Source organism: Mycobacterium sp. NPDC050041 (assembly GCF_049541695.1).
Taxonomy (GTDB): domain Bacteria; phylum Actinomycetota; class Actinomycetes; order Mycobacteriales; family Mycobacteriaceae; genus Mycobacterium.
Genome location: NZ_JBMVDG010000003.1, coordinates 737517 through 793199 on the forward strand (window position 1 = coordinate 737517; position 55683 = coordinate 793199).

General features: G+C 69.6%; 56 protein-coding genes and 3 tRNA genes (2 of these 59 running past the window's edge). 27 read left to right on the top strand and 32 right to left on the bottom strand.

Annotation, left to right across the window (positions count from 1 at the left end):
* The 4 genes from ACPCHZ_RS13970 to ACPCHZ_RS13985 all read left to right on the top strand — a co-directional run.
* Positions 1-743, top strand: partial view of a cyclopropane mycolic acid synthase family methyltransferase gene (locus ACPCHZ_RS13970; RefSeq protein WP_423485253.1) — the 3' portion only. It extends 154 nt beyond the left edge of the window; only the last 743 of its 897 coding nucleotides appear in the window; the start codon falls outside the window, past its left edge; it ends in the stop codon at positions 741-743.
* Positions 744-881: 138 nt separating this feature from the next.
* Positions 882-1583: a YciI family protein gene (locus ACPCHZ_RS13975; RefSeq protein ID WP_423485254.1), complete on the top strand. Its 702-nt coding sequence runs from the start codon at positions 882-884 to the stop codon at positions 1581-1583.
* A 9-nt stretch (positions 1584-1592) separates the two neighbouring features.
* Positions 1593-2807: an RNA polymerase sigma factor gene (locus tag ACPCHZ_RS13980; RefSeq protein ID WP_423485255.1), complete on the top strand. Its 1215-nt coding sequence runs from the start codon at positions 1593-1595 to the stop codon at positions 2805-2807.
* A 69-nt stretch (positions 2808-2876) separates the two neighbouring features.
* Positions 2877-3764 carry a UTP--glucose-1-phosphate uridylyltransferase gene (locus ACPCHZ_RS13985; RefSeq protein ID WP_364972904.1) on the top strand — a complete coding sequence of 296 codons (888 nt, stop codon included), beginning with the start codon at positions 2877-2879 and terminating at the stop codon, positions 3762-3764.
* An 81-nt stretch (positions 3765-3845) separates the two neighbouring features.
* Here ACPCHZ_RS13985 and rplA read toward each other — a convergent pair whose 3' ends face one another.
* The 11 genes from rplA to ACPCHZ_RS14040 form a co-directional block, all read right to left on the bottom strand.
* Positions 3846-4553, bottom strand: a complete 708-nt coding sequence (gene rplA, locus ACPCHZ_RS13990; RefSeq protein WP_364972906.1) for a 50S ribosomal protein L1 — start codon at positions 4551-4553, stop codon at positions 3846-3848.
* Between the two features lie 73 nt (positions 4554-4626).
* Positions 4627-5055 carry a 50S ribosomal protein L11 gene (gene rplK / locus ACPCHZ_RS13995; RefSeq protein WP_264011688.1) on the bottom strand — a complete coding sequence of 143 codons (429 nt, stop codon included), beginning with the start codon at positions 5053-5055 and terminating at the stop codon, positions 4627-4629.
* A gap of 37 nt (positions 5056-5092) precedes the next feature.
* Positions 5093-5836: a transcription termination/antitermination protein NusG gene (nusG, locus tag ACPCHZ_RS14000; RefSeq protein ID WP_423485388.1), complete on the bottom strand. Its 744-nt coding sequence runs from the start codon at positions 5834-5836 to the stop codon at positions 5093-5095.
* A 127-nt stretch (positions 5837-5963) separates the two neighbouring features.
* Positions 5964-6419, bottom strand: coding sequence for a preprotein translocase subunit SecE (gene secE, locus ACPCHZ_RS14005; protein ID WP_423485256.1), 456 nt, complete (start codon positions 6417-6419; stop codon positions 5964-5966).
* Between the two features lie 76 nt (positions 6420-6495).
* A tRNA-Trp gene (locus ACPCHZ_RS14010) sits at positions 6496-6568 on the bottom strand.
* Between the two features lie 157 nt (positions 6569-6725).
* The gene (hadC, locus tag ACPCHZ_RS14015; RefSeq protein WP_423485257.1) at positions 6726-7256 is read right to left on the bottom strand and encodes a (3R)-hydroxyacyl-ACP dehydratase subunit HadC; all 531 of its coding nucleotides are present in this window, start codon (positions 7254-7256) and stop codon (positions 6726-6728) included.
* A gap of 12 nt (positions 7257-7268) precedes the next feature.
* The gene (gene hadB, locus ACPCHZ_RS14020; RefSeq protein ID WP_264011691.1) at positions 7269-7697 is read right to left on the bottom strand and encodes a (3R)-hydroxyacyl-ACP dehydratase subunit HadB; all 429 of its coding nucleotides are present in this window, start codon (positions 7695-7697) and stop codon (positions 7269-7271) included.
* Positions 7684-8163, bottom strand: a complete 480-nt coding sequence (hadA, locus tag ACPCHZ_RS14025) for a (3R)-hydroxyacyl-ACP dehydratase subunit HadA (RefSeq protein WP_423485258.1) — start codon at positions 8161-8163, stop codon at positions 7684-7686. Before hadA ends, hadB begins: the two co-directional genes overlap by 14 nt.
* Before the next feature lie 51 nt (positions 8164-8214).
* Positions 8215-8382, bottom strand: a complete 168-nt coding sequence (rpmG, locus tag ACPCHZ_RS14030; protein ID WP_163733413.1) for a 50S ribosomal protein L33 — start codon at positions 8380-8382, stop codon at positions 8215-8217.
* 33 nt (positions 8383-8415) lie between these two features.
* Positions 8416-8489, bottom strand: a tRNA-Met gene (locus ACPCHZ_RS14035).
* Positions 8490-8533: 44 nt separating this feature from the next.
* Positions 8534-8606 (bottom strand) — tRNA-Thr (locus ACPCHZ_RS14040).
* Positions 8607-8734: 128 nt separating this feature from the next.
* Between ACPCHZ_RS14040 and ACPCHZ_RS14045 the strand changes: the two genes are divergently transcribed.
* The 3 genes from ACPCHZ_RS14045 to ACPCHZ_RS14055 all read left to right on the top strand — a co-directional run bounded on the left by ACPCHZ_RS14045 (position 8735) and on the right by ACPCHZ_RS14055 (position 11869).
* Positions 8735-9448: an MBL fold metallo-hydrolase gene (locus tag ACPCHZ_RS14045; protein WP_423485259.1), complete on the top strand. Its 714-nt coding sequence runs from the start codon at positions 8735-8737 to the stop codon at positions 9446-9448.
* Positions 9449-9728: 280 nt separating this feature from the next.
* Positions 9729-10769 carry a phospholipase effector Tle1 domain-containing protein gene (locus ACPCHZ_RS14050; protein WP_423485260.1) on the top strand — a complete coding sequence of 347 codons (1041 nt, stop codon included), beginning with the start codon at positions 9729-9731 and terminating at the stop codon, positions 10767-10769.
* A 170-nt stretch (positions 10770-10939) separates the two neighbouring features.
* On the top strand, positions 10940-11869 hold the full coding sequence (locus tag ACPCHZ_RS14055) for a hypothetical protein (protein ID WP_423485261.1): 930 nt from the start codon (positions 10940-10942) through the stop codon (positions 11867-11869).
* Between the two features lie 5 nt (positions 11870-11874).
* Here ACPCHZ_RS14055 and ACPCHZ_RS14060 read toward each other — a convergent pair whose 3' ends face one another.
* Complete coding sequence (locus ACPCHZ_RS14060; protein WP_364972924.1) at positions 11875-12009, bottom strand: hypothetical protein; 135 nt, start codon at positions 12007-12009, stop codon at positions 11875-11877.
* A gap of 110 nt (positions 12010-12119) precedes the next feature.
* Between ACPCHZ_RS14060 and ACPCHZ_RS14065 the strand changes: the two genes are divergently transcribed.
* Together ACPCHZ_RS14065 and ACPCHZ_RS14070 are read left to right on the top strand one after the other, a co-directional pair.
* Positions 12120-12815, top strand: a complete 696-nt coding sequence (locus ACPCHZ_RS14065; protein WP_423485262.1) for a crotonase/enoyl-CoA hydratase family protein — start codon at positions 12120-12122, stop codon at positions 12813-12815.
* A gap of 3 nt (positions 12816-12818) precedes the next feature.
* Positions 12819-13406, top strand: coding sequence for a TetR/AcrR family transcriptional regulator (locus tag ACPCHZ_RS14070; protein WP_423485263.1), 588 nt, complete (start codon positions 12819-12821; stop codon positions 13404-13406).
* Positions 13407-13426: 20 nt separating this feature from the next.
* On the opposite strand, the gene ACPCHZ_RS14075 is transcribed toward ACPCHZ_RS14070, so the two are convergent.
* Both ACPCHZ_RS14075 and usfY read right to left on the bottom strand, forming a co-directional pair.
* Positions 13427-13822, bottom strand: coding sequence for a PPOX class F420-dependent oxidoreductase (locus tag ACPCHZ_RS14075; protein WP_423485264.1), 396 nt, complete (start codon positions 13820-13822; stop codon positions 13427-13429).
* Between the two features lie 105 nt (positions 13823-13927).
* Complete coding sequence (gene usfY / locus ACPCHZ_RS14080) at positions 13928-14236, bottom strand: protein UsfY (protein WP_364972935.1); 309 nt, start codon at positions 14234-14236, stop codon at positions 13928-13930.
* A 106-nt stretch (positions 14237-14342) separates the two neighbouring features.
* Here usfY and ACPCHZ_RS14085 point away from each other — a divergent pair, with 106 nt between their 5' ends.
* Entirely contained in the window at positions 14343-15329 is a 987-nt protein-coding gene (locus ACPCHZ_RS14085; RefSeq protein WP_423485265.1) for a magnesium transporter CorA family protein, read from the top strand.
* Between the two features lie 4 nt (positions 15330-15333).
* Here the strand turns inward: ACPCHZ_RS14085 and ACPCHZ_RS14090 are convergent, their stop codons facing one another.
* Complete coding sequence (locus ACPCHZ_RS14090; protein WP_423485266.1) at positions 15334-16482, bottom strand: NAD(P)/FAD-dependent oxidoreductase; 1149 nt, start codon at positions 16480-16482, stop codon at positions 15334-15336.
* 133 nt (positions 16483-16615) lie between these two features.
* Between ACPCHZ_RS14090 and ACPCHZ_RS14095 the strand changes: the two genes are divergently transcribed.
* From ACPCHZ_RS14095 to ACPCHZ_RS14105, 3 genes are read left to right on the top strand one after another with little or no spacing between them, the layout of a single operon-like run.
* Positions 16616-17536 carry a TIGR03619 family F420-dependent LLM class oxidoreductase gene (locus tag ACPCHZ_RS14095; RefSeq protein WP_423485267.1) on the top strand — a complete coding sequence of 307 codons (921 nt, stop codon included), beginning with the start codon at positions 16616-16618 and terminating at the stop codon, positions 17534-17536.
* A gap of 40 nt (positions 17537-17576) precedes the next feature.
* Positions 17577-18056, top strand: a complete 480-nt coding sequence (locus ACPCHZ_RS14100) for a MarR family winged helix-turn-helix transcriptional regulator (protein WP_423485268.1) — start codon at positions 17577-17579, stop codon at positions 18054-18056.
* Complete coding sequence (locus tag ACPCHZ_RS14105) at positions 18053-19306, top strand: MFS transporter (RefSeq protein WP_423485269.1); 1254 nt, start codon at positions 18053-18055, stop codon at positions 19304-19306. The genes ACPCHZ_RS14100 and ACPCHZ_RS14105 overlap by 4 nt, the downstream gene beginning before the upstream one ends.
* 2 nt (positions 19307-19308) lie before the next feature.
* On the opposite strand, the gene ACPCHZ_RS14110 is transcribed toward ACPCHZ_RS14105, so the two are convergent.
* The gene (locus ACPCHZ_RS14110) at positions 19309-19920 is read right to left on the bottom strand and encodes an HD domain-containing protein (protein WP_423485270.1); all 612 of its coding nucleotides are present in this window, start codon (positions 19918-19920) and stop codon (positions 19309-19311) included.
* Positions 19921-19973: 53 nt separating this feature from the next.
* On the opposite strand from ACPCHZ_RS14110, the gene recC reads away from it, so the two are divergent.
* The 7 genes from recC (at position 19974) to ACPCHZ_RS14145 (ending at position 32801) form a co-directional block, all read left to right on the top strand.
* Complete coding sequence (gene recC / locus ACPCHZ_RS14115) at positions 19974-23261, top strand: exodeoxyribonuclease V subunit gamma (protein WP_423485271.1); 3288 nt, start codon at positions 19974-19976, stop codon at positions 23259-23261.
* Positions 23258-26557 carry an exodeoxyribonuclease V subunit beta gene (gene recB, locus ACPCHZ_RS14120; protein WP_423485272.1) on the top strand — a complete coding sequence of 1100 codons (3300 nt, stop codon included), beginning with the start codon at positions 23258-23260 and terminating at the stop codon, positions 26555-26557. Before recC ends, recB begins: the two co-directional genes overlap by 4 nt.
* 344 nt (positions 26558-26901) lie before the next feature.
* Positions 26902-27201: an STAS domain-containing protein gene (locus tag ACPCHZ_RS14125; protein WP_423485389.1), complete on the top strand. Its 300-nt coding sequence runs from the start codon at positions 26902-26904 to the stop codon at positions 27199-27201.
* 61 nt (positions 27202-27262) lie between these two features.
* Positions 27263-28147: an NYN domain-containing protein gene (locus ACPCHZ_RS14130; protein ID WP_423485273.1), complete on the top strand. Its 885-nt coding sequence runs from the start codon at positions 27263-27265 to the stop codon at positions 28145-28147.
* Entirely contained in the window at positions 28144-29838 is a 1695-nt protein-coding gene (gene recD / locus ACPCHZ_RS14135) for an exodeoxyribonuclease V subunit alpha (protein WP_423485274.1), read from the top strand. Before ACPCHZ_RS14130 ends, recD begins: the two co-directional genes overlap by 4 nt.
* A 473-nt stretch (positions 29839-30311) precedes the next feature.
* Complete coding sequence (locus tag ACPCHZ_RS14140) at positions 30312-31946, top strand: fatty acyl-AMP ligase (protein WP_364972963.1); 1635 nt, start codon at positions 30312-30314, stop codon at positions 31944-31946.
* Positions 31947-31994: 48 nt separating this feature from the next.
* A complete protein-coding gene (locus ACPCHZ_RS14145; RefSeq protein ID WP_423485275.1) occupies positions 31995-32801 on the top strand; it encodes a GAF and ANTAR domain-containing protein in 807 nt (268 codons plus the stop codon).
* Here ACPCHZ_RS14145 and ACPCHZ_RS14150 read toward each other — a convergent pair whose 3' ends face one another.
* Positions 32802-33560: an ANTAR domain-containing protein gene (locus tag ACPCHZ_RS14150; RefSeq protein ID WP_423485276.1), complete on the bottom strand. Its 759-nt coding sequence runs from the start codon at positions 33558-33560 to the stop codon at positions 32802-32804.
* 36 nt (positions 33561-33596) lie between these two features.
* The gene (locus tag ACPCHZ_RS14155; protein ID WP_423485277.1) at positions 33597-34304 is read right to left on the bottom strand and encodes a GAF and ANTAR domain-containing protein; all 708 of its coding nucleotides are present in this window, start codon (positions 34302-34304) and stop codon (positions 33597-33599) included.
* Between the two features lie 152 nt (positions 34305-34456).
* Here ACPCHZ_RS14155 and ACPCHZ_RS14160 point away from each other — a divergent pair, with 152 nt between their 5' ends.
* Positions 34457-36820 carry a flippase-like domain-containing protein gene (locus tag ACPCHZ_RS14160; RefSeq protein ID WP_423485278.1) on the top strand — a complete coding sequence of 788 codons (2364 nt, stop codon included), beginning with the start codon at positions 34457-34459 and terminating at the stop codon, positions 36818-36820.
* Here the strand turns inward: ACPCHZ_RS14160 and ACPCHZ_RS14165 are convergent.
* From ACPCHZ_RS14165 to ACPCHZ_RS14180, 4 genes are all read right to left on the bottom strand, one after another.
* On the bottom strand, positions 36817-37236 hold the full coding sequence (locus ACPCHZ_RS14165; protein ID WP_423485279.1) for a cupin domain-containing protein: 420 nt from the start codon (positions 37234-37236) through the stop codon (positions 36817-36819). The genes ACPCHZ_RS14160 and ACPCHZ_RS14165 overlap by 4 nt on opposite strands.
* 16 nt (positions 37237-37252) lie before the next feature.
* Positions 37253-37870: a sigma-70 family RNA polymerase sigma factor gene (locus ACPCHZ_RS14170; RefSeq protein ID WP_423485280.1), complete on the bottom strand. Its 618-nt coding sequence runs from the start codon at positions 37868-37870 to the stop codon at positions 37253-37255.
* A 126-nt stretch (positions 37871-37996) separates the two neighbouring features.
* Positions 37997-40801 carry a helix-turn-helix transcriptional regulator gene (locus ACPCHZ_RS14175; RefSeq protein ID WP_423485281.1) on the bottom strand — a complete coding sequence of 935 codons (2805 nt, stop codon included), beginning with the start codon at positions 40799-40801 and terminating at the stop codon, positions 37997-37999.
* Positions 40802-40842: 41 nt separating this feature from the next.
* Positions 40843-43626 carry a helix-turn-helix transcriptional regulator gene (locus ACPCHZ_RS14180; protein ID WP_423485282.1) on the bottom strand — a complete coding sequence of 928 codons (2784 nt, stop codon included), beginning with the start codon at positions 43624-43626 and terminating at the stop codon, positions 40843-40845.
* A 61-nt stretch (positions 43627-43687) separates the two neighbouring features.
* On the opposite strand from ACPCHZ_RS14180, the gene ACPCHZ_RS14185 reads away from it, so the two are divergent.
* Positions 43688-44116, top strand: a complete 429-nt coding sequence (locus tag ACPCHZ_RS14185; protein WP_423485283.1) for a PPOX class F420-dependent oxidoreductase — start codon at positions 43688-43690, stop codon at positions 44114-44116.
* Between the two features lie 3 nt (positions 44117-44119).
* On the opposite strand, the gene ACPCHZ_RS14190 is transcribed toward ACPCHZ_RS14185, so the two are convergent.
* The 3 genes from ACPCHZ_RS14190 to ACPCHZ_RS14200 all read right to left on the bottom strand — a co-directional run bounded on the left by ACPCHZ_RS14190 (position 44120) and on the right by ACPCHZ_RS14200 (position 47372).
* The gene (locus tag ACPCHZ_RS14190; protein ID WP_423485284.1) at positions 44120-44875 is read right to left on the bottom strand and encodes an SDR family oxidoreductase; all 756 of its coding nucleotides are present in this window, start codon (positions 44873-44875) and stop codon (positions 44120-44122) included.
* Between the two features lie 74 nt (positions 44876-44949).
* Positions 44950-45894 (bottom strand): winged helix-turn-helix transcriptional regulator, encoded by a 945-nt coding sequence (locus ACPCHZ_RS14195; protein WP_423485285.1) that lies wholly within the window; start codon positions 45892-45894, stop codon positions 44950-44952.
* On the bottom strand, positions 45891-47372 hold the full coding sequence (locus ACPCHZ_RS14200) for a carotenoid oxygenase family protein (protein ID WP_423485286.1): 1482 nt from the start codon (positions 47370-47372) through the stop codon (positions 45891-45893). Before ACPCHZ_RS14200 ends, ACPCHZ_RS14195 begins: the two co-directional genes overlap by 4 nt.
* A 52-nt stretch (positions 47373-47424) precedes the next feature.
* Between ACPCHZ_RS14200 and ACPCHZ_RS14205 the strand changes: the two genes are divergently transcribed.
* Complete coding sequence (locus ACPCHZ_RS14205; RefSeq protein WP_423485287.1) at positions 47425-48645, top strand: acetyl-CoA acetyltransferase; 1221 nt, start codon at positions 47425-47427, stop codon at positions 48643-48645.
* On the opposite strand, the gene ACPCHZ_RS14210 is transcribed toward ACPCHZ_RS14205, so the two are convergent.
* The 3 genes from ACPCHZ_RS14210 to ACPCHZ_RS14220 all read right to left on the bottom strand — a co-directional run bounded on the left by ACPCHZ_RS14210 (position 48646) and on the right by ACPCHZ_RS14220 (position 49810).
* On the bottom strand, positions 48646-48966 hold the full coding sequence (locus ACPCHZ_RS14210; protein ID WP_423485288.1) for a hypothetical protein: 321 nt from the start codon (positions 48964-48966) through the stop codon (positions 48646-48648).
* A gap of 121 nt (positions 48967-49087) precedes the next feature.
* Positions 49088-49546, bottom strand: a complete 459-nt coding sequence (locus ACPCHZ_RS14215) for a carboxymuconolactone decarboxylase family protein (protein ID WP_423485289.1) — start codon at positions 49544-49546, stop codon at positions 49088-49090.
* A gap of 45 nt (positions 49547-49591) precedes the next feature.
* Complete coding sequence (locus tag ACPCHZ_RS14220) at positions 49592-49810, bottom strand: hypothetical protein (protein ID WP_423485290.1); 219 nt, start codon at positions 49808-49810, stop codon at positions 49592-49594.
* 151 nt (positions 49811-49961) lie between these two features.
* On the opposite strand from ACPCHZ_RS14220, the gene ACPCHZ_RS14225 reads away from it, so the two are divergent.
* On the top strand, positions 49962-50693 hold the full coding sequence (locus ACPCHZ_RS14225) for a DUF3060 domain-containing protein (RefSeq protein WP_423485291.1): 732 nt from the start codon (positions 49962-49964) through the stop codon (positions 50691-50693).
* 3 nt (positions 50694-50696) lie between these two features.
* On the opposite strand, the gene ACPCHZ_RS14230 is transcribed toward ACPCHZ_RS14225, so the two are convergent.
* On the bottom strand, positions 50697-51119 hold the full coding sequence (locus tag ACPCHZ_RS14230; RefSeq protein ID WP_423485292.1) for a pyridoxamine 5'-phosphate oxidase family protein: 423 nt from the start codon (positions 51117-51119) through the stop codon (positions 50697-50699).
* A 173-nt stretch (positions 51120-51292) separates the two neighbouring features.
* Here ACPCHZ_RS14230 and ACPCHZ_RS14235 point away from each other — a divergent pair, with 173 nt between their 5' ends.
* Positions 51293-51814: a YdcF family protein gene (locus ACPCHZ_RS14235; RefSeq protein ID WP_423485390.1), complete on the top strand. Its 522-nt coding sequence runs from the start codon at positions 51293-51295 to the stop codon at positions 51812-51814.
* Here the strand turns inward: ACPCHZ_RS14235 and ACPCHZ_RS14240 are convergent.
* On the bottom strand, positions 51807-52802 hold the full coding sequence (locus ACPCHZ_RS14240) for an SDR family NAD(P)-dependent oxidoreductase (RefSeq protein ID WP_423485293.1): 996 nt from the start codon (positions 52800-52802) through the stop codon (positions 51807-51809). The genes ACPCHZ_RS14235 and ACPCHZ_RS14240 overlap by 8 nt on opposite strands.
* Positions 52803-52900: 98 nt before the next feature.
* Between ACPCHZ_RS14240 and ACPCHZ_RS14245 the strand changes: the two genes are divergently transcribed.
* Entirely contained in the window at positions 52901-53509 is a 609-nt protein-coding gene (locus ACPCHZ_RS14245) for a TetR/AcrR family transcriptional regulator (RefSeq protein WP_423485294.1), read from the top strand.
* Here the strand turns inward: ACPCHZ_RS14245 and ACPCHZ_RS14250 are convergent.
* On the bottom strand, positions 53475-53909 hold the full coding sequence (locus ACPCHZ_RS14250) for a nitroreductase family deazaflavin-dependent oxidoreductase (protein WP_423485295.1): 435 nt from the start codon (positions 53907-53909) through the stop codon (positions 53475-53477). The genes ACPCHZ_RS14245 and ACPCHZ_RS14250 overlap by 35 nt on opposite strands.
* A gap of 30 nt (positions 53910-53939) precedes the next feature.
* Between ACPCHZ_RS14250 and ACPCHZ_RS14255 the strand changes: the two genes are divergently transcribed.
* Positions 53940-54905, top strand: a complete 966-nt coding sequence (locus tag ACPCHZ_RS14255; protein WP_423485296.1) for a DMT family transporter — start codon at positions 53940-53942, stop codon at positions 54903-54905.
* Between the two features lie 57 nt (positions 54906-54962).
* Here the strand turns inward: ACPCHZ_RS14255 and ACPCHZ_RS14260 are convergent, their stop codons facing one another.
* Positions 54963-55683 carry the 3' portion of a ribonuclease T2 family protein gene (locus ACPCHZ_RS14260; protein ID WP_423485297.1) on the bottom strand. The gene runs 41 nt beyond the window's last position, so 721 of the gene's 762 nt are visible here — the last part of the coding sequence; its start codon lies off the right edge, out of view; it ends in the stop codon at positions 54963-54965.

Genomic DNA, 55683 nt, shown 5'->3' on the forward strand with positions numbered 1-55683 from the left:
CCGAGGCGCAGATCGCCAACGTCGACCAGCACCTGGACCGGCTGGACCTCAAGCCGGGGATGACCCTGCTCGAGGTGGGCTGCGGCTGGGGCCTGACGCTGCAGCGGGCGATGGAGAAGTACGACGTCAACGTCATCGGCCTGACGCTGAGCAAGAACCAGCAGGTCTACTGCGACCAGCTGCTGAGCAAGCTCGACACCAGCCGCACCTACGACGTCCGCCTGCAGGGCTGGGAGCAGTTCCACAGCCCGGTCGACCGCATCGTGTCGATCGAGGCCTTCGAGCACTTCGGCTTCGAGCGCTATGACGACTTCTTCAAGACGTGTTTCGACATCCTGCCCGACGACGGCCGGATGACGATCCAGAGCAGCGTCGGGTACCACCCCGACGACCTGCAGGCGCGCGGCAAGAAGCTGACGTTCGAGCTGGCCCGGTACGTGAAGTTCATCCTCACCGAGATCTTCCCGGGCGGCCGGCTCCCCAGCACCCCGATGATGGTCGAGCACGGCGAGAAGGCCGGCTTCGTCGTGCCCGAGACGTTGTCGCTGCGCAACCACTACATCAAGACGCTCGGCATCTGGGCCGCCAAGCTGGAGCAGCACAAGGACGAGGCCATCGCCGCGACCGACGAGGAGAACTACCACCGCTACATGAAGTACCTGCGCGGCGCGCAGTACTACTTCGTCGACGAGAGCATCGACGTCAGCCTGGTCACCTACCTCAAGCCCGGCGCCGCGGCCTAGTCAGGCCGTCACCGCGAAATCCCCCGACGAAAGTCGGGGGATTTCTGCGTCTTGTGTCGGATCCCGGCGCCGGCGTTCGTCGACACAGTAGAGAGTGGAACAGAAGGGTTGCACTCGCTACCGGGAAGGTCGTCACCGATGCATTACTTCGCCCTGCTGCTGGGACCAGAGGCCACCGAGGAGCCCGACGCCGAGACCCAGGCCGCCATCATGACCGCGTACACGGAGTTCCACACGAGCGCCGGTGCGGCGATCAAGGCGGGCGACGCGCTCGCCGGGTCGGCCACCGCCGTCGGCATCACCGGCGGCCCCGACCACCCGGTGGTCACCGACGGCCCGTTCGCCGAGGGCGCCGAGGTCGCCGGCGGCTATTACGTGTTCGAGGCCGACAACCTCGACGACGCGCTGGGCATCGCCCGCCGGATACCGGCCTGCCAGGACGGCGCTGTCGAGGTGTGGCCGATGGTCGGGTGGGAGGCGCCCACCGAGCCGATCGGCGACGACTGGTTCGCCCTGCTGCTGGAACCCGCGGACCAGCCGTGTACGCCCGGCACCGAGGAATGGGAGAGCGGCGAATGCAAGCACGCGGAGTTCGGCCGGGCGGCCGGTGAGCACATCCTCGGCGGAGCGCCGCTGCACCCGCCGAGCACGGCGACCACGGTGCGCGTGCGCAACGGCGAGGCCTTGCTGACCGACGGTCCGTTCGCCGAGGGCGCCGAGGTGGCCAGCGGGTTCTACCTGCTACGGGCCACCGACCGCGACGAGGCCGTCAAGATCGCCTCGATGATCCCCGCCACCACCGTCCATCTGCACCGCCTGGTCGGCGTCTCCAGCCTCTGACCACGCTGCATGACCGAACTGGACGGCGTCTTCCGGCGGGAATGGGGTCCGGCCGTCGCGGCACTCGCGCGGTGGTCGGGCGACCTCGGCATCGCCGAAGACGCCGTCCAGGAGGCGTGCGCCGAGGCGCTGCGCGCGTGGCCGCGCGACGGCGTGCCCGACAACGCCGGGGCGTGGCTGACGACCGTGGCCCGCAACCGGGTGCTCGACCGGCTCCGCCGCGAATCGGCCCGTTCCGGGAAGGAGTACGCCGCGGTGGTCGACGAGCTGAACGCCCGGACGGACGCGCTCCCGCACCGGGTGCGCGACGACGAACTGCGGATGATGTTCACCTGCGCGCATCCGGCGCTGGACCGACTGTCGCAACTGGCGCTGACACTGCGGCTCATCTCGGGCCTCACGGTCGCCGAGATCGCGCGTGCGCTGCTGCAGTCCGAGGCCGCCGTCGGTCAGCGAATCACGCGCGCCAAGAACAAGATTCGCAGTGCGAACATCCCGCTGCGGGTGCCGCCTGCCGAACTGCTGGCCGAGCGCACACCCCACGTGCTGAGCTGCATCTACTCGGTGTTCACCGAGGGCTACTGGTCCACGGCGGGGCCTTCGGCGATCAGGGACGAGCTCTGCAGTGAGGGGGTCCGGCTGGCCACTGAACTGTGCGACCTGATGCCCGCCGAGCGGGACGCCCAGGCGCTGGCCGCGCTGACACTGCTGCACGACTCGCGCCGCCGCACCCGGGTGGACGCGGCCGGCGCGCTGGTGCCGCTGGAGGAACAGGATCGCAGCCGATGGGACCGCGGCCAGATCGCGGCGGGTCTGGAGCGGCTGCGCCGGGCGGCGGGTTCGGGTGGGCAGTATCTGCCGCAGGCGGTGATCGCGGGACTGCACGCGACGGCGCCGACGTGGGAGCAGACCGACTGGGTGACGATCTGCGCCGCATACGACCGGTTGCTCTCGACCGGCGACTCGCCGGTGGTGCGGGCCAATCGCGCGCTGGCCATCGGCTTCCGCGACGGGTTCGCCGCGGGCCTCGCCGAGCTCGACGCGGTGGCCGCCGATCCCCGGTGGGCCCGGTCGAACACCCACGCCGTGATCCGCGCCGACCTGCTGCGCCGGTGCGGGCGGACCGACGAGGCGCTGCACTGGTATCGCGCCGCACTCGCCGCGAACGGGTCCGAGCCGGCACGGGCGTTCCTGCGCCGTCGGGTCGCCGAGTGCGGCGGCTGACACGCTCGGCTTGACCAGCACGCCGGGGTGACGGACGGTATGAGGGCGTACTCGTCGAGAAGGAGACACATGGGCAGCACCATCCGCAAGGCGGTGATCCCCGCCGCCGGCCTCGGGTCCCGGCTGCTTCCGCTGACCAAGGCGATCCCCAAGGAGATGCTGCCGGTCGGCGACAAGCCGGTCATCGAGCACACGGTCCGCGAGCTCGTCAGTTCCGGCATCACCGACATCACGATCGTGGTGTCAGGCGGGAAGTCGTTGATCCAGGACCACTTCCGGCCCAACCCGGCGCTGGTGGAGCAGTTGCGCAACGACGGCAAGACCGCCTACGCCGACGCCGTCGAAGAGGTCGGCCAGTTGTCCGCCGCGGGCCACATCACCTACCTCGACCAGCACGGGCCCTACGGCAACGGCACCCCGGTCCTCAACGCCGCGCGTGCGTTCGGCGACGAGCCGATCCTGGTGCTGTGGCCCGACGACGTGTTCGTCGCCGAGGTGCCGCGCGCCCAGCAGCTGATGCGGGCCTACGCGCAGACGTCGTGTCCGGTGCTGGCGTTGCTGCCGATGGCCGCCGAGGATTCCCAGCGCTACGGCGTCCCGATCGTCAAGGAGGACCTCGACGACGGTCTGTTGCGGATCACCGGCCTGGTCGAAAAGCCGAAGCCCGAGGATGCGCCGTCGGAGTACGCGGCCATCGGCGGGTACGTCATCACCCCCGGCGTCATCGACGAACTGCGCCAGCAGACCAAACGCTGGTACGAGCACCGCACCGGCGAGGTGTACCTGACCGACGCGATCAACGCCTACGCCAAGGACCGCGCGGTGTACGGGCAGGTCATCCAGGGCAGCTGGTATGACACCGGCAACCCGGGCGACTACTTGGTGGCCCAGTTCGCCTCCGCGCTCGCACACCCGACCTACGGGCCGCTGCTGCGCGGGCTCGCCGAGCGCGACTGATCAGTTCTCTGCCGAACAGACGCAAATTGCCCCGACACGCCGTGCGTGCGGGGCAATTCACGTCTGCTCGCGAGTGAGGGGCTACGCCTCCGCGAAGTTCCGGGTGACGCCCGGGTCGACCAGGATGCCGGGTCCGGTCGTCGTCGAGACGACGATCTTCTTCAGGTAGCGGCCCTTGGACGCCGACGGCTTGGCGCGCAGGATCTCGTCGAGCGCGGCGCCGTAGTTCTCGGCCAGCGACTTCTCGTCGAAGGACGCCTTGCCGATGACGAAGTGCAGGTTGGCCTGCTTGTCGACGCGGAAGTTGATCTTGCCGCCCTTGATGTCCTGCACGGCCTTGGTGACGTCGGGGGTCACGGTGCCGGTCTTGGGGTTGGGCATCAGACCACGCGGGCCGAGCACGCGGGCGATGCGGCCGACCTTGGCCATCTGGTCGGGGGTGGCGATCGCCGCGTCGAAGTCGAGGAAGCCGCCCTGGATCTTCTCGATCAGGTCGTCACTGCCCACGACGTCGGCGCCGGCGGCGATGGCCTGCTCGGCCTTCTCGCCGACCGCGAACACTGCGACGCGGGCGGTCTTGCCGGTGCCGTGCGGCAGGTTGACGGTGCCGCGCACCATCTGGTCGGCCTTACGCGGGTCGACGCCCAAGCGGATGGCCACCTCGACGGTGGCGTCCTGCTTCTTCGACGACGTCTCCTTGGCCAGCTTCGCGGCCTCGATCGGCGAATACAGCTTGTCGCGGTCGATCTTCTCGGCGGCTTCGCGGTATGCCTTGCTGTTCTTGCTCATTGGGGTCTCCTTGTATCAGAGGTCGTGGTTCACGAGCCGATGCCAGCTCTCCCACGGTGTTGCACAACGTCGATTATTCGACGGTGATTCCCATCGACCGGGCGGTGCCGGCGATGATCTTGGCGGCCTGGTCGACGTCGTTGGCGTTGAGGTCGGCCTTCTTCGTCTCGGCGATCTCGCGCACCTGATCCCAGGTCACCTTGGCGACCTTGGTCTTGTGCGGCTCGGCCGAGCCCTTCTGTACGCCGGCGGCCTTGAGCAGCAGCTTGGCGGCGGGCGGGGTCTTCAGCGCGAACGTGAAGCTGCGGTCCTCGTAGACGGTGATCTCCACGGGGATGACGTTGCCGCGCTGGCTCTCCGTCGCGGCGTTGTACGCCTTGCAGAACTCCATGATGTTGACGCCGTGCTGGCCGAGCGCAGGACCGACGGGCGGGGCGGGGTTGGCCTGCCCGGCCTGGATCTGCAGCTTGATCAGCCCGGTGACCTTCTTCTTCGGGGGCATGACTGTGCTGTCCTTTTCTTCTTCTACTGTGTGGTTCTTAGATCTTGGCGACCTGGGTGAAGGTCAGTTCGACGGGTGTCTCGCGGCCGAAGATGGACACCAGCACCTTGAGCTTCTGCTGTTCGGCGTTGACCTCGCTGATCGACGCGGGCAGCGTCGCGAACGGGCCGTCCATCACGGTGACCGATTCGCCGACCTCGAAGTCGACCAGGATCTCGGGCCGCTCCATCGTGGCCTCCGACGAGGACGCACCCGCACCAGCGGTGGCCTTGCCGGGCTTCTTGGCCGCGGCGGGCGGCAGCAGGAACTTCACCACGTCGTTGAGCGACAGCGGCGAGGGCCGCGAGGTGGCGCCGACGAAGCCGGTGACGCCGGGGGTGTTGCGCACCGCGCCCCACGACTCGTCGTTGAGCTCCATCCGCACCAGGATGTAGCCCGGCAGCACCTTGCGGTTGACCTGCTTGCGCTGGCCGTTCTTGATCTCGGTGACCTCTTCGGTGGGCACCTCGACCTGGAAGATGTAGTCGCCGACGTCGAGGTTCTGCACGCGCGTCTCGAGGTTGGCCTTCACCTTGTTCTCGTAACCGGCGTAGGAGTGGATGACGTACCAGTCGCCCGGCTGCAGCCGAAGTTCCTTCTTCAGCGCGACGGCGGGGTCCTCGTCCTCCTCGGGCTCCGCGGCGGGAGCCTCTTCGGCGGCGGGGATCTCTTCGACGGTCGTGTCCTCTACAGCCTCGGCGGCGGTGGTCTGCTCGAGAGACTCAGCGGCCTCGTCTGCGATCACGGTCGCCGGGTCCGCAGCTTCGACGCGCGCCTCGGACACAGCCGAGGGCGTATCGCCTTCGAAGCTCGTCACGGTTGTCATTCCTCTCTCGTACTTCAGTTCTTCGTGCCGGCGCGCGGCCGGGTCAGTCGGCGCCGAACACCAGTCCGATCAGCCGGCCGAGGCCGTAGTCCGCGCCGGAGATCAACGCGACCATGAACACCAGGAAGACCAGCACCACCGAGGTGTAGCTGACCATCTGCTTGCGGTTGGGCCAGATGACCTTGCGCAGCTCGGCGACGACCTGCTTCAGGTAGTTCAGGACATACAGGAACGGGTTGCGTGAGCCGCCCGGTTCCTTCTTCTTCTTAACGATCTTCTTGCCGGGGCCGCCGCCGTCCTTGCTGTCGCCGGCGTCGGTCTCCGGAGCGGTGTCGGTGTCGTCGGCGTCGCCGACCACTCGCCGTGAACGCTTCCCGGTGGGCCGCAGCGGCCGGGTGGCCACCGCCGTCTGGCCGCGGGTGTCTGCGCTCTTCCCGTCGCCGGTACCGGCATCCGCGCCGTCGTCAGGGGAGCCGGCACTGTCGCGCTCGTCGCTCACCGCTCGCTCCTCTTGTCCGGGTTGTCATCGGGGTGCACACCTACCAGTGTCCACACTTGTCGAGTATTCAGTTGAGCAGGGGCGACAGGACTTGAACCTGCAACCTGCGGTTTTGGAGACCGCTGCTCTGCCAGTTGAGCTACGCCCCTTCAGGCGACGACAGGGTTGACGTCGTCATCACCGTCCTGACCTGCGGGGCTCACACAATTTGCGCGCTCCCCGTTCGGTCGATCTGATACCGACGGACAGCGCGCTGGACTGGGAAAACCCCGAAGTCCGAGTGTAGCGTGCCGCCGGTCGCACTGACTAATCCGCCGGGCCGCCGGAGTCGACCGCATCGGCGGTGCGAACCACCTGGCCGGTCTCCGGATCCCACTTCACCGAGATCGAGTTGTCGCCCTCGTGGCCCATCAGCGTGGTGAACGACTCCTGGACCACGGCGCCGGTGGGGTCGGTCAGCACGTTGCGGGTCGTGACGATGTCGGCGCCGAACCGCTCGTCCACCGACACGACGTAAAGCTTGCCGCGCAGCGCGTCGCCGGCCACGATCGGCCGGTGGAACAGGAACTTCTGGTCCACCTGGACGATCTGCATGGTCTCCATGCCGAGGTCGTTGTTCTGAAAGAAGTGCCGCTGGATCATCACCGCGAAGATCGACATGAAGGTCGGCGGCGCGATGAGCGCATCGTGGCCGAGTTCGGCGGCCGCGGCCTCATCGTGGGAGGCCGGGTCGTCGGCCTTCACGGCGCCTGCGTACTGCCGGATCTGTTCGCGGCCGACCACGAAGGTGTCCGGGTATTCCCAGATGACTCCGCGGATGTCCATCTTGAGTGCCATGGTCGCTCCCGCCTACGCCAGCGTCGCCGTGGCGATGGCGCGGCCGAAGATCTTCTTGCCGCCGGAGGTGGCCGAGAGTGCGATGGTCACCGACTTCGACTCGGGCTCAACGGATTTCACCCGACCGCTGAAGGTGATCTCGGCGCCCTTGCCGTCGTTGGGCACCGGCACCACGGCGGTGAAGCGGACGTTGTACTCCTTGACGGCCGCGGGGTCGCCGACCCACGAGGTGACGTAGCCGCCGCCGAGGCCCATCGTCAGCATGCCGTGCGCGATCGCGACGTCCAGGCCGACCTGCTTGGCGATCTCGTCGTCCCAGTGGATCGGGTTCAGGTCACCGGACACGCCCGCGTAGTTGACCAGGTCTCCGCGGGTCAGCGGGATCACCTTCTCCGGAAGCTGGTCGCCGACGCTGACCGAACTGAACTCACGCAGTGCCATTGCTGAAGCCACTCTCTCCGTCTTCTTCGCTACGCCCCGCCAGGGTGGTGTAGCACTCCTGAACGATGTCACCGTTGTCGTTGGTGATGATGTTCCTGGTGGTGATGATGTCGGTGCCGTGCGCCTTGCGGATCGAGTCGATGTAGACGTCACAGAACAGCGTGTCGCCGGCCATGATGGGCCTGACGAACTTGAGCACCTGGTCGACCTGGACGATCTGGGCGTCGGTGATGCCGATCCCCGCGGCGGCGAACATGGCCGACTGCGCCTGGTACCCGAACACCGAGATGAACGTCAGCGGCGCGGGCAGGGTGTCGTGCCCGAGGTCCGCGGCGGCCTTCTCGTCGAAGAAGGCGGGGTCCTCGTTCTTGACGGCGACGGCGTACTCGCGGATCTTCTCCCGACCGACGACGTAGCTGTCGGGATACCGGAAATGGGTCCCGACGTAGTCGTCCAAGAAAGACACGAGTATTGAACCTACCTACTGCGCCTCACCAATGACGAATTGGTGAGTCGGTCAGCGCGATTCCTTGTGTGCACGGTGGGTGCCACAGTTCGGGCAGAACTTCTTGATCTCCAGCCGATCGGGATCGTTGCGGCGGTTCTTCTTGGTGATGTAGTTGCGGTGCTTGCACACCTCGCAGGCCAAGGTGATCTTGGGCCGTACGTCGGTACTTGAGGCCACGTCCGTTGTCCTTCGTCTTCTCGTACTTGCTTGTAGCGGTGGGGGGGCTCGATCCCCCGACCTCACGATTATGAGTCGTGCGCTCTAACCAGCTGAGCTACACCGCCATCCGGCGAACCGGTCGACTGTTTGGCTCGCCCGGTGTCCACCGAGCCCCCTAACGGAATCGAACCGTTGACCTTTTCCTTACCATGGAAACGCTCTACCGACTGAGCTAAGGGGGCCTGTCCCCGGCAGTGAACAGTGTCGTGCCGCGGGCCTTAAAGAGAGTACAGTCTGGCCCCTGTCGCCGCCAAACCGCTGGTCACCGCCCGTCGGAAGGTCGGCTTCCCGGCCACCCTAATCTTGAGCGATGGGATCCGACCGGCTCTACTTCCGCCAGCTGCTGTCCGGGCGTGACTTCGCCGAGGGCGACATGATCGCGACACAGATGCGCAACTTCGCCTACCTGATCGGCGACCGGGAGACCGGTGACTGCGTGGTCGTCGACCCCGCGTATGCCGCCGGCGACCTGGTCGACGCGCTGGAGGCCGACGGCATGCACCTGTCCGGGGTGCTGGTCACCCATCACCACCCCGACCACGTCGGCGGCACGATGATGGGCTTCACGCTCAAGGGCCTTGCCGAACTGATGGAGCGGGTCAGCGTGCCGGTGCACGTCAACACCCACGAAGCGGACTGGGTCTCGCGCGTCACCGGCATCCCGATGTCGGACCTGACCGCACACGAGCACGGCGACAAGGTCGGCGTCGGGGCCATCGACATCGAACTGCTGCACACCCCGGGCCACACGCCGGGCAGCCAGTGCTTCCTGCTCGACGGCCGCCTGGTGGCCGGTGACACGCTGTTCCTCGACGGCTGCGGTCGCACCGACTTCCCCGGGGGCAACGTCGACGACATGTTCCGCAGCCTGCAGGCGCTGGCCGGGCTGTCCGGCGACCCGGTGGTGTTCCCCGGCCACTGGTACTCCGCGGAGGCCAGCGCGCCGCTGTCGGACGTCAAGCGGAGCAACTACGTCTACCGGGCGAGCGACCTCGACCAGTGGCACATGCTGATGGGCGGCTGACGGCCTCTGCCCGGCGTACCGCAGCGGTGCCTTCCACGATTCGGCAGCGAACTATGTGGAGCGCTCGCAAATGTTCGGTGCCGATGGCCGCTTTCTTGGCGCATCGGCGCCGATTTCGCGAATATTTCCGCGATTTGACGTCGATACCGTGGTCACGAGACTTGCCTTGTCAAGAATCCGTAGACGAAATCGAAGAAGTAGTGCAATACACGTGACACGGCGTGCTCGATCGGGGCAAACTTGTCGTCAGCAATGAAGACGCTAGGTCCGGGGGATCGACGTGAAGAACATCGTGCTGTGCTTCGACCACGCTCAGGAGCAGCTCCAACTGCGTGACGCCAGCAACGCCCGGGCGCTGTTCCGGCTGCTCGACGCGACGAGCGGGCAGCTCAACTGGTACCACCCGGGCACCGTCGCCGCGCCGGCGCGCATCGGCGAACGGATCAGCCCCCGGCAGCGGCGCCGCCACATCGTCGAGCAGGCCCGGGCAACCGTCGTGGAGGCCTACGAATTCCTGGCGGGCACCTACGAGCCGGGCGACGACATCTACCTCTTCGGCGCGGGTCGCGGCGCCTCGTGCGCCCGCGAACTGGTCCGGCTGCTGGGCGTGCTCGGTCTGCCCACCGATCACCACGATGATCTGCTCGACTACCTGCTGGCCGTATTCGCGCTGCCACGCACCCGACGCACGGGCGAGGACTGGCAGCGGGTGGGCGCGCTTGCCGCCGGGCTCGCCGGCGGGTCGGAGATCGCGGTGCCGGTGCGCTTCGTCGGACTCTTCGACATGGTCCGGGTGCCGGGGGTGGCGTCGACGACCGGCCCGCTGGCCAACGTGGCCGAGGGCAGGCACGCCGTTGCGATCGACGGCGGGCCGTTCGGCGAGCGCGTCGACTCCCCCGCGGTGGACGAGGTGTGGTTCCGCGGCGCGCACTGCGACGTCGCGGGCGTGCAGGGCGCCTGCTGGCCGCTGGCCGACATCGCGCTCGACTGGGTGCTCGACGGCGCCGTGCACGCCGGACTGGCGGTCCGGGACGGCGGGCGAAACCGGGTCCCTGCACCGTGCGTCGCCGATCCCCTTGCGGGCAGCGCCCACATGCTCTCGCTGCGCCGGGTGCCGCTCGACGCGGCCGTGCACGCAAGCGTCGAGGTCTACCTGCGGTCGCATCCGCAGTACTGGCGCCGCCTGCCCGCACGCTTCGGCTGGGCCGACCGCGAGTGGCTGGCGCGCGGCGAACGACTCGTGCCGACGGCGGCACCGGCCGCCACACCGGCGGAGGCCACGGCGTCGCAGCCGGTCGACGCCGAACTCCTCACTGCCTGAGCCGAACGAGGCGACGGCCGCCGGCTCGCCGAACCTCACATCCTGGCGTGCACCGGGGTAACGTGATCATGACGTTCGGACGTCATCCAGCAACGGTCTGGCCGGTTGCTGTGTTCGCGGCAGCGAAGCGGTAGGGTCCGGGGCGTCTATGACGAACACCTGGGGGCACGGTGGAATGGATTGAGAACCGCTGGCGGGACCTCACCGGTCTCGGGTCCGCGGGCTGGCTGACGATCGCCGCGTGGGCCGCACTGGTGCTCGGCGTCGCCGCGCTGGTCTACCTGCACCGCCAGCTCCGGCAATTCCATCAGCGCAAAGCTGACCAGGTCAGGCCCCATGTCGCGGTGTTCATGGAACAGCACCCCGCCGACTGGCACATCATCGAACTGGTGGTGCGCAACTTCGGTCAGACCGCCGCGCACGACGTCCGGTTCTCCTTCACCCACCCGCCGACCGTCGCGAAGTACGAGGAACGCTACGACGAATCGCTGCCGGAAATCGTCGAACTCCAGCTGCCCAGCGAACTGACGGTTCTCGCGCCGGGCCAGGAATGGCGAACGGTGTGGGACTCGGCGCGCGACCGGGCGGAGTTCGGCGGCTCGATTCGCTCCCGATTCGACGGTGTGGTCACCTACCACGACCGCGCACGGCCGGAGGGCTCCGACAAGGGTCGCGCCTGGCGCCGCAGGCGCGAATTCCAGAACCGGGTGGTGCTGGACTGGGCGACGCTGCAGCCGGTGCCGCGGCTGGAACTGATGACGACGCACGACCTGGCCCGCCAGGAACGGCAGAAGCTCGAACTGCTGCGCAGCGTGCTCAATTACCTGCACTACGCGTCGAAGGAGACCCGGGCCGACGTGCTGCGCGCCGAGATCGAGCGCGTCAACGGCGCCGCGCAGGAGAACCAGGACCGGTGGCGCAACAAGCAACTCGACGAGACCACGGTGCTGGACTTCCCGTGGATCGACCGGGACGGCGCGGCAGTACACGACCGAACACATGTGAACGACGCGGCACACCACGACGGGACGCCGGCGCATGACGGCGTGATGGTGCCCGCGCGTGATGCGGCCGGTCGCCACCACCGCAACGGCGGTTGAGCCGGCTACTTCCAGACGGCGCCGATGCCGACTTCCCACAGGCTCAGCGCGGGCACTCCGCGCCGGTTGCGTGGATTGCGGCGCTTGGTCGTCTCGCGCTCGGTCGGCTCGGCCTGACTGCGCTTCCGGTGTGTTCGCATGCTCACAGACGCTATGACCGCGAGCGTCGACCGCTCACGCGTAACGAGCTACCCCACCGCGGACAGGGCCGCCCTCGCGTTTCGTAACATCGTTACGTAACATGGTTCCGATGACTACCGTGAACTACGACCTCAGCGATTCGGTGTCGACGATCGTCATGGACGACGGCAAGGCGAATGTGCTGTCTCCGGCGATGCAGCAGAATCTGAACGAGGCGTTCGACCGCGCCGAGCAGGACGACTCGAAGGCCGTCGTGCTCGCAGGCAACCAGAAGCTGTTCAGCGGCGGCTTCGACCTCGCCGTGTTCGCCTCCGGCGACGCGCAGGCGGCGCTGGACATGCTGGCCGGTGGCTTCGAATTGGCACTGCGCTGCCTCACCTTCCCCAAGCCGGTGATCATGGCGGCGACCGGGCCTGCCATCGCGATGGGCTCGTTCCTGCTGCTGTCCGGCGACCACCGGATCGGATCGCCACGCACGCGGTGCCAGGCCAACGAGGTGGCGATCGGCATGGTCCTGCCGATCGCCGCGATCGAACTGATGCGTCTGCGGTTGACCCGCGCGGCCTTCCAGCGTGGCATCTCGATGGCCGCGACCTTCGCGGGCGACGCGGCGATCGCCGGCGGCTGGCTCGACGAGATCGTCGAACAGGACCAGGTGCTGCCCCGCGCGCGGGAGGTCGCGACCGAGGCGGCGGCGACGCTGCACCTCAAGGCCCACCTGGCCAGCAAGCTCAAGGCCCGCGAGGACGCGCTCGCCGCGGTCCGGGCCGGTATCGACGGGTTGGCCGCCGAGTTCGGCGGGTGAGCCGTGCCGAGGGCGAAGCAGCGCACGCCCGAACTGCGTGAGCACCTGCTGGCGGTCGCCGTCGCGACCCTGAACGAGGAGGGCTTCACGCGGTTCACCACCCGCCGCGTCGCCGAACGCGCAGGCACGTCGGTGCCCGCGGTGTACGAACTCTTCACGGACAAGGCGGGACTCGTCCGGGCGATGTTCTTCGAGGGCTTCCGCGTACTGGGCGCCGAGCTGGCGAAGGTCCCGTCGAGCGTCGAACCACTGGCCGACATCGAGCGGCTGGTGCCGGTGTTCCGGCTGTTCTGCCGGGCCTATCCGCGGCTGGCGCAGGTGATGTTCTCCCGGCCGATCGCCGACTTCGAACCCGGGCCCGACGAACTCGCCGCGGGTGCGTCGGTGCGCCACGAGTTCATCGGCCGGATCCAGCGGGCGGTCGACGCCGGTCTGCTCGCCGGCGACCCGACCGACATCGCGCACGTGCTGCTCGCGCTCGCGCAGGGTCTCGCCGTCCAGGAGGCCGGCCGGTGGCTCGGCCCGGCGCCGTCGATCGAACGGCGGTGGCGGCTCGGGGTGCGCTCCCTGCTGGCCGGCTTCGCGACGTAGCCCAACGCTCGCGCGGGGCGTCAGTCGTCGAGGTTCACCCGGATGAGCACCCGCCGGGTGTGACCGCGCCGGATCAGCCGCTCGATCGCTGTCACGACGCGGTGCCCGAGCCCGTACTTGCGACGGAACAGGTCTTCGACGCGCCGAACCTCGCCGGCGTCCTCGATCACCTCACCGCGTCCGGCGACGGCCTGCTCGCCCGGACTGACCTTGCCGCTACGGCTGCAGGCCGCCATGGTGACGCGGGCATCGCGGCCGACCCGCTTGACCTTCCACGAGTCGGCAGGGGTCCAGAACACCAGCGCCCCGCCGTCCGAAACGAGCCACAGCGGTGTCGCCACCGCGTCGCCGTTGCGCTTGAACGTCGTCAGCGAGACGAACTTCTCCGCGCCGAGGCGGTCGAGGTGTGGTGCCATGGCGGCCATCGTAGGTGCGCCGTGTGCGGCTTCCCTGCCGTCGATACTGCGCGCAGGGTCGTCAGGCGCGCGGCTTCACAGCCCTACGCGCAGTCTCGCGCCCGGTCAGGCGGCGTGCCGGTGGTCGGCGTCGGCGTGGTTCGACAGCCAGTGCCGCTCGACGCGCAGCACCCGGCGATGCTCGAGCGCGATGAGTCCACCACCGGCCGTCACCACCGCACCCGTGACGAGGGCGAGCGGCAGCACCCACTGGGTGTTGCCGTAGGCGGCCGACGCCACGATCGCCGCCAGGCCGACGACGCCGAAAGCGATGAGCACCAGTCCGGGGAACCAGAGGGTGTCGATCATGGATTCGCCGGCATGGGGCTGACAGGTACGGGAATGATCCGCGGGATCCTGATGCGCATTTTTCATCGCATCTCCCTTCCAGAGGTGTGATCCAGGTTACACCCGTATTCGGTGGAGCCGGACGATCGCGGCACACGCTGACCATTGGAAACCCGGCTGACATGATGAACCCGTGACCGACATCCGCGGCCGGTTGTGGCGGGAGGGGAAACCGCAGGACGGTTTCGAGTTCTCCAGCCTCTCGGACTACCTCGCCGACGAGGACATGTTGGTGTGGGCGGACATCTACGACCCCGACCACGACGACCTCACCAATCTGGCCACCGAGCTCGGACTGAACACCTGGGCGGTGGAGGACGCCGTCGCCGAAGCCGAGCGCACCAAGGCCAACGTCTACCCCAGCCACACTTTCTTCACGGTGTACGCGGTGTCGTGCACCGAGCCGGCCGACGAGAGCGCCTCGACACTGCAGACCCACCGCATCTCGGGTTTCGTGCTGCCCCGCGCGATGATCACCGTTCGGCTGTCCCCCGAGATCGACATCGACGCCGTCTCACAGCGGTTCGACGAGCTCGGCGGACAGCAGCACGGCGTCGGCGCGCTGGTGCACGGACTGCTCGACGTCGTCGTCGACGGGCACTTCGCCGCGGTGCAGTCGCTCGACGACGGCATCGAATCCCTCGAGGACGAGCTGTTCGACGAGGACGGGCCGCGCCGCGGACTGCAGCGGCGGTCGTTCCGGCTGCGCAAGGACCTGGTGGAGCTGCGCCGCGTCGTGCTGCCCATGCGCGAGGTCGTCAACTCGATCCAGCATCGCAGGCTCGACGCGAAGACCAGCCCCGAACTCGACCCGCTCTACGCCGACCTCTACGACCACGTGCTGCGGGTGTCGGAGTGGACGGAGTCGTTGCGCGACATGGTCACCACGGTGTTCGAGACGAACCTGAGCCTGCAGGACGCCCGCCTCAACACGGTGATGAAGAAGCTGACCGGCTGGGCGGCGATCATCGCGGTGCCGACCGCCATCACCGGCTTCTACGGGCAGAACGTGCACTATCCGGGTATCGAGACGGTGCAGGGATTCATCGTCAGTTCGGCGTCCATCGTGCTGCTGGTGGGCCTGCTGTACCTGATGTTCAAGCGGCGGGACTGGTTGTAGTCCACTACCCGTCGATGTGGGCGTGGGCACGGACCAGCCCGGCGGCCTGCCGGAAGTCGTCGTCCGCGTTGAGGCTCAGCACGCCGACCGCCTCGCCGCCGGACTCGTACCAGACGGTGAACCCGTCACGGTGGTCGACCAGCCGGCTGTGCTCGTAGCCGGTCCCCCACCCGCGGTACTTCAGCGTGGAACCACCGATGGTGCAAGAGAATTCGGGCACGTCGTGCCACGAGCGGGGGTGACCGGCAGCGGTCTCACCGGCGATCACACCCTGCCGGGCGGCGTCGCGCCAGTGTTCGGCGGCGACGTGCCTGCGGGCGTCGATGTTGTAGGCGAGCGCGACGTCGCCTGCGGCGTACACGCCCGACGCCGAGGTGTGCATGTGCTCGTCGGTGACGATCCGGCCGGATTCGGTGCGCAGGCCCGCCTCGACGGCAAGGCTGATGTCGGGGCGCACCCCGGTGGCGGCGACCACGACGTCGCCGTCGACGGCCTCACCGGTCTCCAGCGTGACGCCGCGGTCGTCGATCTCGGCCACCTCGGCGGAGCCGATGAAGCGAACGCCGTTGTCGGACAGGATCTTCGCGACGCGTTCGCCGGCGTCCAGGCCGAACCGACGCAACAGCGGCACCGGCTCACCGGCGACGAGTGTGGTGGCGATGCCGTCGCTCGCCAGGCAGGCCGCGGCCTCGCAGCCGATCAGCCCACCGCCGATCACCACCGCCGATGTCGCGCTCAGTGCCGCCATCCGCAGCGCCACGGCGTCGGCGAACGACCGCAGATGCAGGGCGAAGCGGGCACCGGGCACGTCGAGCGGCACCGGCCTCGAGCCGCAGGCCAGGACGCAGTGCCAGTAGGGATAGCGCCGGCCACCGCGGGTGATCACCTCGCGGTTGGCGACGTCGAGACGCTCTACGGCAATGCCGAGCACCAGGTTCAGATCGTGGCGGGCGAACCAGTCGGCCGACCGCAGGTCGACGTCCGAGCGGCGGCCGCAGAGGAATTCCTTGCTCAGCGGCGGCTTCTCGTAGGGCATCGCCGGGTCGGCGGCGAGGATGGTGACGGGCACGCGGGGATGGCGGGCGCGGAAGGCCGAGGCGGCGTTCAGTCCGGCCGGACCACTGCCGACGGCGATCAACCCTGATGCCCCCATCCTGCCGGAGTACCACGCGCCGCACTTTGCTACGCATCGAGTTCCGCGATCGTCATTTTTCGGTACGCGGCCGCCGGGGTTCGGGTAGCCGACTACTCGCGACACTGCGTGGACCCGGAACGACACTGGCGCGATGAAGATGATGTTCGCCATGCCGCACGCGATGGAGCTGCTGGCGCTCACACAGCCGTGGGAGTTCGCGGTCACCGGTGCCGACCAGGCGCGCATGGCACGCTGCGCCGAGGAGCTGGGCTTCGACATGATCGCCGTCCCGGAGCACTTCCTGATCCCCCGTGCGCACGTCGAGCTGTCGGGCGCGCACTACCTGCACTCGACCGTGGCGCAGGCGTTCTTCGCAGGCGCCACCACGACGATCCGGCTCAATTCGGCCGCCACCCTGCTGCCGCTGCAGCATCCGGCGGTCATGGCCAAGGCCATCGCGACGGCGGACTGGCTCAGCGGCGGCAGGATGTCGGTGACCTTCGGGGTCGGCTGGCTGAAGGAGGAGTTCGACCTCCTGGGGGTGCCGTTCCACGAACGCGGACAGATGGCAGACGAGTACCTCGCGGCGATCATCGAACTGTGGACGCAGGAGTCGCCCACCTTCGCGGGCCGCTACGTGTCCTTCGACGATGTCGCGTTCGAGCCGAAGCCGATTCAGCGCCCGCACCCGCCGGTCTCGATCGGCGGCGACGCTGATGCCGCGCTGAAGCGGGCGGCCCGCTTCGCCTCGGGCTGGCTGCCGTTCCTCACCCAGCCGGCGGACTTCCCCGCGCGGATCGACCTGATCAAGTCGCAGCCCACCTACGACGGCAGGCCGTTCGAGGTGGCCTACGGGATCGGGACGTCGCTGATCGGCGAGGGCCATGAGGTCGTCGACGATCCCGGCGGCCGGCCGGGCATGACCGCCGCGCAGCTCGTCGACCAGTTCGGCCATCTGCACGAGCAGGGCGTCACGATGGCAGGCGTGAGCGTGCCGGACGTGGGCTCGGTCGACGCGTACCTGGACTACTGCCGGTGGCTGATGGAAGAGGTCGCGCCGCAGGTGCCGTGACCCTGCCGGGCGCCGCCCCGGCCGTCTCCGATAAATATGTATGTGCTATGCATATTTAATGGCTCAGTCGCGATACGACCACCTCGACGAGCTGTTGACGCGCATCCACGTGGTTCGCCAACGGCCGGAATGGCGCCGCCTGCTGCTCAGCGACGCCGACCCGGTGTCGGTGTCGAGCCTGCGGGTGCTGCGCGCCGTCGAACAGCGCGACCTGGCGGGTCAGCCCGCCTCGATCGGCGACATCGCCGACTACCTGGCCGTCGAGCACTCTACCGCCAGTCGCACCGTCGCATCCGTCGTCGCCGCCGGCCTGCTGACGAAAGCCGTTGCAGCCGAGGATCAACGCCGCACGTCACTGGCGCTGACCGACGTCGGCCGCAAGGCCCTCGCCCAGGTCACCGACCGCAGGCGCGAGCTGGTCACCGACGTCATCGCGCACTGGCCCGAGAACGACGTCGACGCGCTGGTGCAGCTCCTGGATCGGCTCGCCGTCGACTTCGAGGGCCGGGTGCGCCGATGACGGCCGAGGCCACCGCCGCCGCTCCGCCGCAGCCGCGCCGCGCCCTGCGGCTGATGTTCGACCCGACGTTCGGGACGCTGTTCTGGGGCAAGATGTTCGCCGTCGTCGCCGTGTACATCCACGGGATGGTGTCGGCCATCGTCATCTATCAGGCGACCGGATCGGCACTGATGGTCGGCCTTGTCGGCGTCGTGCAGTTCGGACCGCAGCTCATCCTGAGCCCGACCAGCGGCAAGTGGGCCGACCTGGGTGATCCGGCGAAGCAGATCCTGTGGGGCCGGGTGATGTGTGTGCTCGGTTCCGGGTCGACGGCCCTCTGGTACGCGCTGGATCCCGAGCTGACGGGTAACGCCGCCGCGGTGCCGATCCTGGCGGGCACCCTGCTGGTGGGCATCGGATTCGTGATCGGCGGGCCCGCCATGCAGTCGATCGTGCCGAGGCTCATCCGCGAGGGCGAACTGTCCACCGCGATGGCGCTGAACAGTTTCCCGATGACGGTGGGCCGGGTGTTCGGGCCGGTCTTCGGCGCGTACCTGGCGGCGCATCTCGGCGCGGCGACGGGCTTCGCGGTCAGCGCGGGACTGCACGTCGTCTTCGCGTTGTTCCTGCTCGTGGTGCACTTCCCGGCACCGCCGAAGCGGCTGGCGGGCACCGACTACCGGGTGCGCGCGGCGGTGAAGTACGTGTGGCGGGACCGCCCGCTGTTCCTCGCCCTGGTGGCCGTGGCGGCCGTCGGATTCGCCGCTGATCCGTCCATCACGCTGACGCCGTCGCTGGCCGCCGAACTCGACGGCGGCACGCAACTCGTCGGGCTGCTGTCGGCGGCCTTCGGGGTCGGCGCGGCGGTCGGGATGGCGGTGCTGGCGATCCTGCAGAACCGCGTCGCGTCGGCGCCCGTGTCGTCGCTCGGCCTCTGGCTGATGGCGGCGGGTACCGCCATGCTCGCGGTCGAGGTCAACACGGCCGTCGCCCTGGCCGGATTCACGATCGCGGGAATCGGTTTCGGGTGCGCGATGACGGGGCTGAGCACAGTGGTGCAGGAACGCGCCCCCGAGGAACTGCGCGGCCGGATCATGGCGCTCTGGCTCGTCGGGTTCATCGGTTCACGCCCGCTGGCCGCGGCGCTGCTCGGCGGGACCGCCGACGGCGCGAACGTCTACGTGGCGTTCGCCGTCGCCGCCGTGGTGACCGCGGTCGTTGCGCTGCTGTGCCGGCCGAAGGCCCTGAGCGGGCCGCTGCCCGGGCTCTGATCTCAGACCGTCGCCGCGACGGGCGGGCCGATCTCCTCGCCGAGGTCGTGCACCACCCGAGCGAGTTCGTCGACCAGCCAGCTGTCGCTGCGCTTGCGGTAGACCTCGAGCAGCGAGCGGTAGTACCAGAGGTGGTCCTGCGGATCGGCGGTGCTGAACCGGTTCCACAGTGCCGGACCGTGCCTGCGGAGGTCGCGCAGGATGGCCCGGGCGTTCTCGAGTTTGTCGGCGACCGACACCAGGACGGTCGAGTCCTTCGCCGCGCCGAGGTGGGCGAGGTAGTCCTCTTTGCGCTGTCGCCAGGGCGGTTTCGGCTCGACCATGGCGTCGCTGCACTCCTCGACGATGTCGGCCACGTCGGCGCCGAACCGGTCGCGGATGTCGGCGAGGGTGGCCTCGCCGCCCTGATCTTCGGCGGCGTCGTGCAGCAGCGCGGCGATGGCCTCGGTCTCGGTGCCGCCCGCCTCGATGACCAGGCTCGCGACGGAGAGCAGATGGCCGACGTACGGCACGTCCCCGCCCTTGCGGACCTGCCTGCGGTGCAGGTCGCTCGCGTATCGGAGCGCCTCGTCGAACTTCGTCGTCAGCTTCGGTGTCGTCGTCTCTTCCGGCATCACGTCCTCTTTTCACTCGTACCTGTCACACCCACGACCTAGGGTGGCAGGCGATGGCCCTCCATCTCCACCGCGCTGAGCGCACCGACCTGCTGGCCGGCGGTCTCGGCGCCCTGCTCGCCACCCCGCAGGCCGACCCGTTCGCCGAAGAACTGGTCATCGTCCCCGCCAAGGGTGTCGAGAGGTGGCTGAGCCAGCGGTTGTCGCACATCCTGGGCCGCGGCACCGGTCAGGACGGCATCTGCGCGGGCGTGTCCTTCCGCAACCCGCGCTCGCTGATCGCCGAGATCGCCGGCACCCGCCACACCGATCCCTGGGCGCCCGACGCGATGGTGTGGCCGCTGCTCGACGCCATCGACAGCTCCCTCGACGAGCCGTGGTGCCGCACGCTGGCCACGCACCTCGGCCACTTCGAGGCGGGCGACGAGAAGGAACTGAGGCAGGGCCGCAGATACGCGGTGGCCCGACGCCTGGCGGGTCTGTTCGCCTCCTACGCCAGGCAACGCCCGCAGCTGCTCGTCGACTGGCTCGGCGGCGTCACCGACAACGTCGACGACGATCTGCGGTGGCAGCCCGCCCTGTGGCGCGCCCTGCTCGACCGCGTCGATGCCGATCCGCCCCACGTCCGGCATGCGAAAACCGTTGCTCGACTGCGGGAATCGGCGACCGATCTGCCGCCGAGGCTGTCGTTGTTCGGCCACACCCGGCTGCCCGGCACCGAGATCGAACTGCTCGACGCCCTGTCCACCCACCACGATCTGCACCTGTGGTTGCCGCACCCCAGCGACGAACTGTGGACGGCGCTGGCCCCGCACCACGGTGCCATCCCCCGCCGGGAGGACACCAGCCACCGCGTCGTCGACCACCCGCTGCTCGCCACCCTGGGCCGCGACCTTCGCGAACTGCAGCGCAGCCTGCCCGCCGACCCGCACACCGACGAGCATCTCGGCGAGGCTGATCACCCCGACACGCTGCTGGGTTGGCTGCAATCCGACATCGCCGCGAACACGGTCCGTCCCGGCGGCCGGTGCCTGCGCCCCGACGACCGCTCCGTCCAGGTGCACAGCAGCCACGGCCCTGCCCGCCAGATCGACGTGCTGCGCGAGGTGCTGCTGGGACTGCTCGCGGACGACCCGACGCTGGAACCGCGCGACATCCTGGTGATGTGCCCGGACATCGAGGCCTACGCCCCGCTGATCGTCGCGGGCTTCGGCCTCGGTGACGTCGTCCACGGTGCCCACCCCGCGCATCGGCTGCGGGTCCGGCTCGCCGACCGCGCCCTCATCCAGACGAACGCACTGCTCGGCGTGGCGGCTCAATTGCTGGCATTGGCCGGCAATCGGGCCACCGCCAGCGAGGTGCTCAACCTCGCCGAGGCCGCACCGGTGCGGCAGCGGTTCGGGTTCACCGACGACGACATCGACGCCATCGGGAACTGGGTGCGCGAGGCCAACATCCGCTGGGGTTTCGACTCGGCGCACCGCAGGCCCTATGGCGTCGAATTCATCCAGAACACCTGGCGTTTCGGCGTCGACCGGGTGCTGGCCGGGGTGGCGATGTCGGACGACTCCCACGCGTGGCTGGAGAACACGCTGCCGCTCGACGACGTCGGCAGCAATCGCGTCGAACTGGCGGGCCGGCTCGCCGACTTCGTCGACCGGCTCAGCGCCACCGTCGCATCGCTGAGCGGTGCACGACCCCTCGACCGATGGCTACAGGCACTCACCGACGGCATCGGTGACCTCACCGCGGTGCCCGATGACGACGCCTGGCAGCGCAGTCAGGTGGAGCGCGAATTCGCGGGGATACTCGCCGACGCGGGTGACCACAGCGGAACCGAGTTGCGCCTGTCCGACGTCCGGGCACTGCTGGACCGGCACCTCGCCGGCCGACCGACGCGGGCGAACTTCCGGACCGGCACCCTGACGGTCTGCACGATGGTGCCGATGCGTTCGGTGCCGCACCGGGTGGTGTGTCTGATCGGGCTCGACGACGGCGTGTTCCCGCGGCTCGGCGTGGTCGACGGTGACGACGCGCTGGCCCGCGATCCGATGACCGGTGAACGCGACATCCGTTCCGAGGACCGGCAATTGCTGCTCGACGCCATCGGCGCGGCCACCGAGACACTCGTCATCACCTACACCGGCTCCAACGAGTTCTCCGGCCGGCGTCGACCGCCCGCGGTGCCGTTGATGGAGTTGCTCGACACCCTCGACCTCACCACCCCGACTCCGGCCCGCAGCCAGGTGCTGACCGAGCACCCGTTGCAGCCGTTCGACGTCCGCAACGTCACGCCCGGCCGGCTCAACATGCCGCCGGGTGAGCCGTTCACGTTCGATCAGACCGCGCTGACCGCCGCCGAGGTCGCCGCGTGCGAACGCGAGGAACGGCCAACCCTGCTCGGCAGACCGCTGCCCGCCCCGCCCCCCGATGACATCGCCCTGGACGATCTGATCGGATTCTTCCGCGACCCGGTGAAGGGCTTCTTCCGCGCCCTCGACTTCACGCTGCCCTGGGAGGTCGACGCCGTCGACGACGCGATGCCCGTCGAGATCGACGCGTTGCAGGAGTGGAAGATCGGCGCGCGGATGCTCGACGACATGGCGCGGGGCATGCGGCCGGAACTCGCCCAGCAGGCCGAGTGGCGGCGCGGGTCGCTGCCACCGGGCCGCCTGGGCTGGCGCAAGGCGCAGGAGATCCGCGATCAGGCGGCGGCACTGGCGATCGCCGCGCATCAGCACCGCCGGCAGCCGACGCAGGCGTACGACGTCGACATCGACGTGGGTGGTGGCCGGCGGGTCACCGGCACCGTGCCCCACGTCTACGGTGAGCGGTTGGTCTCGGTGACCTATTCGAAGCTCGACGGCCGCCATCTGCTGGCGTCGTGGATCCAGTTGGTGGCGTTGGTCGCCCGCGACCCGGGCCGGGAGTGGTCGGCCGTGTGCATCGGCCGGCCCAAGCGCAGCGGCCCACCACGGGAGCGCATCCTGGGGGCGCCGCAGGTGCCTGCGGTCGACGTGGTCAAGGACCTGGTGGCCATCTACGACGCGGGCCGTCGGGAGCCGATCCCGTTGCCCCTGAAGACGTCCTACGCGTGGGCCGAGGCCCGGCACACCCGCGGTCAACCCGAACGCCAGGCCGGCTTCAAGTGGAACTCCAGCCAGTTCCCCGGGGAGAACGAAGAACCCGCACACCTGCGCGTGTGGGGATACTCGAAACTCGGCGTGCTGCTGCAGCCGGTGCTGCCCGGCGAGGAACACGACGGCGAGACCACCCGGCTGGGCGCCTACGCCGCCCGGCTGTGGTCGCCGATGCTGCAGGCGGAGATCCACGACTCATGAGGACATTCGACCTGCTGGGACCACTGCCGCAGAAGAACACCACCACGGTGCTCGAGGCCAGCGCGGGCACGGGGAAGACGTTCGCGCTCGCGGGGCTCGTGACGCGCTACATCGCCGAGGACGTGGCGACACTCGACCAGATGCTGCTCATCACGTTCAGCAAGTCGGCCAGCCAGGAGCTACGGGAGCGGGTCCGCGGGCAGATCCTGGCGGCCGTGCTCGCGTTCGTCGATCCGTCGACTGTCGGCGACAACCAGTTGGTCGCCCACCTGCTCGACGGCACCGACGAGGAATTGCGCGACCGCGAGCAACGGCTGCGCGACGCGCTCGCCGGTTTCGACGCCGCGACCATCGCGACCACGCATCAGTTCTGCCACCTCGTCCTCAAATCGCTTGGCGTGGCTGGTGATACCGATGCCGGCGTGACGCTGGCCGAGAGCCTCGACGACCTGGTCATTGAAATCGTCGACGATCTCTATCTCGCCCACTTCGGGCAGGACCGTGACGACCCGCCGATGTCCCGCGGCGACGCACTCAAACTCGCCCGCGCCGTCGTCGCGAATCCGAGCGCCGAACTGCGCCCCGTCGATCCGCCCGCAGGGTTCGAGCCGGCCATCCGGGTGGGCTTCGCGCGGGCGGTGTGCGCGGAACTGGAGCGACGGAAACGCAGGCGGGGCGTCCTGGGCTACGACGACTTGCTGAGCAGGCTGGCCGCCGCGCTGGAATCCGACGACTCGGCCGCCCGTGCCCGGATGCACCGACGCTGGTCCATCGTGATGGTCGACGAGTTCCAGGACACGGACCCGGTGCAGTGGCAGGTGATCGACCGGGCCTTCAGCGGACGCTCCACGGTGATTCTCATCGGCGACCCGAAGCAGGCCATCTACGCGTTCCGCGGTGGCGACATCAACACCTACCTGCACGCCGCATCGACCGCTGGAGAACGCCAGACGCTGGGTACCAACTGGCGCAGCGACGCCGTGCTCGTCGATGCGCTGCAGGCTGTGTTGCGCGACGCAGAACTCGGTGACAGCGACATCGTCGTGCGCCCGGTCGCGGCGTACCACCAGGGCCACCGGCTGGCGGGCGCCCCGTGCAACGACCCGTTCCGGTTACGGGTCGTCGCCCGCGACGCGTTCCGCACGCGGCAGGACAGGACCATCTCGATCGATCAACTGCGCGAGCACATTCCGGCAGATCTGGCCGCCGACGTCAGCCGTCTCCTCACCAGCGATGCCACCTACGACGGCCGTCCCGTCCAGCCCGGCGACGTCGCGGTCATCGTCGAGCTCCACAAGGACGGGCGGCGGTGCTTCGACGCGCTGACCGCCGCGGGTGTCCCTGCGGTCTACACCGGCGACTCCGATGTCTTCCGCTCCGACGCCGCCGACGACTGGCTGTGCCTGCTCGAGGCCTTCGACCAGCCGCACCGCAGCGGGCTGGTCCGGTCCGCGGCCACCACGATGTTCTTCGGCTACACCGCAGAGGACCTGGCGACACAGGGCGACGCCCTGACCGACCGCGTCGCAGGCAAGGTCCGCGAGTGGGCAGATCACGTCCGGGAGCGCGGCGTGGCGGCGGTGTTCGAGGCCGCCCAACTCGCCGGGATGGGCCGCCGGGTGCTGTCGTGGACCGACGGTGAACGGCGCATGACGGATCTGGCGCACGTCACGCAGATACTGCACGACACGGCCCATCGCGAACACTTCAGCCTGCCCGCGCTGCGCGACTGGCTCCGCACCCAGCGCGAAGAACGAAGCGGCGCCGGCGAACGCAACCGGCGGCTCGACAGCGATGCCGCCGCCGTGCAGATCATGACGGTGTTCGCCGCCAAGGGGCTGCAGTACCCGGTGGTGTACCTGCCCTTCGCATTCACCCGCAACATCCAGACCGACGAAGCCGTGCTGTTCCACGACGGCGCACAGCGCTGTCTGCACATCGGCGGTACCACCAGCCCGGACTGCGCCGAGGTCACGCGACGCGGTCGCGCCGAGGCGGCCTCCGACGACGTCCGGCGCACCTATGTCGCGCTCACCCGCGCGCAGTCGCAGGTGGTGGCGTGGTGGGCGCCGTCGTGGGATGAGCCCAACGGCGGGTTGTCGCGGCTGCTGCGCGGCCGCATGCCCGGCGAGAACACCGTGCCGGACCGCTGCGACCCCGCGGTCATCGACGACGCCGACGCGATGGCGGCGCTGCGGGCCTGGTCGGACATCGGTGGTCCGGTGCTCGAGGAGTCGGTGGTGACGATCGGTGCGGAGGTCGAGTTGCCCCCGCCGCCTTCGGATCTCGCGGTCAGGCACTTCCATCGCCGCATCGACGCGTCGTGGCGGCGCACGTCGTACTCGGGCTTGCTGCGGTCCGCCGAGAACGCCATCGGCGTCTCGTCGGAACCGGAGGTCGTGGAGCTCGACGACGAGGCCGCCGACATCCCGGTGCACGATCCCGTCCCGGCAGGCCCACCGCTGCCCGCGGTCGCGTCGCCGATGGCCGATCTCCCGATGGGCGCGAAGTTCGGCACGCTGGTGCACGCGGTGCTCGAGACCGCCGATCCGTTCGCGGCCGACCTCGCCGCCGAACTGGAGCAGCAGATCCGCGAGCACTGCGTGTGGTGGCCGGTCGACGCCGAACCCGGTGACCTGGCCGCCGCGCTGCTGCCCCTGCACGACACCCCGCTGGGCCCGCTCGCCCCCGGCGTCACGCTGCGTCAGATCGGTCTCCCGGACCGGTTGCGCGAGTTGGATTTCGAATTCCCGCTCGCCGGCGGCGACATTCGTGGCGCCGCGCCCACGATCACGCTCGCCGACGTCGGTGCGCTGTTCGCCGCGCACGTCCCGGCCGATGACGCGCTCGCCTCCTACGCGGCGCGGTTGTCCAGCGGCGGGCTGGCCGCGCAGCCGCTCAAGGGTTATCTGACCGGGTCGGTGGACGCGGTGCTGCGCATCCCCGACGGCCAGGGTCACCGTTACCTGGTGGTCGACTACAAGACGAACTGGCTCGGCGAACCCGATCGGCCGCTCACGTCCGCCGACTACACCAGGGCGCGGATGGTCGAGGCGATGCTGCACTCGGACTATCCGCTGCAGGCGCTGCTGTACTGCGTTGTGTTGCATCGCTTCCTGCGTTGGCGTCAGCCCGGCTACGACCCGCAGCAACATCTCGGTGGTGTGCTGTACCTGTTCCTGCGCGGAATGTGCGGCGCCGACACCCCGGTCGAGGACGGGCATCCGGCAGGAGTGTTCAGCTGGCAGCCACCGGCCTCGCTCATCCTCGCGGTGTCCGACCTGCTCGGCTCATAACACGACGTCAGTTTCGCGTTGACGAATTGGACGAATTCGCCGAAAAGAGAGACGGGCCGTCGATTCGGACGCGTGTTCGAGGTAAGCTCAACATCGGTTGAAATCCCAGCCGCAATCCGTCGCAGAATCCGGAGCCTGAAAGTTCCGTGTGCGATGTGCGTCCGACGCCAAGCCGTTACACACCATACGCAGAACTGCGCAGCGACTTTCGGAGTTGATTTCCCATCACCGCTTCCACCGCCCCCATCCGGCACCGAATATTCTCCGCGACCGTCATCACCTCGTCGATCGCCGAGCCCGTCGCCTCGTTCTCGGCCGTCGAACCACCCGTCGGGCGCCTGTCACTGACCACCGAGGAGCTCAACCCCGAGGCGGTCAGGATCGCCGTCGCCGGTGACCTGGACGCCTCGAACCACGACCAGTTCGCCGAGTACGTGTGGCGACGCACTGCCGAATGCCGCCGCCTGGTCCTCGATCTGCGCGGACTCGCGTTCTTCAGCACCGCCGGCATCAACGCGATCGCCGCGATCGACGGCTGGTGCGCGCAGGCGGGCATCGAGTGGACGCTGCTGGCCAACCCGATGGTGACGAGGGTGCTGCAGATCTGCAACGAGCACCCGGGGATGGCCGTCGAAACGGTGTGACGCGCCGCCGCAGTTGCCGCGATCGCGGCTCGGCGCGCGGCCGATGGACCACACTGATCGGATGACGGAACCGGCAAACCCGCGCGTCGCGGTCTACCTCGACTTCGACAACATCGTCATCTCGCGCTACGACCAGGTCAACGGACGCAACTCCTATCAGCGCGACAAGACCAAGGACGCCGGCGAGTTCGCGGAGAAGCTGCAGCGGGCCAAGGTCGACGTCGGCGCGGTCATCGACTTCGCCTCGTCGTTCGGCACGCTGGTGCTCACCCGCGCCTACGCGGACTGGTCCTCGGATGTCAACGCCAACTACCGCGATCAGCTCGTCGGCCGCGCCGTCGACCTGGTGCAGCTGTTTCCCGCCGCGGCATACGGCAAGAACGGCGCCGACATCCGCCTCGCCGTCGACGCGGTCGAGGACATGTTCCGGCTGCCGGACCTGACCCACGTGATCATCGTCGGCGGCGACTCGGACTACATCGCTCTCGCGCAGCGCTGCAAACGCCTCGGCCGCTACGTCGTCGGCATCGGCGTGGCCGGCTCGTCGGCCCGCTCCCTCGCCGCGGCGTGCGACGAGTTCGTCACCTACGACGCGCTGCCCGGTGTGCCGGTGTTCGAGCCCGACCCCGAACCCGCCGAAGCCGCCGCGCCGAGGCGCCGCAGGAGCACCCGCAAGGCCGATAACGACGAACCCGATCCGCAGGCCGGCGCCACCGCGCTGCTCACCCGCGCGCTGCAGATCGGTCTGGAGAAGGACGACGTCGACTGGCTGCACAACTCGGCGGTCAAGGCGCAGATGAAGCGGATGGACCCGTCGTTCAGCGAGAAGTCGCTCGGCTTCAAGTCGTTCAGTGACTTCCTGCGGTCGCGAACCGATCTCGTCGAACTCGACGAGAGCTCCACTGCCCGGATGGTGCGGTTGAAGACCCGTGGCGGTCCGGTGTGACGGTCGCCGCGGCCGGCCGGCTCGTCGAATTCACCGATGTGGGGGTGTTCGAGGCCGCCGACGTCCACGTGGCGCGGCGCCTGACGGCACTGGCCAAGGAGTCCGACGAGTCGGTGGCGCTGGCCGTCGCATTCGCGGTCCGGGCGCTGCGCGGCGGATCGGTGTGCGTGGATTTGCGGTCGGTGCCCGCCCAGGTCGGCCTGCCCGAGCTGCCGTGGCCTGCGCCCGACGCCTGGCTGGCCGCGGTGCGCGCGAGCCCGCTGGTCGCCGACCCGCCGGTGCTGCGCCTGCACTGCGACGCCGCCGCCGACCTGCTGTACCTGGACCGGTACTGGCGCGAGGAGGAGCAGGTCCGCGATGACGTGCTGGCTCTGCTGGCGCCGTCGGCGTCCACACCACTGCCCGATCTGATGCGACTGTTCCCCGATTCCGAGGAGCAGCGCCGCGCCGCGAATGTGGCGCTCACGCAGCCGCTGACCGTGCTCACCGGCGGTCCGGGCACCGGCAAGACGACGACGGTCGCGCGCCTGCTGGCGTTGCTGGCCGAACAGGCGGCCCTGGCGGGCAGGCCGCGGCTGCGGATCGCGCTGGCCGCGCCGACCGGCAAGGCGGCCGCGCGGCTGCTCGAGGCGGTGCTCCTCGAGGTCGGCAGGCTCGACCCCGCCGACCGCGACCGGCTGCCCGCACTCACGGCGTCCACGCTGCACCGGCTGCTGCGGTCGCGGCCGGACAACTCGTCGCGGTTCCGCCACCACCGGGAGAACCGGCTGCCGCACGACGTCATCGTCGTCGACGAGACGTCGATGGTGTCGCTGACACTGATGGCCCGGCTGTTGGAGGCGGTGCGACCCGACAGCCGGCTGGTGCTCGTCGGTGATCCCGACCAGCTGGCGTCGGTCGAGGCGGGCGCCGTGCTCGCGGACCTGGTCGACGGGCTGGGTGCGCGCGACGACGCACGGATCGCGACGCTGGTCACGTCGTGGCGCTTCGGCGAGACCATCGGCGGGCTGGCCACCGCCATCCGCGACGGCGACGCCGACCGGGTGGTCGAGGTGCTGCGCGCCGGCGGTGACCACATCGCCTGGCTCGACACGGACGAACCTGGCGAGCGGCTGCGCACTGTGCTTCTGCCGCAGGCACTTCGACTGCGCGAGGCGGCGATCCTGGGCAACGCGGCGGTCGCACTGCAAACCCTCGACGAGCACCGTCTGCTGTGCGCGCACCGCCGCGGCCCATACGGCGTGCAGCACTGGAACCGCCAGGTGCAGCGGTGGCTGACCGATGCGACGGGTGAGGCCATCTGGACGGATTGGTATGCGGGGCGTCCGGTGCTGGTGACGGCCAACGACTACGGCCTCGGCCTCTACAACGGCGACACCGGCGTGGCCATCGCCGACGGCGACGGGCTGAGCGTGGCCGTCGGAGCGCAGACGTTCGCGGCGAGCCGGCTCTCCGAGGTGGACACGATGCACGCGATGACCATCCACAAGAGCCAGGGCAGCCAAGCCGAGGAGGTCACGGTGCTGCTGCCGCCGGAGGAGTCTCGGCTGCTGACGCGCGAGCTGTTCTACACGGCGGTGACGCGGGCCAGGCAGCGGGTGCGGGTGGTGGGTTCGGAGCGGGCGGTGCGCGCCGCGATCGGCAGGCGGGTGGTGCGGGCGTCCGGTCTGCGCCAGCGGCTGCAGGGCTGAGCCGGCCTCCGGGGACGAGCCCGGCAAACGCCACTCTCGCGGTTCGAATTCCATTCCGGGGGGTCGCGATGTACCGTCGGACGCGGTTGACAACCCAGCCAAGCGGAACGTCACGGTGGCGAGCGAGAGAATTGCTCCCCGCCGCGGGGGTCCTCACGACGTGACCGCGGCCGTATTACGGTGCCCGAGAGGCTGGGGGGTCTCGTGCCAGGGGGTTCAATCGTTATCACGACGACACGCGAGGGTGCTCGTTCGATGGCGCTTGACTCCGTAAAGTCAGACCGTCTGACACGCATAGCACCGTGCCTCTCCCGGGGCGGCGGACCCACCGAGGTGAACGCGAAGGGTTCACCCACCGACGAGTTTCCGTCACCACCCACAACTCACCCACCTGAGCCGAACGGGCGCCTTCGCCCTGCTCATGGCGGGATGTCACCGATGCCGCCTGCGGCGCACCTACCGGAGGGACTCACGTGAGCAGATTCACCGAGACCATGTACCGCAACGCCCAGTGGAGCCTGAAGGGGCTCAACACGGGCGAGCCGCACGCGCCGATCCGGCAGACCTGGGCTGAGGTGCACCAGCGCGCCCGCCAGGTGGCCGGTGGTCTGGCCGCGGCCGGTATCGGCCACGGCGACGCCGTCGCGGTGCTGGCCGGCGCTCCGGTGGAGATCGCGCCGACCGCGCAGGGTGCCTGGATGCGCGGCGCCAGCGTGACCATGCTGCATCAGCCCACCCCGCGGACCGACCTGGTGCGCTGGGCCGAGGAGACCACCGCGGTCATCGAGATGATCGAGGCCAAGGCCGTGGTCGTGTCCGACCCGTTCATGGCTGCCGCGCCGGTGCTGGAAGGCATCGGCATCACGGTGCTGACCATCGAGAACCTGCTGAAGAGCGATCCGATCGACCCGATCGACACCGACGACGACGATGTGGCGCTCATGCAGCTGACGTCGGGCTCCACGGGATCGCCCAAGGCGGTGCTGATCACCCACGCCAACATCGTGGCCAACGCCGAGGCGATGATCGTCGGCTGCGACTTCGACATCGACACCGACGTGATCGTGAGCTGGCTGCCGTGCTTCCACGACATGGGCATGACCGGCTACCTGACCGTGCCGATGTACTTCGGCGCGGAACTGGTCAAGGTCACGCCGATCGACTTCCTGCGCGACACCTTGCTGTGGGCCAAGCTCATCGACAAGTACAAGGGCACCATGACGGCCGCCCCGAACTTCGCCTACAACCTGTTCGCCAAGCGGCTGCGCTCGCAGGCCAAGCCGGGTGACTTCGATCTGTCGTCGCTGCGCTGGGCACTGTCCGGCGCCGAGCAGGTCGACCCCGCCGACGTCGAGGATCTCTGCGATGCCGGCGCGCCCTTCGGACTGCGCCGCGAGGCGATCATCCCGGCCTACGGCATGGCTGAGACCACGGTGGCCGTGTCGTTCTCCGAGTGCGGCGGCGGCATGGTCGTCGACGAGGTCGACGCCGACCTGCTGTCCGTCCTGCACCGCGCGGTGCCGTCGAACAAGGGCCACACCCGGCGGCTGGTGTCCCTGGGTCAGCCGCTCAAGGGCCTCGAGGTGCGCGTCGTCGACGAGGACGGCGCCGAGATGCGGCCCAGGGCCGTCGGCGTCATCGAGACCCGCGGCACCCCGGTGACCAAGGGCTACATGACGGTCGGCGGGTTCATCGCCGCGCAGGACGAGCGGGGCTGGTACGACACCGGCGACCTCGGCTACCTGACCGAGGCCGGAGACGTGGTGGTCTGCGGTCGTATCAAGGACGTCATCATCATGGCCGGCCGCAACATCTATCCGACCGACATCGAACGCGCCGCGGCGCGCGTCGACGGGGTTCGGCCCGGTTGCGCCGTTGCGGTGCGGCTGGACGCCGGTCGGTCGAGGGAGACGTTCGCCGTCGCCGTGGAGTCCAAGAACTACCAGGACCCCGATGAGGTGCGCCGCATCGAGCGCCAGGTGGCGCACGAGGTGGTCGCCGAGGTCAACGCCCGTCCCCGCAACGTGGTGGTCCTCGAGCCGGGGACGATCCCGAAGACGCCGTCGGGCAAGCTGCGGCGCGCACACGCCCTGACCCTGGTCACCTGACCGTCCGGCTACGCCGGTGGACCGCGTTCGGTAGATTCATCGCCCAGGATGCGCGAGTACGAATGCCAGCCCGGCCGGGTGGTCCCACCCGAGCCTGAGTTGTCGCGCGCCGAACTCGATGAGCACGAGGCGGACCTGTCCGCCGGGCTCACCGGCGTTGCGGGCATCGTGGCCGGCGCGAAGCCGGTCAATGACCTGATGCAGGAGGTCGCCGAGTTCGCCGTCCAGGCGATTCCCGGCATGCAGGGTGCGGGGCTGACCGTGGTCGACGTTGTCGGCGACACCCCACGCGTCGAGAGCTGGGCCGTCACGGCGGACTTCGTCCGTGAAATCGACAGCGTGCAGTACGAGACCACCGGCGAGGGGCCGTGCATCAGCAGCATGCGGTCGCGTTGTCCCGTGGTCAGCGGGTCGCTCGGCTGCGATCCGCGGTGGCCGCACTTCGGCGGGCATGTCGCCCGGATGGGCGTGCATTCGGCGCTGTCCCTGCCGCTGATGGTGGGTGACGAGGTGATCGGCGCCATCAACGGTTATGCGTACGCCCGCGACGCTTTTGCCGAGCACGCTGTGCAGTTGGGCGCGCAGTTCGCCGGGCCCGCGGCGGTGTCGGTGTACAACGCGCGGCTGCTGGCCAAGGCACAGAAGCGCACCGAGCAGCTGCGGCGCGCGCTGGAGAGCCGCGCGGTGATCGACCAGGCGATCGGCATCCTGCGCAGCCGGACCGGTGCCACCGCGGAGGAAGCGTTCGACCGCTTGATAAAGATCAGTCAGACGGACAACGCCAAGCTGCGCGACGTCGCCGAGCGGTTGGTCGAGGAGGCCGCCCGGCGCGCCCGTGCCCGCAGCCGGGGCTGATCAGCCCGGCGGGGTCACCTGCAGGGCGGCGATGCCCGAGAGCAGCTGCGGGCGTTCCGCGCGCTGGGTCACAAGCCGTCGCGCGATGTCGGTGAGGTGCTCGTTGTTGGTCCGGGCGTAGGCCCGCAGCAGGGTGAACGCCTCGTCCACAGGTACGTCGAGGGTCTCGCGCAGGAAGCCCTTGGCCTGCTCGACGACGACCCGGCTGCTCAGGGCGGCCCGTAGCTTGCCGAACACCGTCGACGGGGTGGCCGGATGTTCTTGCAGGATCGCCACGCAGGCGATGTGCGCAAGGGTCTGCCCGACCAGCCGGTCGGCCTGATTCAGTTCACCGCGGTGGGTGCCGAACAGTCCGAGCGCGCCAAGGACGATGCCGGCTGCCCGCATCGGGACGGCGTGCACCGCGACGAAGCCCGCGTCCACCGCGGCGGGCACGAAGCGCGGCCAGCGGGCACCTTCGGACTGCAGGTCGGCGATGGAGACCGGCTGCCCCGATGCGTAGCAGTCGACGCACGGTCCTTCGTCGGCCTGCAGCTGGAACAGTTCGAGTTCGCGGGCCTGCTCGGACGTGGCGGCCACCAACCGGAGCTGGTCCAGGGGGTCGGCGAGCAGGATTCCGGCGGCGGTGACGTCGAGCAGGTGGGCACATTGTTCGGTGAGCTCGGTGAGCAGATCCACCACGTCGAAGTCGTCGAGCAGACTGTCCACCAGTTTGACCACCGCCTCGAGGACGCGGGTCTCGCGGGGCATGTCGGTCACGTCGCCTCCTCTGCTGGGATTGCTGTGGCCGGCATGTCAGTCGGTGTCCAGCCGTAGGCGGCGATCGAGGATGTCGCGGGCGACGTCGGTGGCGCTGCGACCGGTGGCGTAGGCGTGCGCTCGCAGCCGCACCAGGGCCTCGGTGGGATCCACGTCCAACTGAGCGACGAGCATGCCGGTGGCCTGGCTGACCTCCGCGCGGGAGAGGGCGTTGAGCTCGGACCAGGCGTCGCTGCCGGGGTCGTTGGCAGCGGCTTGCAGGTCTCCGTCCAGCAGGTCGAGCAGCGGGATGCCTGCCACCTCGGCGGCGACGAAGGCGCCGGAGAGTTCCTCCGCCTGCAGCGGGCCGGGCCGTTGGCGGAACAGATCGAGGGCCCCGACGTACTCGCCGGCGATGACCACGGGCATCGCGAACACGCCGCGGATCTGTTGCGCGAGCAGCGCGGGCCCGTAGGCAGGCCACCGCACCTCCTCGGGGTGCGCCAGGTCGGACGCCAGAACCGGCGCCCGGCGCGCGATCGAGTCCAGGCAGGGCCCCTCACCGAAGGTGAACTGCAGGTCGTCGTACTGCCGGGCCAGGTCACTGCTGCTGCCCATCGTCGCGCTGTTGGCGCCGTCGAAGATCAGGGAGATCGCCGCGGCGTCGATGTCGAGCAGCGTCACGCATGCCTCGCACAGCCGGTCGGCGGCCGCCGCGCCCCGCCTGCCGTCCACCGCGGCTCGCAGCTGCTCATGAACGGCCACGTCAGGCCGACGCCGGCTGGGCGCGGGAGGCTCCCGGGTGTGGTGGAGGCGCGGTCATCTGTCCAGCCTCCTCCACGTCGACGCATTTGACGAGCACATCGGTGCCCGTGCGTCACGATCCAGCCAGGTCGATCTGAGAAGATCGGTGCATCATGCGGGTCGACGGGCGGGAAATCACCGTATCGGGCAGCCTTCTCCAGCCGTTGACCCGACGGACGAACGACATCCTGCGCCTGGCCATCGCCACCGTGGTGCTGGCCGTGGTGGTGACGAGTTCACTGATCACCCGCTACGAGTGGGACGCCCTCGAGCGGTCGATCTCGGAGATCGTCAGCTTCCTCACCCCCACCCAGTCGAATCTGGTCTATCTCGTCTACGGCCTGGCGATCCTGGCGTTGCCGTTCATGATCCTGTTCGGGCTGCTTGTCGCCAGGCAGTGGCGGCTGCTCAGCGCCTACGCCGCCGCGGCCTTCATCGCCGGCCTGGCACTGTCCATCACCGGCAACGGGATCGCCGCTCCGCGTTGGCATTTCGACCTCAACGACCGGCTCGACACCCAGCTCTCACAGTTCCTCGACGATCCGCGCTGGATCGCGATGCTGGCGGCGGTGCTCACCGTGTCGGGGCCGTGGCTGCCTGCGAAGTGGCGGCGCTGGTGGTGGACGCTGCTGCTGGCGTTCGTGCCGATCCACCTCGTCGTCTCGGCCGTCGTGCCCGCCCGGTCGGTGCTCGGGCTCGCCGCGGGCTGGTTCGTCGGCGCACTGGTGGTGCTCGTGGTCGGCACACCGGCCCTGGAGGTGCCGCTCGAAAGCGCGCTGCGCAGGATGGCGCGGCGCGGCTTCGTGGTGACCGCCCTGACGGTGATGCGCCCGGCGGGGCGGGGGCCGCTGCTGCTGGAGGCGACCGCCGAGTCAGGCGCCCGGCTGACCGTCGAGATGTACGGACCGAACCAGCGCAGCGGCGGCGCGTTGCGTCAGATCTGGCGCAAGCTGAGGCTGCGGTCGAGTGAGACCGCTCCGCTGCACGCGTCGATGCACCGCACGGTCGAGCACCGAGCGCTGATGGCGATCGCGATCGGAGACCTCGACGTCGCGAACACCGCCACGGTGGCGATCGCCACGCTCGAGCGCGGCTGGACGCTGTACACCCATTCACCGGTGCGCGGCCTCCCGCTCGACGCCGGTACCCCGCTGTCGAACGTGTGGGGCGCGCTGCGGGTGTTGCACGAGCACCAGATCGCGCACGGCGACCTGCGCGTCAACGAGATCACCGTCGACGAGGGCACCGTGCTGTTCGGCGGGTTCGGCTACGCCGAGTACGGCGCCACCGACGCCCAACTGCAGTCCGACATCGCCCAGTTGCTGACCACGACGGCGGCGGTCTACGACCCGAAGTCGGCCGTCGAGGCGGCGATCGAGGCGTTCGGCGAGGACGAGGTGCTGACGGCGTCCCGCCGGCTGACCAAATCGGCTGTCCCGCATCGTATCCGGCTGGCCGTGCCCGACGGCAAGGCGATCATCGGCTCCGCGCGCGAAGAGGTGATGCGCCAGACCGGGGCCGACAAGATCCAGGCCGAGAACATCACCCGGTTCACCCGCAGGCAGATCATCCAGCTGGTGCTGCTCGGGGCGCTGGTCTATGTCGCGTACCCCTTCCTCGCGACCGTGCCGACGTTCGCCGCCGAACTGCGCACCGCGAACTGGTGGTGGGCGCTGCTAGGGCTGGTGGTGTCGGCGCTGAAGTACCTCGGCGCGGCGGCGGCACTGTGGGCGTGCTCGGACGGCCTGATCAGCTTCCGGTACCTGACGATCATGCAGGTGGCCAACACGTTTGCCGCGACGACGACGCCTGCGGGGGTCGGCGGGCTTGCGCTGTCGACGCGGTTTCTGCAGAAGGGCGGGCTGGGCGCGTTGCGCGCCACCACCGCGGTGGCGCTGCAGCAGTCGGTGCAGGTGATCACCCATGTCTCGCTGCTGATCCTGTTCAGCGCGGTGGCGGGCGCGTCGGCGAACCTGTCGAAGTTCGTGCCGTCGGCGACGCTGCTGTACCTGATCGGCGGGGTGGCGCTCGGCCTGCTCGGCACGTTCCTGTTCGTGCCGAAGCTGCGGCGCTGGCTGGCGACGGCGGTGCGGCCGCGGCTGCAGGAACTGCTGGGCGACCTGGCGGCGCTGGCACGTGAGCCGTGGCGGCTGGCGTTGATCGTCCTGGGTTGCGCGGCAACCACACTCGGTGCGGCGTTCGCGCTGTGGGCCAGCATCTCGGCGTTCGGTGGCGACGTGTCACTCGTCACCGTCACGGTGGTGACGATGGTGGGCGGCACGCTGGCGTCGGCGGCGCCGACCCCCGGTGGAGTCGGAGCCGTCGAGGCGGCCCTGATCGGCGGCCTGGCCGCGTTCGGCGTACCGGCCGCGGTGGCGGTGCCGTCGGTGCTGCTCTACCGGGTGCTGACCTGCTGGCTGCCGGTGTTCCTGGGCTGGCCGATCCTGCGCTGGCTGACGCGCAAGGAGATGATCTAGCCGTCAGCCGCCACCCGGAGATGCCGGCGCTGCGCCAGCTCGTCCTCGCCGACCAACTCGAGCATCGGCTGCCCCGGCACACACAGCATCGTGACCGTGAAGCGGACCAACATGTCGTCGCGATTGTTGCCGTCCTGGTAGTGGATGACGTCACCGCCGGGCTCCCAGAACGCCTCGCCCGCCCGCACGACGCGGGGCGCCTCACCCTCCAATTCGAAGAGCATCTCGCCCTCCAGCACGTAGCCGAACGCGGGGCCGCCGGGGTGCCGGTGCGGCGGGGTGCCGCGGTTGGCCGGCGGGTACTCGATGTGCACCGTCATCGCATGGGCGCCGGCCGGGATCACCGGTGGCTGCACCTCCTGCAGCACCGTGAGGGCGCTGTGCCAGGCGTCGTCGTAGTCCTTGTTCTGTGGCATCGGTCTTCTCGCTTCCTCAGGCGGCGGTCTGCTGGCCGGTTGCGGCGTCGACACGTGGGCCGCGGTGGGCCAGCGCGACGCGCAGCCGTTCCCGGCCGCGGTAGATCCGCGACATGACGGTGCCGATCGGGACGCCCATCAGCACGGCGGTCTCGGCGTAGGTGTAGCCCTCGATGTCGGCGTAGTACACCGCGGCACGGAACCCCTCGGGCAGGCTCTGCAATGCAGCCCGAATATCGTTGTCGGGCAGTCGATCCAGCACCTCGTCCTCGGCCGACCGCAGCCCGAGCGATTCGTGCGACGCGCTGGCGGCCAGGTCCCAGTCGTGGATCTCGTCGAACGCGGTCTCGGTGACCCGCGACTGCTTGCTGCGGTACGTGCTGACCCAGCGGTTGTACTGGATCCGGAACAGCCACGCCCGCAGGTTGGTTCCGGGCCGGAAGTTGTGGAATCCCGCGAAGGCGTGCAGCAGGGTGTCCTGCAGCAGGTCCTCGGCGTCGGCGTCGTTGTGCGTCAATCTGCGTGCGCCGCGGAGCAGCACGTCGTGGAGCGGCTCCACGCCCTGGGAGAAGTGGGCGGCGAGCTCGGCGTCGGGCCGGACCGTCGCGGTGGTGCCGGGCGCTACGACCTTCACGGTGAACCTCCGAGTGAGTGGGATGGGATGTCCTACTCAGACTCGCGGCTGCGGGGTCCGGGGGGACCCTTGGAAACCCGTGGTCCGTGGTCAGTGGTCCGTGGTGGATACCACGGGGTCAGGGTGTCAGCCGGCCCACGAGACGGTGCGCAGCTGCCTGCGCGAGGTGACGCCGAGCTTGACGAACACCTTGCGCAGGTGCCACTCGACGGTGTGTGTGCTGATGAACAGCTGCGCGCCGATCTCCTGGTTGGTCAGGCCCTCGCCGGCGAGCTTGGCGATCTGGGCCTCCTGCGCGGTCAGCTGGTCACCGGAGGCGACCGGCTGTTTGCGCACCTTCTCACCGGTGGCCAGGAGTTCGCGCCGCGACCGCTCGGCGAACGCCTGGGCTCCCATCCGGCTGAACAGTTCGTGCGCGGCGTTGAGCTGCCTGCGCGCGTCGATGCGACGGTTCACGCGGCGCAGCCACTCCCCGTACCGCAGCTGGGCCCGCGCCACGTGGACGACGACCTTGGTGCGCGTGAGCCGTTCGACGGCTTCGGTGTGCAGGGCGTCGACGGTGGCTTCGTCCGCGGAGTCGGTCAGCAGGGCCCGCGTGCTGGCCAGCACCCCGAGTCCCCAGTCGGTGCCCGCGGCGAGGGTGCGCTCCTCGAGGGCGTCCAGCGCCCTGGCGGCGGCCGCCCGCTCACCGGTGTGCACGGCCGCCTCGACCAGTTCGAACAGCGCCCAGCCGTGGGTTCCGAGGTCCTCGTGGGCGGCGGCGTCGCTGACCGCGGCGTACGCCTCCTCGTAGCGGCCGAGGCCGTTGTACAGCACCGCCGCGGCGTGGCCGACGACACCGAGCAGCCGGCCTTCACCGCGGGCGCCGGCTTCGGCGGTGGTGGCCTCGAACATGTCGACGGCATCTGCCGCCACCCCCCGCGATGCGGCGAGCAGCATGGACTGGTGGGTGATCGGCGAGTAGTAGCCGGTCGACCTGATGATCGACTGCGCTTCCTCGATGAGTGTTGCGGCCGTGGTGAATTCGCCGGTCAGCAGGTGGAAGCCGGCCCGGTATCCCAGTGTCTGCGGCAGGCCGGCCAGCGCCCCGGCCTCGCGCGCGCGCCGCACGGCGGTGGCGGACAGTTCGTCGAGCAGCGCCTCGTCCCACAGTTCGAGGGCCGCGGACTCCTGCAGCACGGGGAACGCGGGCACCAGCCAGCGCAGCACGTGCACGTCATCGGCGCGGGCCTGGACGCACATGTGGTCCAGTGCGATGCGCAGCGCCGGGCAGCCGGCCTGCACGCCATCGGTGATGCGGACCGCCCACCCGCGGAGGAGATAGTCGACCGCCCGCGGGAACTCCTCGGCGTCGCCGATCGCGGCGCGGGCGGCCGCGGCGGCTTCGGCGAGCGCGCGGGGGTCACCTAGCCGCCCGGCGAACATGGTCGCGGCGATGGCCTCGAGATAGCTTTCGCGAGAGGAGAAGTCGTCGACGCCCACCAATTGCTCGGCGGCGTCGAGGAGCGCCGGTGCGGTGTCGGCCAGCCGCTTGGCGCCGGTGTCCCCGCCACGGGCGCGGACGAACTCCATCTGCGCGCGCAGCCGAGCGACCTGGGCCTGCTGAAGATTGGTCAGCGGTCCGAGCTGGGCGATGGACAGCAGTTCGTGTGCGGCGGCAGGCGCCGCGGCGTCGCGCTTGGCGCGGGCGGCGGCCAGCGCCCTGGCGCTGCGGTGCGCGGGGTCGGCGGTCAGGGTGGCGGCGCGCTCGAGGAACTTCGCCGCGGCCGCGATGCCCCCGCGGCTCTGGGCCCGGTCGGCCGAGGCTTCGAGTTCCGCGGCGACGGCGTCGTCGGGTCCGGTGGCCGCGGTGGCGGCGTGCCAGGCGCGGCGGTCGGGGTCGAGCTCCGGGTCGGTAGCGAGGGCCAGTGCCTGGTGCACGGCGCGGCGTTCGGTGAGATCGGCCGCGCGGTAGACGGCCGAGCGGACCAGCGGGTGGCGAAACCGGATGCGGCCACCGAACTCGATGAGCCCTTCGGCCTCGGCGGGGCCGAGCGCATCGACCGGCACCCCGAGATAGGTTGCGGCGCTGAGGAACACAGCGGCGTCGCCGACGGGCTCGGCGGCCGCGAGGAGCAGGACCGTACGGGTCTCGGGCGGCAGCGTCTCGATTCGGCGGATGAAGCCTTCTTCGATCTGGCCCGCCGAACGGCCGACGCCGACGTTGAAGTAACCGCCGTCGAGTTCGGACGCCGGATTGTTGCGCGGCACTTCCAGCAGGGCCAACGGGTTGCCCCGGGTCTCGGCGACCACACGGTCGCGCACCCGGGGGTCGATGCGGCCAACCATCACCGAGTCGAGCAGATCGCGGGCGTCGCTGTCGGACAGGCCGCCGACCGCGAGTTCCGGCAGGCCGGCCAGCGCTTCGGCGCCCTCGACGCGCGCGGCGCACACGATGGCGACCGGCTCGGCCAGCAGACGGCGCGCGACGAACGCCAGCGTCTGCACCGACACCTGGTCGAGCCACTGGGCGTCGTCGACGACGCACAGCAGGGGCTGGTCGTCGGCGGCGGCAGCCATCAGGCTCAGCACGGCCAGCCCGACCAGGAACCGGTCGGGGGTCGGGCCGACGCCGCGGCCGAAGGCGACGTCGAGCGCCTCGCGTTGGGGTTCGGGAAGCGAGCCGAGGTGGCCCAGCAGGGGCGCGCACAGTTGCTGCAGGCCCGCGAAGGCGAGTTCCATGTCGGACTCCACGCCGGCAACTCGGGCGATGCGGAATCCGGCGGCGGTGTCGGCGAGATGCTCGAGCAGGGCGGTCTTGCCCACTCCGGCCTCCCCGCGCAGCACCAGGGTCTGGCCGCTGCCGGACCGGACGCTCGCCAGCAGTGCGCGCAGCGCCTCGGACTCGCCGGCGCGTCCGCGCAACCGCTGCCCTCGACCTCTGCCTGCCATCGCGTCCACCGTGGCGACGACCCTACCGGGAAGCGCAGAGGCTACGTCATCGTGCGCAGCTGTCGGCGCGAGCTGATGCCGAGCTTGACGAACACCTTCCGCAGATGCCATTCCACCGTGTGCGTGCTGAGGAACAACTGCGCGCCGATCTCCTGGTTGGTGAGACCGTCTGCGGCCAGCCGGGCGATCTGCGATTCCTGAGCCGTGAGCTCGTCGCCCGAGCGCATCGGTTGCTTGCGCACCTTCTCTCCTGCGGCCATCAGCTCGCGGCGGGCACGCTCCGCGAACGCCTGCGCTCCCATCCGATTGAACGTCTCGTGCGCACGCCCGAGATGCTGTCGCGCCTCCGTCGTCTGGTGGCTGCGGCGCAGCCATTCGCCGTACCGCAATTGGGTGCGCGCGAGCTGGGTCACCACCCGCGTGCGCTCCAGGCGTTCGATGGCCTCGGTGAACAGCGCGTCGGCCTCCTCGTTGTCGGCCAGCAGGGCCTGGGCGCCTGCCAGCGCGCCGAGCCCCCAGTCGGTGCCGCTGTCGCCTGCGCGTCGTTCGAGCCGCTGCACCGCCTCCTCGGCGGCATCGTGTTCGCCGAGGTGCGTCGCGGCCTCGGTCAGCTCGAGCAGGCACCAGCCGGAGAAGCCGAGATCGTCGCTCGCGCAGGACCGGCGCGCGCCGGCGAACGCTTCCTCGTACTGGCCGAGACCGTTGTGCAGGATGGCGGCGGTGTAGCCGGTGAGTCCGAGCAGCCGGCCCTCGCCCTTGGCGGTGGCCATGTCGGTGGCGACCTCGATCAGCGCCGTGGTCTCGTCGGAATTCCCACGCCACGCCGACAGGTGCAACCGGTGATATTTGACCGGCTTGTGATTCGTCGCCGCGGAGATCTCCTCGGCCTCCTCCAACAACGCTGCCGCGTCGTCGAATTCGCCGGCCAGGACGTGCACTCCGGCGCGGAACGCGAGGGCGGACGGCAGCGTGGCGAGCGCCCCGGCGTCGCGCGCGTTGCAGACCATGGCCGTCGCGAGGCGGTGCATGACCTCGTCGTCCCACAGTTCGCCCGTCGCGGATTCCTGGACGATGGGAAACGCGAGCGACAACCACCGCAGCGCCTCGCCGTCGTCGCGCTGCGCATGACTGCACCAGTGTTCGAGCGCGGTGCGCAGCCGGTCGGCGCCTTCGGTGAGGCCGCCGGTGATCAGGTCGGCCAAGCCGGTGAGCATGAGGTCGGCGGGGCGGTGTGGGTCGGCCACCCCGTTGATCGCATGCCGGACCGACTCGGCGGCCGCGACGAGTGCACCCGGCGGCGCACACTGCGACGCGTACATCGCCGCCGCCAGCGCCTCGAGGTGCGCCTCGCGCGCCGACTGGTCGTCGATCGTCTCCAATCGCCGTGCAGCGTCGAGGAGTTGCGCGGCGGCCGTGGCGATCTGCGGCGCCCCCGGCTCGCCGCCACGACCGCGAGCGAACTCCATTTGTGCGCGCAGCCAGGCCATCTCGGCTCGCTGCGACTCGCTGAGCGGGCTGAGTTCGGCGATCGCGAGCAGATCGTATGCCGCTTCGTAGGCGGCCGCGTCGCGTTTCGCCCTGGCGGCGACGAGCGCTCTGGCACCGCGCAGGTGCGGATCGGCGCTCAGGGCGACGGCGCGCTCGAGGAAGGTCGCAGCGGCAGCGATCCCGCCGCGGGTATGCGCCCGGCCGGCGGACGCCTCGAGCTCGGCGGCGATCTCGTCGTCCGGACCCGCGGCGGCGTTGGCCGCGTGCCATGCCCGCCGGTCCGGGTCGAGATGCGGATCAGTGACGTCGGCCAGTGCGCGGTGGACCGCCCTGCGGTCGGCCAGTTCGGCCGCGCGGTAGGCGGCGGACCGCACCAGCGGGTGACGGAACCGGATGCGCGGACCGAACTCGATGACGCCGGCAGCCTCGGCAGGCGCCAGCGCGTCGACCGGGATGTTCAGTTCCGCGGCGGCGCGCAGGAGCAATCCGGCGTCGCCGATGGGTTCCGCGGCCGCGGCGAGCACCAGCAGCCGGGTGTCGCGAGGGAGCGACGCGATGCGGCGGACGAAGCTCTCCTCGACATGGCCCGCGGACGGGCGGGTGGGCGATGTGCCGAAGCCGCCGACGAGTTCGGCCGCGGAGACGTTGCGCGGCACCTCGAGCAGGGCCAGCGGAATGCCGCGGGTCTCGGCGATGATGCGGTCGCGCACCCGCTCGTCGATCCGCCCGAGCACGACGCTGTCGAGCAGTTCGCGGGCGTCGCTGTCAGAGAGTCCGCCGACGGCGAGTTCGGGCAATCCGTGCAGCACCTCGGCGCCGTGCTCACGGGCCCCGAACACCAGCGCCACCGGTTCGGCGAGCAGCCGCCGCGCGACGAATCCGAGCACCTGCGTCGACACCTGGTCGAGCCACTGCACGTCGTCGATGATGCACAGCTGCGGTTGCTGTTCAGCGGCCGTCGCCAGCAGGCTGAGCACCGCCAGGCCGACGAGGAAGCGGTCGGGTACCGGTCCGACGCCGCGACCGAACGCCACAGCGAGCGCGTCACACTGCGGTTCGGGCAGCCTCTCGACGTGCGACATCAACGGGGCACAGAGTTGGTGCAGGCCGGCGAAGGCGAGTTCCATGTCCGATTCGACGCCCGCGACGTGCGTGACGCTGAAGTCGCGGGCCTGCGTGATCAGGTGGTCGAGCAGTGCGGTCTTGCCCGCACCGGCCTCGCCACGCAGTACCAGCACCTGGCCGCTACCCGATCGCGCACTCGACAGCAGACGACGAAGCTCTTCGCATTCGCCGCCACGCCCGCGCAGTCCTCGACCGCGAGTCGTCTTCGCCATCCGCGCCATCGTAGGTTTCGTTTCGCGGATAGCGGTAGCGGGGAACGGGCATCATGGCCAGATGGCATCCGATTCGTTGAGCGACGAGGTCATCGCGTTCCTGTCCGACGGCACCCGCACCGGCAAGCTCGGCTATGTCGCGGCCGACGGCCGGCCCCTCATCGCACCCGTCTGGTTCCTCGTCGAAGGCGGGCAGCTGGTGATCAACACCGGGAAGAACACCGCGAAGGGGCGAGCGCTGCAACGTGATCCGCGGGTGGTGCTGGTCGTCGACGACGAGAGGCCGCCGTTCTCCTTCGTCCAGGTCCAGGGGATCGCGGCACTCACCGACGACGATCCCGACATCCTCGACATCGCGACGCGGATCGCGACGCGCTACATGGGCGAGGAACTCGGTCCGCAGTACGGGGCCCGCAACGGCGTGCCTGGCGAGCTCGTCGTCCGAATCACCCCGACAAAGGTGATCGCGGCGTTCGACGTCGCCGACTGACGGCTACCGGGCGGCCACGGTCTCGCGGACCCAGTCGGCGAAGCGGGTGTCGAACAGAGTCGCGCCGGGGCCTGGCACCAGCGTGTCGTCGTCGATGTCGACACCCCAGTAGCGCGCGGCCGGGTCGGTGACCACGGTGCGGGGGTCGCCCTTGGCGGCCAGCGAGATGCGGACGAGCTCGTCGAGGCCGAACCGCTCGGGTCCGCCGATCTCGACGATGCGGTTCTGCGGTGCGCCCGCGGCGGCGATCGCGACGGCCTCGGCGACGTCGGCCGACGCCATCGGCTGCCACTTGGCGTTCGGCAGCCGGACGATGTCACCTTCGGTCGCCGAGTCGGCGATGGTGCCGACGAACTCGAAGAACTGGGTGGCGTGCACGATCGTGTATGGCGTTGCGCCAGAGACGATCAGCCTCTCCTGGGCGAGCTTGGCCTTGAAGTAGCCGCTCTGCGGGGCCAGCCGGTCGGTGCCCACCACCGACAGCGCCACGTGGTGCTTCACGCCTGCCTCGGCCTCGGCGGCCAGCACGTTGGTGGTCGCGGTGGTGAAGAAGTCCATCGCCGCGTCGTCGAGGGTCGGAGAGTTGGAGACGTCGACCACGACGTCGGCGCCGGTGAAGACGTCGGCGAGGCCTTCACCGGTCACCGTGTTCACGCCGCTGCTGGGCGAGGCGGAGATGGCGTCGTGGCCGTGTTCGGTCAGGTCCTGCACGACCTTGCGGCCGATCAGGCCGGTCCCCCCGATGACGACGATCTTCATGATGGCGTTCCTTCCGCTGTGGGTCCTTCTCGACCGCCAGAACGGATGGCCGTGCGCGGATTCATCCCGCGGTGTCAGGCCGAGCCGAGGTCTACGGCGTCGCCGTCCACCGGCCGCACCTGAATGCTGTTGCCCGTCAGCGCTGCCGAGCACTGGTCACACGCCAGCTGTGGCGCGAAATCGTGACCGTCGTGGGTGAGCAGCAGCGCCGGTCCCTCCCGTGACGAGTAGTGGGCCTGCGCCCAGTGGATGGCCGTCGCGACGACGGGGAAGAACGCCCGTCCCTTCGGGGTCAGGTGGTACTCCGACCAGTCGGCGCGTTTCGGGTGGGCGGCGGCCTGCAGCACGCCGATGTCGCAGAACACCCGGAGCCGGTCGGCGATCAGCGCGCCGGGCGCCTCGAGCCGGTTCTGGAAGTCGGTGAACCGGCGGGTGCCGAGGAACGCGGCGCCGATAACCGCCGAGGACCACCGGTTGCCGACGATGGCCATGGTGTCGGGGAACAGTCCCGCGGGATCGCTGCCCGTCCGCCGGCGGGTGACGGCCCGCGGCACCGAGCGCTGCCAGCCGCCGCTCGGTCCCCACCGCCCGGTGATGTCCTGCGACTCGACGGTTTGCCCGCAGTGCGCGCAGTGCAAGACGGGTGAGAAGTCGTGGCCGCAGTCGCGGTGGTGCATGTCGGGCAGGGCGTCGGCGCGGTGCTCGGACCACGTGCGTTCCCACTGCCAGATGGCGACGAGCATCGGCCACAGCGCGCGGCCTTCCGGCGTGGCCACGTATCCGGCGCGCAGCGGCTGCTGCTGGTAGATCTCGCGCTGCAGCAGCCCGTCGCGGACCATGGCCTGCAGCCGGCCGGTGAGCACCGCGTTCGAGATCGGCAGCACCGCGAAGTCACTGAATCGGGTTGCGCCCATCAGTGATTCGCGCACCAGCAGCAGGGTCCACTCGTCACCGAGCAGGGCGAGCGCTCGCCCGATGGCGTTGGTGTCGCCGGCCCGCAGCTCGAAGGGCGAACTCATCGCATGGTGTGCCACTGCCGCAGCTCGGCGCCTGCCACCCAGGTGGAGTGCGTGCCGCTGCAGACGCGTTCGGGCAGCCGCAGCGTGCATACGGGGCCGTCGCCGATGCGGGCGGCGTCGTAGACCACGCAGTAGGAGGCGTCGTGGTTCATGTCCATGGTCAGGGTGACCAGGTAGCCGTCGTCCTCGCCGGTGGAGCCGACCCGCGGCGCCATCGCGGTCTCGCTGCCGAACACCCCGTCGCCGAACGTGATCCGCTCCTCGGTGCCGGCGTGCAGGTCGTGTTTGACCAGGCCGTCGAACAGGAACCAACCGGGCTGGCCGGTGGCGGCGTAGACGTAGCGGTAGTCGCGGGTCTGGTAGTCGCCGTTGATCATGCCGAACTCGGTGAGGTGGTCACCGAGGCGCTCCTCGGTGGCCGCGCCGGTCGTCAGGTTGAACCGCCAGCGGTGCAGCCGGGACTCGAAGGCGTCGAGCGCGAGGTAGCGGTAGGCGGCGTCCTCCAGGGACTTGGCGCCCTTGGTCGACGGCGACGGGTTGCCCTGGAAGAAGCCGTCGAGAACGATCTCGTCGCCGTCCTCGTAGGCGTTGGTGAAGTGCAGCACGTAGGTCGGGGCGGTCTCGAACCACATGACCTTCGACTGGTCGCCGCGGCGCGGGACGACGGCGAAGCGCGACGGCAGGTCGGGATGCCAGGCCGGGGCGTGCACGTCGTGCTTGAGCAGTTCGGGTGACCAGAACAGCGGGAAGTCGTTGAGGATCACGTAGTTCTCGGTGTAGGCCATGTCGTGCGGCATGCGCGGTCCGGGCAGCGGGACGTCGGTGGTGTGCAGCAGGTTGCCGTCTTTATCGACGGCGCCGTAGCGCAGGTACGGCTCCTCCTTGCTGTAGCTGAAGAACAGCAGTTCGCCGGTGACGGGGTCGACCTTCGGGTGCGCCGAGACGCCCCACTCGGGGACCCAGTCCTCCTTACCCGCGGTGTCGGCGGTGAACGGGTCGACGCGGTAGAGGTCGCCGCACATGTAGAAGCTCGACAGCGCCATGCCGCGGTGCACGACGATGTCGGTGCTCGAGGCGTCCTTCATCCGGGTGCGGGCGCCCCAGCCGTCGTCGCGCTTGGCCGATCCCGGCATCTCGAGGAAGCCGGCCCACAGCGACTCGCCGGCGTCCTGTTCGGCGAGGAAGCCGTCGGTGCGGACGAATCTGTTGCGGTAGTTGGCCGTTCCGTTGTGGAACTCGACGAGGTGGATCATGCCGTCGCCGTCGAAGGGGTGGTAGTTCTCGATCGGCGGGTGCAGCGGGTTCTCGGTGTTGCGCAGGTAGACGCCGTCGAGGTCGGCGGGAATCTCGCCCTGGACCACGTCGAGGTCGTCGGCGCGCCACTCGTTGAGCTGAGGGCGCCACGGCCCGGTGCGATAGCGGTGGGCGTCGTCCGCAGGCAGCGTCGACGCGTAGGTGTTGAGCAGTTCGACCCGCATGCGCCTCAAACTATGGTTGACAGAGTCACTCTGTCAACTGAACCATAGGGGCATGGCTGAGGACATCTGGATCATCGGGGCGTACCAGAGCGATTTCGCCCGCAACCTGACGCGCGAGGGCCGCGACTTCGCCGACCTGGCGCGCGAGGTGGTCGACGGGACGCTGGCGTCGTCGGGCCTGAGTGGCCGCGACGTGGGGACGGTGCACGTCGGCAACGCGTTCGGCGAGATGTTCAGCGCTCAGGGCCATCTCGGTGCGATGCCGGCGACGGTGAACGACGAGCTGTGGGGTGTGCCCGCGTCGCGGCACGAGGCGGCGTGCGCCTCGGGCAGCGCGGCGGTGCTCGGCGCGGTCGCGGAGTTACGGGCAGGGTTTCACGAGGTGGCGCTCGTCGTCGGCCTCGAGCTGGAGAAGACGGTGCCCGGCCGGGTCGGCGCGGAGTACCTGGGAGCGGCGGCCTGGACCGGACACGAGAACGTCGACGCGGACAACATGTGGGCGTACGTGTTCTCGCGAGTGGCCGACGAGTACGACCGGCGGTGGGGGCTCGATCACACGCATCTGCATGCGATTGCGTCGACGAACTTCGATGCCGCCAAACGCAATCCGAATGCGCAGACGCGGGCGTGGTCGCTGCCGGACCTGACGGTCGACGGGGATGACGACGAGGCGAATCCGCGGGTGGAGGGGCGGCTGCGGCGGTCGGACTGCACGCAGTTGACCGACGGTGGCGCGGGTGTGGTGGTGGTGACCGATACCTATCTGCGAGCGCATCCGGCGATGCGGCCGTTGGCAAGGATCAGGGGCTGGGGCCACCGCACGGTCGGGCTGGGCCTGGCGCAGAAGCTGGGTCGCGATCCGGAGTCGCCGTACGTGATGCCGCACGTGCACGCGACGGTGCAGGACGCGTTCGGTCGGGCGCGGGTGAGTCTCGATGACGTCGACGGCTTCGAGGTGCACGACTGCTTCACGCCGAGTGAGTACATGGCGATCGACCACATCGGCCTGACGGGCCCGGGCGAATCGTGGAAGGCGATCGAGAACGGCGACATCGCACTCGGCGGACGGCTGCCGATCAACCCGGGCGGCGGCCTGATCGGTGGCGGCCATCCCGTCGGCGCGACCGGAGTGCGGATGCTGGTCGACGCCGCCAAGCAGGTGAGCGGGACGGCTGGCGAGTATCAGGTCGAGGGTGCCCGGACGTTCGGCACGCTCAACTTCGGGGGCAGCACGGCGACGACGATCAGCTTCGTGGTGGGCGCGGCGGACTAGTCACACCAGGCAGTCGGTGCTGTAGCCGGACACGGCGATCATGCCGAGGTACGCGAGGATCATCACGGCGGTTGCCACAATGGCGAGCGTGAGCCGGATCCGACTGATCCGCCGGCGGCGGGCGATGAGGACTGCGATCAACGCACAGCCGATCGCGATCATTACCCCCGATCCGATTACCTGCATCATCTGCATGGCGCGGAACTCTGCATCGCGAGACGCCCAGTCACCGTCATAGACCCGGTCGCACGAGTCCCCACCGCCACGGGTCAGCGACACAGCGCCGAGGAAGATCGCCGGCCACAGCAGCGGCGCTGTCACCACGTACGCCCACGGGAGCGCATCGGGATGACGCGCGAAGTAGCCCTGCGATTTCGGCGTGTCCTCGCGCGCTGACCGCGCGAGGACACGCGGAAACCCTCGGTCGTTCATCTGCTCGCCCTTAGTCGGGCTTGACGGGGTGCCGGCTGAGGATCGACACCCGGTTGAACGCGTTCATGGCGGTGGCGACCCAGATGACGGCGGAGAGCTCGTCGTCGCTGAGAACCTCTCGCGCGCGGGCGTATTCGCGCTCGGCGGTGTCGTGGTCGGGCAGGGTGGTGGTGAGCTCGGCGAGGCGGAGCGCGGCCTGCTCACGGTCGTCGAAGAGTTCGGTGTCGCGCCAGACGGACAGTGTCGCAAGCTGTTTGACGGTGACGCCGGCGCCACTGGCGCGGCGGACGTGTACCTCGAGGCAGGACGGGCAGCCGTTGATCTGCGACACCCGCACGTTGATGAGTTCGATGAGGCCGCGCGACATGCCGGCGTCCTTGGCCGCTGAGGTGACGCTGGTCGCGACGCCGATCAGCGCCTTGTAGGCGTCTGGGGTCTGCTTGTCGATGTGCAGGTGCGCGGTGTCCACCGCGCCGATGCTACGCAGAGTTGCCCGCAGCGCAGGCGAGCGTGGCTAAACCGCGATGCGGGCGAAGAACGCGCCGGCGACGATGCCGATGATGATGGCGACGGTGGTCTGCCCCATCATGACGGCCAGCACCACGCCGGAGATCGCGGCGACGACGCCGATGATCGCCAGGACGAAGCCGAACACCCAGCGCGGATCCAGCGGGGCGCGGTCGTGCCCAGCAACTGAGTGCGAGGAGAGTGACCCGGGGTTCAGGGCGTCCATCAGCGGCCTTTCCGTTGTGGTGGCGAACACAATTAAACGTGTTCGTGACGAGGATCACAACTAGCTCATCTAAGGATGTTGCCGCCGGAATGAACAGTCCGGCAAGCGCTTCAGCCCCGCCGCTGATCTAGATGTGGGAACATCTGCGGTTATGGACCCGAACGACGACCCGGAAGCCCGGATTCGCGACCTCGAGCGTCCGTTGGCCGACCGGGCCTACAACTCTGAGCTGGGCACACAGGCCTACTCGACGCCGTACCCCACGGAGCCGTACACCACCCCGCAGTACTACCCGCCGCCTCCTCCCCCGCCCGGCTACCCGACGCCCTACGGCATGGGCCCGCCGGCAGCGGCGAAGAAGACGGGCGTCCTCGCATTCGTCGCGATCGTGCTCCTGATGGCGGCCGCGGGCGCCGGCGTCCTGATCTGGTACGCGATGGGGCGAGACGCAGACGGACCGGTGGCGGGGAACCCGACGGTCGCCGGCGGCGGCGGTCTGCTCGACGAGCCGCAGATCCCGCAAATGCCGCAGATCCCGTCGATGCCGGTGCTGCCGAGCGGGATCCCGACCGGGCTACCGGGGATGCCGGGAACCAGCGAGACGCTCGAGGCGGGCCCGGGCGAGACGGTGAACGTGTCCGGGGTGCAGACCGTCGCAACGGTCACCTGCGACGACGGCACCGTGAACGTCAGCGGCGTGGCGAACATCGTGACGATCACGGGCGAATGCGCGGCGGTGATCGCGTCGGGCGTCAACAACGAGATCACGGTCGACTCGTCGGCTCAGATCAGCGCCTCAGGCTTCGACAACACGATCATCTACAAGTCGGGGTCGCCGGAGATCGGCTTCGTGACCGACTCGAACATCATCAGGCAGGGCTGACGTTCACCCCTCCTTGGTGTAGTCGGTGCTGAGCCAGCGCGTCGGCCGCATCCGGATGAGCACCGATGTGTCGGTGAGGTTCTGGTCGGTGAACTGGTTGCCCTCGCCTTCGCCGAGGTAGCGGATCGCGATCTTGCGCACGGCATCGTCGGTGGCGGACTCGATGCCGGTCACGTCGCCTTCCGCCGTGACGTAGCGATACGGCGGCTGCTCGTCCTGCGCGGTGATGGCGAAGCGGCCGGCGTCGCGAATCAGCTTGAGCTTGACGGAGTTCGACTCGGTCCACAGCACGACCTCGCCGCCCGGCTCGTACCAGTACCAGATGGGCACGACCAGTGGCGCGCGGTCAGGCCGCTCGACGCCGATCACCCCGACGTGCAGTTCGGCCAGGTAGCTTTCACGTTCCTCGCTCGTCATCTTCGCCATGCCGGTGCCAACGACTGTGGCGCCGATCTCATTCCTGTGTAACAGCAGCCACTGCAGGCACGATCACATCACCAGTAACTGTCAAGATCATCAGGTCGGCGTGTCGGGGAGGTCGGGTGCGGAACGGGTGGAAGGCCGCCGTGGGCGCGGTCGCGCTGGCGGCTGCCGCGTTGATGGGTGACGTGTCGGCGCCGGTGGCGCAAGCCCAGCCTGCGGCCGCGACGAAGGACTTCCGGAAGCCGGCGATCGTCATCCTCGGCTATGGGTTGAACCCGGACGGGTCGATGCGCACGATCCTGCGGCGACGGGTGCTCACGGGTTTGACGGTGGCGCAGTTCTTTCCGCAGTCGCCGGTGATCGTGACGGGCGGCAATCCGCGCAACGGCGTGACCGAGGCGGCGCAGATGCGGCAGATGTTGACGATGCTCGGGCTGCCACCGAACCGGATCATTGTCGAGGACCGGGCGAACAGCACGGTGCAGAACGCCCGGTTCTCGGTGCCGCTGGCCAAGGAGGCCGGAGCGACGGGAATCATACTGGTGACGTCGTCGACGCATCAGGACCGCGCGGACACGAACTTCATCGACGCCGGCGGGAACGTGCTCGCCACCGTGAGCTACCCGGACGGCAGCCCGCAGACCAATGTCTTCCAGTTCGCCCGCGACGCGATCAGCCCGTTCATCGGCATCAGCTAGCAGCCCGAGCAATCAGTTCCTCGCTCAGGGTCCAGAGCCGTTGCGCGGACTCCGGATCGACGGCGTGGGACGCGACGCCGGGCATGATGAGCGGCTCCTTGCCCCACGCATCATCGATGCGTGTTTCGGTGAGCGGCGCGACGTCGTTGTCCTTGAGATAGACGCCGCCGACGCCGTCGAGCAGTGGGCTGGTCGCGGCGAAGACGATGGTGCTGGCGCCCTGCTGCGGGGTCTTGAGTTCCCGGTCGGGGTCGATGATTGGCTGTCCGCTGTCGTCGAGGACGCCCATCGCCTGCAGTTCCTCGGTGGTGATCGACGGGCCGAGGTTCGTACCGAACGCGATGCCCGGGTGCAGCGCGTAGCCGCGGATCCCCTCGGCGGCCCAGCGCCGGTCGAGTTCGACTGCGAACAGGACGTTGGCCGTCTTGGACTGGCCGTAGCCGAGCATGCCGTCATACCCGGTGGTGAAATGCGGGTCATCCCAGCGAATGTCGGAGAGCATGTGGCCGCCTGAGGACACGTTGACCACCCGTGCACCGTGGGCGGCACGCAGCGCAGGGAGCAAGCCCAGGGTCAGCTGAAAGTGGCCGAGGTGATTCGTGGCGAACTGCGCTTCGTAGCCGCGCGCGTCGCGCACCAGGTCGCCGCCCATGATGCCGGCGCAGTTGATCAGCACGTGCAGCGAGCGCCCGGAGTTCACGTAGGCGGCGGCGAAGGCGTCGATGGACGGCGGGTCGAGCAGGTCGAGTGGTGCGACATCGACGCGCTCGAGCCCGGCCAGCGACGTGGCAGCCCGTTCCGGACTGCGGGCGCCGACGGTGATGGTGGCGCCCGCCCTGCTCAGCGCGCGGGTGGCTTCCAGACCGAGGCCGACGTGGCCGCCGGTGATGACGATGTTGACCCCGGCGAGGTCGATGCCGGCGAGGACGTCGTCGGCGGTCGATGCGGCGGTGAAGCCGGAGCCGAGGGGATGCTGCTTGTGGGACACGGGTGTCTCCAGAACTGGGCGCGTGCCCTACGATAGGAAAACGGAACAACGATCCAGAACTATACGGAACTGAGTTCCGTTTAGGCAAGGGAGTGACGGTGACGGGCGACGATGCGGTGCCGGGTGGGGTTCGCCGGGTCCGCGCCGACGCGCAGCGCAACCTGTCGGCCGTCGTCGAGGCGGCCACGGCGGTGTTCGCCGAGTCTGGGGTCGACGCGCCCGTGCGTGACATCGCCGCCCGCGCCGGCGTCGGAGTCGGCACGCTGTACCGGCACTTCCCGCAGCGCTCGGATCTGGTGGTGGCGGTCTTCCGCCATGAGGTCGACGCCTGCGCAGACGCGGCACCCGCCTTGGCGGCCGAGTACGGCCCCGCCGAGGCACTGAAGCAGTGGCTGCGGCGCTACTCCTCGTTCATCGCGACCAAGCAGGGGTTGGCCGCGGCGTTGCACTCGGGTGACCCCGCGTTCGACGCACTGCCCGGCTACTTCGACGAGCGGCTACGGCCGGCGCTGGAGACGTTGTTGACGTCAGCCATCGCCGCGGGCGAGGTGCGGGAGGACGTCACAGCGCTCGAATTGCTCTACGCCGTCGGCAATCTGACCCTGCCCGGACCCGACGGCAGCACCGGCCACGTCCAACGGATGGTCGAGCTGTTCCTCGACGGGCTAGGCGTTAGGCCACGGGCGCGAGCTCGAAGATCGGGATGACGCGATCGGTGCGCTTCTCGTACTCGGCGAAGCCGGGCGCGCGCTCCTTGACGATCTCCCACACACGGTCGCGCTCGTCGCGCGCCAGCTCGTGGGCGGTGTAGGGCCTGCGCGGGTTGTCGCCGATCTCGACGGTGACGGCGGGGTTCGCGCGCAGGTTGAACACCCACGCCGGGCTGGCGTCGCGGCCTGCGGCGGAGCCGACGACATAGAGCTTGTCGTCGATGTCGAAGTAGGCGATGAGGTTCTCCCGCTCGGCGCCGGACTTGGCGCCGGTTGAGGTCATGATGATGAGCGGGAAGCCCTCGAACTGGCCGCCCACCTTGCCGCCGTTGTTGCGGAACTCCTCGATGTTGTGTCGGTTGAACTCGCGCTCGGACTGCATGTCGTCGTCGGCCATACCTCGATGGTGGCACGGCTCGCTTGACGCATGCCAGCGCGCACAAAACCATTTGTCGCCTCGTCACCGGCCGTGGTGGAGTTGGCCGTGCACCCCGACACCGCCGACCGGCTCGCGATCGCCGCCGCCGTCGCCACCGTCCTGCTGTGGGGATCGGCCTTCGTCGTCATCCGGGCTGTCGGCACGGAGCTGTCGCCAGGGCCGCTGGCGTTCGTGCGCCTCGTCGTCGGCGCCGTCCTGTTAGTGGGCATCGCGCTCGCCTACCGCCGCGTGTCGATTCCCCGCGGCCGGGCGCTGGCTCTGATCGCGGGCTACGGACTGCTGTGGTTCGCCGGTTATACGGCCGTCCTGAACTGGGCCGAACAGCATCTCGACGCCGGAACCGCCGCCCTGCTGGTCAACTTCGCCCCTGTCATCGTCGCGGTGTTCGCGGGACTGTTCCTCGGCGAGGGGTTCCCACGGCAACTGGTCGCGGGGATCGTCATCGCTTTTCTCGGTGTCGCGCTGATCGCGGTGTCCAGCTCGGGAGGCGCCGAGAACGACTGGCTGGGCGTGATTCTCGGGCTACTTGCCGCGGTGCTCTACGCGGCGGGTGTGCTGCTGCAGAAGGTCACGCTTCGCACAGTCGACGCGATGACCGCGACCTGGCTCGGCTGCGTGGTGGGCATGGTGGCGACACTCCCCTTCGCCCCGCAGGCGATCGACGAACTGCGTTCGGCCTCCGCGGGCGCGGTGGCCGGCGCGGTGTATCTCGGCATCGGGCCGACGGCCGTGGCATTCACGACGTGGGCCTTCGCTCTGAGCCGCACGAACGCCGGGGCGGTGGCCGCGACGACGCTGGCGGTTCCGGCGGTGGCGATCGCCGTCTCGTGGGTGTTCCTGCGAGAGATCCCCACCGTGCTCGCACTCGTCGGCGGCGCGCTGGCGTTGGCCGGTGTCGCACTCACCCGCCGCCGCACGACGGCACCCGCGGTCGACGACTCCGCCAGTCGCTGAGCAGATCTCGGGACACAAACATCTCGCGCGCGTCAACATATGTTGACGCACGCAGCCTCAGAGCACGCTGCCGTGCCTGCACTGCGCGGGCATCGGCGGGCCCTCGCGCAGCGAGTCCGCCAGCGACACGGTTCCGTCTGAGTCCCGCAGCGCGACCACCGGCGGCAGGGACAGCCGCACGTCGACGACGACGGCTCCCGCGCCGGCCGCATTCCGGCAGCCCAGCCCGACCCGCTCGCCCGCCCCGGCGCCGAACGCGTCGTCGATGCGTGAACGGACTGCGGCCAGCGTCAGCCGTCCACCCGGCGCGTCGCGCAGCACCGGGTCGAGGACCTCGCGCACCTCGTCGGTCAGCGTCGTCGCATCGCCGAAATAGGCGTCCGGCGAGAGCCCCGAACACGTGCCGTGGGTGTACCACTCGTGGTGCACCAGCGCCGCCGTGTCGACCGTCGTCGACCGCAACCGGTCCTGGGTATCGCTCGACAACTCGACGGCTGGCAGCTCGGACTCCCTGTCCCGCAACTGCTCCGGCAGACCGCAGTACTGGCGGTCACGCGGCTGCGGCCACAGGCCGTGCAGCACCAGCGTCCGGCCCACCGTGTCGACCTCGCCGGTCTCGCATGCGTCGTTCTGCGGTTCGACGGTGCAGAAGCTCGGCGCCCAGGTGAGCACCAGCCAACTCGCGGCGGTGTCGTCGGACACCAGCGCCGACGGGTTCGGCGTCCGGTCGAGTACGGTCACGCTGTAGGTGACGGCAGCGACGACCACCGCGGCCAGC

Coding starts and splice junctions, on each gene's coding strand:
- ACPCHZ_RS14130 (WP_423485273.1), top strand. CDS start 27,263: ATGACGGAACCGGCAAACCCGCGCGTCGCGGTCTACCTCGACTTCGAC.
- ACPCHZ_RS14110 (WP_423485270.1), bottom strand. CDS start 19,920: ATGCCGGAAGAGACGACGACACCGAAGCTGACGACGAAGTTCGACGAG.
- rplA (WP_364972906.1), bottom strand. CDS start 4,553: ATGAGCAAGAACAGCAAGGCATACCGCGAAGCCGCCGAGAAGATCGAC.
- ACPCHZ_RS14190 (WP_423485284.1), bottom strand. CDS start 44,875: ATGAAGATCGTCGTCATCGGGGGGACCGGCCTGATCGGCCGCAAGGTC.
- ACPCHZ_RS14255 (WP_423485296.1), top strand. CDS start 53,940: ATGCCAGCGCGCACAAAACCATTTGTCGCCTCGTCACCGGCCGTGGTG.
- hadC (WP_423485257.1), bottom strand. CDS start 7,256: ATGGCACTCAAGATGGACATCCGCGGAGTCATCTGGGAATACCCGGAC.
- ACPCHZ_RS14095 (WP_423485267.1), top strand. CDS start 16,616: ATGAAGATGATGTTCGCCATGCCGCACGCGATGGAGCTGCTGGCGCTC.
- recB (WP_423485272.1), top strand. CDS start 23,258: ATGAGGACATTCGACCTGCTGGGACCACTGCCGCAGAAGAACACCACC.
- usfY (WP_364972935.1), bottom strand. CDS start 14,236: ATGAAAAATGCGCATCAGGATCCCGCGGATCATTCCCGTACCTGTCAG.
- ACPCHZ_RS14185 (WP_423485283.1), top strand. CDS start 43,688: ATGGCATCCGATTCGTTGAGCGACGAGGTCATCGCGTTCCTGTCCGAC.
- ACPCHZ_RS14195 (WP_423485285.1), bottom strand. CDS start 45,894: ATGAGTTCGCCCTTCGAGCTGCGGGCCGGCGACACCAACGCCATCGGG.
- ACPCHZ_RS14090 (WP_423485266.1), bottom strand. CDS start 16,482: ATGGGGGCATCAGGGTTGATCGCCGTCGGCAGTGGTCCGGCCGGACTG.
- ACPCHZ_RS14250 (WP_423485295.1), bottom strand. CDS start 53,909: ATGGCCGACGACGACATGCAGTCCGAGCGCGAGTTCAACCGACACAAC.
- ACPCHZ_RS14235 (WP_423485390.1), top strand. CDS start 51,293: ATGGGTGACGTGTCGGCGCCGGTGGCGCAAGCCCAGCCTGCGGCCGCG.
- ACPCHZ_RS14065 (WP_423485262.1), top strand. CDS start 12,120: ATGACTACCGTGAACTACGACCTCAGCGATTCGGTGTCGACGATCGTC.
- ACPCHZ_RS14060 (WP_364972924.1), bottom strand. CDS start 12,009: ATGCGAACACACCGGAAGCGCAGTCAGGCCGAGCCGACCGAGCGCGAG.
- ACPCHZ_RS14230 (WP_423485292.1), bottom strand. CDS start 51,119: ATGGCGAAGATGACGAGCGAGGAACGTGAAAGCTACCTGGCCGAACTG.
- ACPCHZ_RS13985 (WP_364972904.1), top strand. CDS start 2,877: ATGGGCAGCACCATCCGCAAGGCGGTGATCCCCGCCGCCGGCCTCGGG.
- ACPCHZ_RS14225 (WP_423485291.1), top strand. CDS start 49,962: ATGGACCCGAACGACGACCCGGAAGCCCGGATTCGCGACCTCGAGCGT.
- ACPCHZ_RS14160 (WP_423485278.1), top strand. CDS start 34,457: ATGCGGGTCGACGGGCGGGAAATCACCGTATCGGGCAGCCTTCTCCAG.
- ACPCHZ_RS14045 (WP_423485259.1), top strand. CDS start 8,735: ATGGGATCCGACCGGCTCTACTTCCGCCAGCTGCTGTCCGGGCGTGAC.
- rplK (WP_264011688.1), bottom strand. CDS start 5,055: ATGCCCCCGAAGAAGAAGGTCACCGGGCTGATCAAGCTGCAGATCCAG.
- ACPCHZ_RS14075 (WP_423485264.1), bottom strand. CDS start 13,822: ATGGCACCACACCTCGACCGCCTCGGCGCGGAGAAGTTCGTCTCGCTG.
- ACPCHZ_RS14180 (WP_423485282.1), bottom strand. CDS start 43,626: ATGGCGAAGACGACTCGCGGTCGAGGACTGCGCGGGCGTGGCGGCGAA.
- ACPCHZ_RS14200 (WP_423485286.1), bottom strand. CDS start 47,372: ATGCGGGTCGAACTGCTCAACACCTACGCGTCGACGCTGCCTGCGGAC.
- ACPCHZ_RS13975 (WP_423485254.1), top strand. CDS start 882: ATGCATTACTTCGCCCTGCTGCTGGGACCAGAGGCCACCGAGGAGCCC.
- ACPCHZ_RS14205 (WP_423485287.1), top strand. CDS start 47,425: ATGGCTGAGGACATCTGGATCATCGGGGCGTACCAGAGCGATTTCGCC.
- ACPCHZ_RS14100 (WP_423485268.1), top strand. CDS start 17,577: ATGTGCTATGCATATTTAATGGCTCAGTCGCGATACGACCACCTCGAC.
- recC (WP_423485271.1), top strand. CDS start 19,974: ATGGCCCTCCATCTCCACCGCGCTGAGCGCACCGACCTGCTGGCCGGC.
- ACPCHZ_RS13980 (WP_423485255.1), top strand. CDS start 1,593: ATGACCGAACTGGACGGCGTCTTCCGGCGGGAATGGGGTCCGGCCGTC.
- ACPCHZ_RS14175 (WP_423485281.1), bottom strand. CDS start 40,801: ATGGCAGGCAGAGGTCGAGGGCAGCGGTTGCGCGGACGCGCCGGCGAG.
- ACPCHZ_RS14165 (WP_423485279.1), bottom strand. CDS start 37,236: ATGCCACAGAACAAGGACTACGACGACGCCTGGCACAGCGCCCTCACG.
- ACPCHZ_RS14220 (WP_423485290.1), bottom strand. CDS start 49,810: ATGGACGCCCTGAACCCCGGGTCACTCTCCTCGCACTCAGTTGCTGGG.
- ACPCHZ_RS14105 (WP_423485269.1), top strand. CDS start 18,053: ATGACGGCCGAGGCCACCGCCGCCGCTCCGCCGCAGCCGCGCCGCGCC.
- hadB (WP_264011691.1), bottom strand. CDS start 7,697: ATGGCACTGCGTGAGTTCAGTTCGGTCAGCGTCGGCGACCAGCTTCCG.
- ACPCHZ_RS14145 (WP_423485275.1), top strand. CDS start 31,995: ATGCGCGAGTACGAATGCCAGCCCGGCCGGGTGGTCCCACCCGAGCCT.